The organism is Bifidobacterium miconis (assembly GCF_019331735.1).
Taxonomy (GTDB): Bacteria; Actinomycetota; Actinomycetes; order Actinomycetales; family Bifidobacteriaceae; genus Bifidobacterium; species Bifidobacterium miconis.
This window is the reverse complement of sequence record NZ_JAHBBH010000016.1, coordinates 1-57,671: the sequence shown is the minus strand read 5'-3', so window position 1 is coordinate 57,671 and position 57,671 is coordinate 1. Positions and strand designations below refer to the sequence as shown.

Here is a 57,671-nt window from a genome sequence, read left to right as displayed (position 1 = left end):
TCCGCCTACGCGATCGGCGTGTGCATCGGCACGCTCATCCTCGTCTTCGGCCGTAAGGTGCCGCCGAAGAACCTCATCATCCTGTTCATGGCGATCGCGCTCGTCGGCAACGCGATGTCCGCGCTGTCCGTCAACGCGACCATGCTCATCGTCGCGCGCTTCATCTCAGGCCTGCCGCACGGCGCGTTCTTCGGCACCGCGACGCTCATCGCCAAAACGCTCGCCGACAAGGGCAAGGAGGCGCAGGCCGTCTCCATGATGGTGACCGGCCAGACCGTCGCGAACATGCTCGGCGTGCCCGCCGGCACGCTCATGGCCGAATTCCTCTCGTGGCGCCTCGCGTTCGGCATCCTCGCCGCGTGGGCCGCGATGACGATCGCGCTCACGGTCGCATGGATCCCGTTCGTGGCGCCCATCAAGGACGCGGGCATTCGCGGCCAGTTCCGCTTCCTCACCAAGCCCGGCCCGTGGATCATCCTCGCGGCCGTGTTCACCGGCAACGCGGGCGTGTTCTGCTGGTGGAGCTATGTCTCCCCGTGGCTGCAGAAGACCGGAGGCTGGCCGAGCGCGCTCGTGCCCATGATGATGATGCTCGCCGGCTTCGGCATGGTCGTGGGCGGCCTGATCGGCGGGCAGATCACCGACCGCTGGCGCCACGCCGGCACCGCCGCGCTCGGACAGGCGATCTCCTGCCTCGGCCTGCTCATGGTGCTCACCCTGCCCGGCAACCAGTTCACCAGCGCGCTGCTCACGTTCTGGATCGCGTTCGGCCTGTTCTTCATCTCCGCGCCGCAGCAGCTGCTCATGACCGAAGCAGGCCAGGGCGGCGGCGAACTGATCGCGGGCGCGGCCGTGCAGGTGGCGTTCAATTTCGGCAACGCGGTCGGCTCGGTCGTCGGCGGCGCGATGCTCACCACGTTCTCGATGAACTACCGGTTCACCGGCCTCGGCGGCCTGCCGCTCGGCATCCTCGCCGTCGCACTACTCACCTTCTACTCGCTGCGCTGGGAAACGCACACGGACGCGTTCGAACGCATGCGCCCGGTCGAGGTGTGACGCTTCGACGCACGATCCGTGCACGATCCGGCCCCACACGAGCTGAGCCGTCAGCAATATCACACCGGACACAGTCCGCCCGCAGCCTTCTTGCCCGTACACTGGAACACAGTGCGATCCGGCAAGGAGGCTGTTTATGAATGACGACGAACTGTTGCGCCGTTTGGAGGCGTTCGGCGGGTTCGGCAACGCAAATGACATGGATGGCGCGGATGACGAGACCGACGCGGACGTTGCGGACAACGGAGACGCGCAGGACGATGGCGTCGACGATAACGCCGATCGACCGGCGCATTTCGACGTGAACGAGTTCCTCGCCGGACTCGACGCGATCTTCGACGCGCATGAGGCCGCCACCAAGGCCGGACCGTATCTTGAACAGGCGGCCGTGGACGCGGAGAACGCCGGCGACAACGCGGGTCTGCTCACCGTGCTCAACGAGACGATGGGCTTCTACCGTTCGCAGGGCAAGCACAAGGAAAACCAGTGGATCATCCAGCGGGCGCTGGAGCTCGCCGCGAAAATGGGCCTCGAGGGCACGGAGGCGTGGACGACCACGCTCATCAACGCGGCCACCGGCCAGCGCGCGGCCCACAACTACGATCAGGCCGAAGAGCTCTACCACATGGCGCTCGACTCGGCCAAACAAACCCTCTCCCCCACCGACCGCCGGCTCGCCGCGCTGCACAACAACCTGTCCATGCTCTACAGCGAAACGGACCGTCTGCCGCAGGCAGAAGCGGAGCTGCGCGAAGCGCTGGGCATCCTCGAATCGTCCAGCCCGGACGCGAGCGCGGACCTCGACGTCGCGTCCACGAACACCAATCTCGCACTCACGCTGCTCGGAGAGCACAAGCTCGACGAGGCCGACGCGCATGCGGCCCGCGCGCTCGACATCTACCGCAACGGGCATCTCGAGCACAGCGCGCACTACGCGTCGGCGCTGGCCGGCTATGCGCAGGTGCGCTATGCGGCCGGCGATTTCGCGCGCGCGGTTGACCTGTATCGCCGGTCGCTGGCGGTGATCGAGGAATGCTACGGGCGCGACACCGATTATTACCGTATCACCGAGGCGAATCTCAGGCAGGTCGAGGACGCGGCACGGCAGGCGGGGGTCGACGTCGCTTCCGCCGGAGCAGGCGACGGGTCGTCGTCTGCGGCTTCCAACGCCGGATCGAGCGGCGAAACGGCCCTGGTAACCGCTCCGGGCAACGTCTCCGCCCGCCCGCGCATGTCGGGGCTGAAGCTGGCGCGCGCGTACTGGAACGAGGTCGGCAAGCCGATGATCGCGGCGAAATACCCGGAATATCAGGGACGCATCGCCGCAGGTTTGGTCGGCCACGGGTCGGAATGCTACGGCTTCGACGACGCGATCTCACAGGATCACGATTTCGGCCCGCGCTTCTGCCTGTGGCTCACCGATGAGGATTACACGGCGATCGGCGAGCGCCTGCAAGCCGATTACGACGCGCTGCCGCACGAGTTCATGGGATATGCACGAGCCGACGCCGCCGGCGGTACGGCAACGCCGCGCGCGCAGGGCGCTGGACGGCGTGACGGCGTGTTCGCGATCGGCGACTTCTTCGCGTCGATCACTGGCTATCGCGAGGCCCCGGCGGCCGACCGCCCGCACGAATGGCTGATGCTGGACGAGCCGACGCTGGCGGCCGCGACGAACGGCGAGGTGTTCGCCGACCCGTTGGGCGCGTTTTCGGCCGCGCGTCAGGCGTTCAAGTTCATGCCCGACGATGTGCGGCTGTCGCTGATTTCGCGCCGTCTCGGCATGATGGCGCAGGCCGGCCAGTACAACGTGCCGCGCATGTTGGAACGCGGCGACGGCGCGGCCGCATGGCTGTCGATCGGCGAATTCGCGGATGCGGCCGCCTCGCTCGTGTATCTGATGAACAAGCCGGTGACGGTCGGTTATCTGCCGTATTACAAGTGGCGGTTCGCCGCGCTGCGCCGGTTGAGCGCCCGCGTGGCGACGCGTCTGGCGGACGTGTGCGAGCAGCTGGAATCGCTGCTGCGCCTAAGCTCGGCGGCCTGCTATGGCGGGGCCGGGTTCGGCGAGGGCGGGCGCGGCGCCGCGCCGGTCGCGGCTCAGGTCAACGAGACCATCGAACGGATCTGCGGCGAGGTCGTGGCCGAGCTGAAGCGCGAGGGTCTGACGCGCAGCGACGACACGTTCCTCGAATGGCAGCGCCCGTACGTCGAGGAGCATATCCAGAGCCCCGCAGCGTGCCTGCGCTCGCTGTAACAGGATCGGAGACCATCCATGACCAATGAATATACCGCACTCATCGAGCGAATCGTCCGCCGCGAATGGGACCAGTTCCAGCGCACCAACAACGAGGGCGGGCGCGCCGCCTGCCAAGGCAACTGGCCGGTGTTCAACCAGATGCGCACCAGCCAGTTCCTCACGTGGCCCGTGCCGCTGCTGGAGAGTTATCTGGACGACCTGGCCGAAGCGGACCGCATCGGCCGCAACCTCGTCACCGAGAAGTACGGCCGCATGATGGCCTCAACCGCACCGGCCGAATACGCGGAGAACATCGAACCGTACATTCCGCGACTGTCCGGCGAGCGCATCGCCCGTCAGGAGCGGATCATCGCCACGCAGGTCGCGTGGGCGGCCGATTTCCGCGCCCGATATCCGAAGCTCGGCCGGGCGATGCGCGTGCTCACCACCGCCGAGGACACGCCTGCGGCCACGTCGTTCGAAACGTACCTGCGCGGCGAGCTCGGCACGTATTCCGACCGGACACTCGGCCTGTACGAGCGGATGGTGGCCGACAAGACCACCGCCGGCCGCAACCTCACCGAGGAGACGATCCTCGCCACCGTGCGGCTCGGCGGCTTCGCAGATCTCGACGAGGCCGAGGCCGCCCAGTAACCGCACGGCCACCGTCGCCCGTCACGTCTGCGCCGTATGCCTATGCCTTACGCCTACGCCTTCGGCTTGCTCCGCGAGCCGATCATCGTGGCGAGCGACCAGATGATGGCGATGAGCACGAGCGCACCGCCGACGACGGCGCAGGCGATGGCGGCGACCACGCGCGGGTCGGCCTCCAGCCAGAAGAACAGGTTGGTCGGATAGTCCAGCCCGAACAGCAGCGTGACCGAGCCGAGCAGGATCCCCAGCACACCGAAAACGATGGCTGCCACGTTCGGCCCGGTTTTGCGGATGACCTGCGGCGCGGGCGGCACGTCGCGTTCGACCTGCACGACCGGCTGCGCGTTGCGTGCGGGCTGTGTCCATGCCGGCGCCTGTTCGGGATTCGGCCGGCGGGACGCTTCGAAGCCCGTCTCGTTTGCCGGCCGCGATGTACCCGCGTCATTTCCACGATCCGCCGTGCGATTGCCGAAGACGGCATCGGGCGCGGCGTTCTCCGATGCCGCAGCATCCGGGATGGTCGTGTTCGGGACGGTTGTGCCCGTATCTCCGGCAGAGTCTCCGGAGGATGCGTCCACCGTCTTGTCGGAATCGTCTCGCACCGCATCCGATCTCGGAATCGCCGCCGTCGGCTCGTCGGTCGGCACCGCCACCGTCATCGGCACGGTTTGCGCGAAGTCGTCCAGCTTCGCGTCGATCACGCCCGGTTCGTCATGCGTCGCATCAACCGTCGTGTCGTCCGCGGACGCATCCTTCAGCTTCGCCGTATACAGCGGCACGGTCGCGTTGTCGCCGACCGGCGGCATGGTTTCGGTCGGCGTGTCGTTGGACGTGTCCAGCGTGGCCGGAATCACGGTCGTTTCGGCTGCATCGGACGCATCGGGCACGTCGATCGCGCGCGTTTCGGCGATATCGGCCGTCGTCGGCATGACCGCCGTCGCATCGTCCATACCGCCCGCGCCGAGCGGGCTGTCCGTACCGAACGCGACGGTCGGTTCCGTCCCGACCGACTCCGTCTCGGTCGGCTTCGTCCCGACCGGCTCCGTCTCGATCACCGTGGTCTTGTCGTCCTGATCATCGTTGCTCATGGTTGTTCTCCTGTCCGTATCGTATGGATCGCGTATGGATCGCGCTCGGAGCCGCGTCCGAAACCGTCCGGGGTATCACGCGCGGCACGGTCGATCGACCGCCCACGCGGTTCACTGCGAATATCCGTCAACACCGCGCTCGTATTGCACGGTCACTCGCCCGCTGAGCATCGCGACCGGGTTGATGACCAGTTCCGGCCCGTCCACCGGCTGTTTGTCCCAATCGTTCATCCACTCGCAGCCGGTTTCGACGGTCTGTCCGGCGAAGCAGGAGTAGTACCGGCCGTTGCCGTACGCGAAGTTGCGATCGTTGTCGAATCCGATGACGTCGCCGCCCAGGATCATCGACCATTGCCCGCCGATCGTGGAAGAAGAGCTCGATTCGCTGCCTTGCCCGGCGAACCAGTAGGTGCAGTTTTCCGGCAGAATGATGGTGACGCGCGCATCGTTCACGCCAAGGTTGAGTTGGCCGTTCGGACATTGCGAATAGACCATGCTGCCGTCGCCAAGACGGATGTGATGCGCGCCGCCGGACGCGTATTCGGTCAGGTCGAGCGTGAGGTTGTCACTGTCGTAGTCGTTGCCTTCGATCACCAGTCCCCGCTCGTCGTCCAACGGCAGCGGCTGCGATTGGGAGTATTGGATCGTGCGCGTGCCGCGGACCGCGATGCGCTCGTATCCCTGCTGGTACGCGTATGCGGGGTACTGGTGGATCAGGTACGAGTACGTCAGGTTCAGGCCGATCATGCACACAGCGACGATCGCCGCGATCCACGCGATCGGCACGAGCCCGCCGGAGCGCCGGCCGGTCAGGCCGAGCACGACGATGAGCAGGCCGAGCGCAATGCACACGCCGGCTGACCAGAACGTCCATACGCGGATCGCGCTGCCGAGATCGGTGCCGCTCAGCACGAACGCGGCGGCCATCGACAGGAGGATCAGGCCGAGCGCGACGGCCACGACGAACGGCCCGGCCGGCTTGCGTCGCGCGTATTTCGGTTTAGGGGCTGGCTGCGGCGCACGATACGGCGAGGTCATCGGCATGGTCGACGCGGTTGCGCCGGACATGACGCCCTCAGAGACGAACGCCGGACCCGCGGCGCCAGCCGTTCCCCCCGCAGCGGGAGACGATGCGGCCGTCGACGACGCCGGGACGGACGGTACCGATGCGAACGTTACCGGAGGAGTCGGGCCGGGCATGGCGCCGTTCGGCGTGAACGGATTCGCGGATGATTGCCGTCGGCCCGACCCGTCGGCAAACGGCTGAGCCGCTGTCGTTCGCTGCGGGCCGCTGCCGGCAGTTGCACCGGCTGCGGAATGCACGGGATCGCCGCTCCAACCGCCGTTGCCGGGGTTGCCGGGGTTAGGATTGGCGCCGCGCGAGGAGCTCGCCGGACCGCCGTAACCACGTTGGCGGCGCATCTCACGTTCGAGCAGCAGCCACAGCACGAACGCCGCAAGCAGAGTCAGCACGAATCCCGCGCCGGGAAACATCACGCCGATCGCGAAGCACAGAAACACGCCGAGGCACGCCCAATCCCAGTCGCCGGCGACCAGCCGTTCACTGAGAATGGTCCCGTCGCGATCGTCGGGCAGCACGAACCATGCGAGCGCGTAGAATGCCGCGCCGAAACCGCACACCAGCACCGCGGCGAGCATGATCGCGCGCATCAGCACCGGGCTGATGCGGAAGTATCGCGCGAGTCCGCCGCACACGCCGCCCACCCAGCGGTCATCGGACCGGCCGATGCCGCTGTTGCGCACCCAGCGGAAGAAGCGCTGCATCACGCCGGACGCGGTGCCGCTCCCCCAGCCGGCACTGTCTCCGCTCACCGGCGGCGCGGGATTGGCGTATGGATTCGGCCCGAACGCGGGATTGCCGAAGGAACCGGCGTACGGGTTGCCTGCAGGGTTGCCTGTGGGACCACCGGCGGGATTACCCGCGGTACCGCCGTATTGCGGGTCTCCGTATTGCGGGTCATACTGCGGACCATGGTGCGGGCCACCATATTGCGGTCCGCCGGACGCATGGCCCGTCGAACCGCCCGCCGGATTGTCGCCGGCATTGCCGGACGGATCACCGCCGGCATTGCCGGAGGCGTCGCCGCGGAAAGAGGATCCTGAAAAGTCATTCGCATTGCTCATGGTTCCATTACAGCAGCCCGCGCATGCCGAAACCGTCCGGGAACACCCTGATTGTTCCCTGAACCACGAGTGCCGTTTCCCCGAATGACCCCTCGTTTGGCTCTCGATTGACCCGAACGACGGCACAATGGAATCATGGTTTTCCAGCAGCATCCCTATTCACCGCCCTCGCAGTCCGATCCGAGGTCGGGCGCGCGGACCGGCGCGCGACCCGGCGGCGCGTCGGGGCCCGCATACGGAGCGTACGGAGCGGCTTCGGCCTCATCGGCTTCACCGGTCCCGTCCGCGCCGTACGCTCCATCCGAACGGCTGCCGCTCATGCGCCCGAAGCGCGGCCGCATGCTGTGCGGCGTATGCCGCGGCATCTCGATGCATACAGGCGTTGGCGTCGGTTGGGTGCGTCTGCTGTTCGTGATCGCGACGTGCCTGTTCGGGGCGGGCATCGTTGCATACGTTTTCCTATGGCTGTTCATGCCGGTCGGCGATCCCGTCGCCGTGGCGCAGGCTCGTGCTGCATCGCGACCGACCGCGTCATCGCCGTTGTCACGCGGCAATCGCCGGATGGGCGGATGGACCGGCGGCGAACGCACCGGCGCGGCGAACGGCGACGGCGCAACATCGGACGGTCCCGCAGACCCCGCCCTCGCCGCCGCCGGCCAGTCGGAAACGCTGCTGGACGCGCTCAAACGCGCGCCGAAACCCGCGCTGGTAGCGCTGGCCGGCCTTGCGCTGCTGGCGATCACCGTCGTCATGCTGTACGGCGGCGTAGCCGGCGAGCTGATTCTGCCGATCCTGCTAGCCGTGACCGGCGTCGGTACGGCGTGGCTGCGCTACGGGGCGAAGGACGGCCAGTTGTGGTCGATGCTCGGCGGCGTGACGCTGCTGTTCGTCGCGTACGCGGTGTTCGTGTTCGAATCGGCGGTTCCCGGCTGGGGCGCGTCGCCACGGCGCATCATTCTGGCAGGATTCATGCTGCTGGCGGGCATGTGCGTGTCGATCGTGCCATGGATCAGCTCGCTGATCCGCGAACTCGGCACCGAACGCGCGTTGAAGGAGCGTGAGGAGGAGCGCGCGGACATGACCGCGCATCTGCACGACGGCGTACTGCAAACGTTGGCGTTGATCCAACTGCACAGCAACGAGCCTGCAACCGTATTCACGCTGGCCCGTCAGCAGGAGCGCGAACTGCGAGAATGGCTGTACCAGGAGCGCACCACGTCCGACCGGTCGGTCAGCGCCGGCATCAAGGAAGTCGCCGCGCACGTCGAAGACGCGCACGGCAAGCCGATCGAGGTCGTGACCGTCGGCGACGCGCGCCCCAGCGCACAAACCGACGCGCTGCTCGACGCGGCTCAGCAGGCGCTCGTCAACGCGGTCACGCACGGCGGCGAGCCGGTGTCCGTCTACTGCGAGGCCGGCAACGACACGGTCGACGTATTCGTGCGCGATCACGGCGACGGATTCGACGTCAATGCGATTCCCGAAGGCCGGCTCGGCATCCGCGAGTCGATCATCGGCCGCGTGCGGCGGCGCGGTGGTACGGTGGACATCGTGTCGCGGCCGGGCTGGGGCACGGAAGTGCGCATGCACATGCCGATCGCCGACGACGGCACGCACGTCGGCACCGCCCGCGGCGGCAGCGCGGACGAAGGCGGGCGCGCGGCGTGACCGCATGCCAACGATCATGGTCGGCAGGACGAACGATCAACGGACCGGACCATCAATGAGACGAATGTCCGACGGAACGAACGGAGAGAAGGGAAAGCCGAGATGAACAGCACGAACGGGGACGCCGGCATGGGCGATGCGACGGGCGCAACCGGCACGGCCGGAGCGAGGCCGATCCGTGTGGCCGTGGTCGACGATCACGAGATGTTCCGAGCGGGCGTGATCGCGACGCTGCAGCCGTATTTCACAATCGTCGGGCAGGCGCCGGACGTGGAGGGTTCGGTGGCGATGATCGCCGCGACCAAGCCGGACGTGGTGCTGCTCGACGTGCATGTGCCAGGCGGCGAGGGCGGCGGCGGAGCGGAGATTCTCGCCAAATCGCTCGCGTATTCGCCACATTCCGCATTTCTGGCACTGTCCGTGTCCGATTCGCCGCAGGACGTCGGCTCGGTGATTCGCGCCGGAGCGCGCGGCTACGTGACCAAGACCATTACGGGCGAGGATCTCATCAATTCGATCCGTCAGGTGAACGAGGGGTACGCGGTGTTTTCGCCGAAACTGGCCGGATTCGTGCTCTCCGCGTTCCAAGGCGTGCCGGTCGGAGGCGACGGGGTCGGCGCCTCCCCGGCAGGCGCCGGCGCGCGAGACGAGGAGCTGGACCGGCTGTCGGCCCGCGAGCAGGAGGTGATGCGGCTCATCGCGCGCGGCTACACGTACAAGGAGGTCGCGGCGGAACTGTTCATCTCCATCAAAACCGTGGAAACGCACGTCAGCTCCGTGCTGCGCAAGCTCCAGCTGTCCAATCGCACCGAACTCACCCGCTGGGCCGCTGACCGCCGCATCGTGTGACCCATGACCATGGACTTATGACAATCCGAGCGCATCGCGCGTCTGCGCGGCGTTAAGGAATTGGATGCCATGCAGGCCGACGGCAGTGGCGGCGGCCGCGTTGTACGCCTTGTCGTCCACGAATGCGGTGGTGGCCGGGTCGACGCCGAAGCGTTCGATCGCGCGCCGGTAGATCATCGGATCGGGCTTGCGGATCCATTCCTCGGACGAAACCACCGTGTCGCGCAGCAGTCGCAGCCACGGGAACTTCTCCTGCGCGGCGTGCACGTACTTTGCGGTGAAGTTCGTCAACCCCCACAGCCGCACGCCGGCCGCGTCCAGATCGCGCAACAGCGTCGGCATGCCGTCGATCATGTCGTACAACGACAGTTGCTGCCGGTCAAAATACACGCGGAACACCCACGCCACGGCAGGGCCGTGATGCCGTTCGTAGTCGGCGAGCACGCGCTCCTCGCTCCAGCCGGAGTCGCTCATCGCGTCGTAGTAGTCGAATCCGTATTCGTCGGCCTTGTCGAAGAACATGTCGACCACGCCGGCCGGATACTGACCGTCAAGCGGCAGCCGCGGCCGCCAGTCCAGCAGCACGTCGCAATAGTCGAAGATCACATCGGTGTATGCACATTTGCCCATGCCCCTCACCATACCCCGGCAACCGGCATGACGTTGCATGCTTGAGAGACATTGAAGCCAGCAGACTGACAATCGGAATGGAAGCAAAAAAATGGGCCCAGACATAATTGTCTGGGCCCGATTGCGGACAGGGCGAGATTCGAACTCGCGGTGGGTTGCCCCACAACGGTTTTCAAGACCGTCTCTTTAGGCCGCTCAGACACCTGTCCATTGAGTGACACGCCATCAGCGAGTCAACCGTTACAGTGTAGCGCAACATGGAGAAAACGCGATGCGCGTCGCACGAACTCACTCCTTGCCGGATATGATGTCGGACAGCGTCTGACGCATGGCCGTACAGTATTCCGGGATGTCTTCGGGCTGAGCGAGCGTCATGACGTCAGCCAGTCGCACGTTCGGCAGATCACCGGCCGCCGGAGGATCATCGACCGCGTTGATGATCATGTCCGCAACGGCGGATGCGTAGTCGATCGGATGCCCTGACTTGATCCAGCCAAAGGTCGCCGGCATGGTGAACAACGCGACTTCGACCAGCTGGTCGCGATTGTCGACGGCATCCTGCGAGTCGGGCGATGCGTCGGACTGGGACCCGTCCGGAGCCTCGCCTGCGAACCATTCGTCATGTCCATCGGACATTCTCCGCAGAGTATCGCGCAGATCTGTCATGCCGGCGTATGCCATCGCGGTGGCGTCGCGGACAACGTCGTCGACCATGCCGGCCGCATGCTCGAACCATTGCGCATAGGCGGCACCGTCGTCGGTGGCCATGTAAGCGGCCCACTGCTGCCGTTCCCGCTCCATGCCCTTGTATTCGCCGTCAGGATGCCGGATCCAGTCTCGCTGCGCGCGCACCCAGCCGTGCATGCCGCCAACCTTGGACTCCAGCTCCGTCACCGACTGCATGTTCTCGTCGTACCATGCTTCGCATACGGCATCGATCCACACGTCGACCGTCGGCTTCGACGAGATCGGTTCGGCGGAAACATCGGGCGCATCGGCTTCGGCACCACCGCCATCGGACACCTCGCCGACGGACCGTCCGGGCACCGACCGACCGGTCGCCAAACCGACGGATGAGGCTGCTTCCGGTTCGACATCGTCGCCGCCAAAGCCGAGCACCAGCCCGACGTAGTACGGAACAAGGCATACCACAGCGGAGATGATGACGGACGCGACCAGCCACCACACCACCCATGCTTCCAATGCGCCCCACAACACGGTATGCGGGTCGCCGATCATGTGGTGCGACGCCATATAGCCCAAAACCAGCAACGTGACCGGCAGCGACAACAGACCCCACACCACCATGTCAGCCAATGCAGCGATTGCCGCCACCGCGGAAACAATGATCGCCAGGAAAAGCACCACATAAAGCAGCCACAGTATCGGGTCGAACGCCCCGCCTCCGGTGGCGCCGCGAATGCCGGAGGCATACTGGTTGCCCCATCGCAGTATGCGGATCGGTCCGGCCACGATCCAGGTGAGTCCGGTGAACACGGCCGTGCCGCTGCCGGTTTCGATATAGGCCAGCAGGAACGCCGCACCCCAGAGCGCCGCGCCGAGCACGTTGGCGAGTATCACCGCCCCCGTTCCGAGCAGGAACAGCTTGCCGACCTTCCCGGTGACCAGTCGGGTCCACACTTTCGCCGGCCACACGAGACAATCCAGATATCCGCGCACCGGTCGACGCCAGTGGCGAAAGATCAGCACGACGAACGGCACCACGCATATGATCGCGTACTTGCTGAACGCCCACCACAGCAACCGGATGATGCCCTGCACCGAGCCCAAGATCACGTATCCCATTTCGGCGCCATCGAACGAGAGCGAACCGTTGGGGTTGAGTTCCAGATAACGGCGGCTCCACATGTCGTCGGGGTTGGCCGCCGCCATCTCGGACGCGATAGGGTTCAGCGTATGGCTGATCCACAGATTGGTGCTGTAGCCCCACGCCTTCATCGTTCTGCCGAACACGTTGAGGTTCGGCACGATCTCCGTCAGGAAGGTGAAGGCGATCACGCCCCCGGCGACTGCCGCGAACACCACCAGCATGGAGTAGGGAACCATAAGCAGACGGCCGATCACTCCCATGATCGAGGCCACCGGGTTGAATCCGAACGTTCCGCCAGCGGGCTTCCCCGCGGTTTTTGCCGCAGCCGGAACCGCTTGGGTCCCATCCGCGGCCGTGTTCTGCATGTCATTCGACGTCATATCATCACTCATATCTCTCTCAACCGGACAATCCGCGCGCGAATCATCCGTCTCTCTCCGGTCCGAGTCTAGCCGCCGAACAGTCCTCGCTATACAAAAAATCCCCGGAAATGAGCAGTGCGCTCATTTGCCGGGGATTTCGGTTCAAACTAGCGAACCCGTGATGAAATCAGGCTTCCCACTTGACGAACGGTCCAGTGGACTGTTCGTAGCCGCGCACAGCGACAGCGGCCGTGCGCGACGCAGGACACGGCAGGCGGGACGAACGTCACGCCTCCCACTTGGTGGGCTCGATGACTTCCTTGCCGCCCATGTACGGACGCATGGCCTTCGGGATCTCGATGGAGCCGTCCTTCTGCTGGTGGTTCTCGAGGATCGCGACGAGCCAGCGGGTGGTGGCCAGCGTGCCGTTGAGCGTGGAGACCGGGCGGGTCGAGCCGTCGGCCGTGCGCTCGCGGATGTTGAGGCGGCGGGCCTGGTACTCGGTGCAGTTCGAAGTGGAGGTGAGCTCGCGGTAGCGGCCCTGAGTCGGCACCCACGCCTCGCAGTCGAACTTGCGGGCGGCGGAGGAGCCGAGGTCGCCGGCGGCGGTGTCGATGATGCGGTACGGCACCTCGACCTTGGCGAGCATCTCCTGCTCCATCTCGAGCAGGTGCTGGTGCTCCGCGTAGGAGTCCTCCTGCTTGGCGTAGACGAACATTTCGACCTTGTCGAACTGGTGCACGCGGATGATGCCGGAGGTGTCCTTGCCGGCGGCGCCCGCCTCGCGGCGGTAGCAGGACGACCAACCGCAGTAGCGCAGCGGGCCGTTGCCAAGATCGAGGATCTCGTTCTCGTGCATGCCGGCGAGCGCCACTTCGGACGTGCCGACGAGGTACTGGTCGTCGGGCTCGCGCAGGCGGTAGATCTCGTCGGCGTGGGAGTTGAGGAAGCCGGTGCCGCGCATGACTTCGGGTCGAACCAGCGTCGGGGTGATGGCGAGCACGAAGCCGTGCTGCTCGGCCTGGTCGACGGCCATGGTGAGCATGGCGATCTGCATGCGGGCGACCGCGCCGCGCAGGAAGTAGAAGCGGGAGCCGCCGACCTTGACGCCGCGGCGCATGTCGATGCCGGCGACCTCGGTGCCGAGGGTCAGGTGGTCCTTCGGTTCGAAGCCTTCGGCCGCGAAGTCGCGGATCTGGCCGACCTTCTTGACGACCACGTAGTCGTCCTCGCCGCCTTCCGGCGCCTCCGGCTCGACGATGTTGGAGAGCTTCCACATGGCGGTGGTGTACTCTTCGGCGGCGGAATCGGCGGTGGCCTTGTATTCGGCGACCTTGGCGGCGAGATCCTTGGTCTGCGCGATGAGCGCGGCCTTCTCGTCGGCCGGGGCGGCGGCGACCTTCTTGCCGATTTCCTTCTGCTGGGCGCGGGCCTCCTCGTATTCCTTGAGGGCGGTGCGGCGGGTTTCGTCGGACTTGAGCACTTCGTCGACGAGTTCGACGGATTCGCCGCGCTTGCGCTGCGATTCCTTCACGACGTCGGCATGGTCACGAATGAATTGAATATCAAGCATGTGCCCCAGCCTACCGCCGTAAGCCGACACGCGGCAAGAGCCCCGATCCCCCTGACACGGCGGAGCTCGACGACGCAGGCACGCGCGCGAACGTGCAGGAATCGTCGAGTTTCGTCGTGTCGCGGGAGCGTCGCGAGCGCAATGCGGGAACAATGGGAACCATGCCTACCGCCACCATCGTCGCCATCGTCCTCGCCGTCGTCGCCGGCATCGTCGTCATCGCGGCCGCCGCGTACCTTGCCGTCCGTACGCTGCGCCGCCGTCGGCTCGCCGAACAGCTCGACCGGCGCGACGACGATCAGGTGCACTACGCGTTCATCGTCAATCCGTCCAAACCGCAGGCGGCGGAACGCAAGAGGCACATCAAGCAGTTCTGCAAGGCCAAGGGACTCACCGAGATCGAGTTCATCGAGACGAAACTCGACAAGGACGGGCGCGCATGCGCCAAGGAGGCGCTCGCGCACGGCGCGGATGTGGTCGTCGCGGTCGGCGGCGACGGCACGGTGCGCACGGTGGCGAGCGCCGTGTCGGGCACGGGCCATGCGCTCGGCATCATTCCGATCGGCACGGGCAACCTGTTCGCCCGCAACATGGGCATTCCGGTCGACGACATCGACGCGGCGCTGTCGGTGGCCACGTCGCACGGTTCGCGGCACGTCGACATGGGCCGTCTCACGCTGCTTGATGACCCGGATTCGGATCACGGCCACGCGTTCCTGATCATCGCGGGCATCGGCTTCGACGCGCTGATGATCGACGACACGGACCCCGAACTCAAGAAGAACATCAGCTGGCTCGCGTATTTCGTGTCGGGCGTGAAGAACCTGTTCGCGCCGAAGTATCACGGTTCGGTGACGATCCGCAGCGCGGACGGCAGCTCGCACACGATCAAAGGACTCGCGTTTCGCACGTTCATGGCCGGCAACTGCGGCCAGATCCCGTTCTTTTCGCTCATGCCGGACGCCTCGTACGACGACGGCATCCTCGATTTCGAGATCATCGACACGTCGGGCGGCATTCTCGGCTGGGCGAACCTGTTCGGCGACGTGGTGCACCAGACGATCACCGGCAAGTCCGGGTCGAGTCCGCTGTCGACGAATTCGTCGATCGACAACATTCAGGGCGTGAGCGCGGAGATCATGCTGGAGAAGCCGGCGCTGGCGCAGGTGGACGGCGACATGCTGCCGGTCACGCGCCACATTCGCTTCGACGTGGAGCGCAAGGCGCTGTGCGTGCGCGTGCCGGAGGTCGACCCCGATCTGTCGGCGACGGGCATCATTCCGCCGATCAAGTAGTCAAGTAGCGTAATCAGGCCGCGTTCGCACGTGCGGCGCGGCGCTCCTCCTTCGCGTCGGAGGTCACGCGTGCGATGTGCAGCGCGAGATAGGCGACTTCGTCCGCGGTGAGCGGCTCGCCGAGCCGGATGCGCACGATGTCGGCGACGGCGCGCGCGCAGCTCGTCGCCTCGGGATACGACTGCGTGATGGAGTCGATGATCGGCTCGGGCTCGCGGTCGAGCTGTTCGTGCTGGCGGATGCGCACGAACAGGTAGCGCAGATGCGTGATGAAGCGGCCGACGTTGACGCTGTGCTGGTCGAGTTCGATGCCGTAGCAGCGTTCGATGACGGCGATCATCTGCTGGATGATGCCGGTCATCTGGTACGTGTACGACAGGTCGCCGGTCGAAAAGCCGGCATTGACCAGATGCATGGCGAGCGCGACGGTTTCGCCGTCGGGCAGGATGCCGTTCAGCTCGGCGTTGAGCTGGGCGATGAGACGTTCGGCCTGCTCGTATTCGGCCGGATACAGCGATTGGACTTCGGCCGTGAGCGGATAGGAGACCTGGTCTCCATGCTTGAGCCGGCGGAGGGCGCCGGCGATGTGATCGGCCAACGCCATGACCAGCGTGGGCTTGGACTCGGCCTGCGAGCCCAGGCCGACGCGGGTCATGGCGTCGGTGACCAGACGGATCATTTCGGGCGGGATGTTGGACAGCAGTTCTGCCAGATGATCCGGATCCCGCCCGTCGGAGGGGACGAACACCCGAACGACCTTCGCGTTGTCGATCTCCTGCCCCGGTTTCGCCTTGAAGCCCAGTCCCCTGCCGGTGACGATGACTTCCTGCGCGCCGTCCGCAGCGAGCACGACGTTGTTGTTGAACACGCGAAGCACTTTCAAGTGCGTCCCCTTTTGTCTATACGGCCTCCAGACTCAGTGCTGGATGTCGAGCACCGGGTCGCCCGCGGCGACGTCGATTCCCGTCTTCGGAGTGACGCCGGCCAGGGCCACGGTATTGAGCACCGTCATCAGGGTGGTGGTGCTGTATCCCGCTGCCTTGACCTTATCAAAATCGACGGTCACGAGCGTGTCGCCGGCGTTGACGCGCTGTCCGGCGGCCACGGCGACGGAGAAGCCCTCGCCGTTCATCTTGACCGTGTCGATGCCGACGTGCACGAGCACTTCGACGCCGTCATCGGACTTGATGCCGAACGCGTGGCCGGTCTCGGCGACGGTCTGCAGCACGCCGGAGATCGGGGCGACGACGGTCGAGTCGGTCGGCTGGATGCCGACGCCCTCGCCGAGCGCGCGGGAGGCGAACACCGGATCGCCAGTGTCGTCGAGAGAGATCACGTGGCCGGCGACCGGGGCGTTGACCGTGTCGGTCGCGGTCGCGGCGGCAGCCGGAGCTTCGGCAACGGCAGTGGCGGTCGCGGCGGCCGGAGCGGCAGCCGGGGCAGCGGCCGGAGCGGACGCGGCCTGAGCCTCGAGCTCACGGTCGGCCTTCTCCTGGGCGAGGCGTTCCTGCAGCTCGGCCTTCTGCTCCGGGGTGCGGTAGTCGAGCGTGATGATCAGGAACATGGACACGGCGAACGCGACGGCGATGGACACGCCGTAGACCCACATCTGGTTGAACACCGGGATGGTGAGCAGCGAGGTGAAGGCGAACGCGGTGGTGGTCACGCCGCGCACGGTCTCGCCGGAGGCCACGACGGACGGGAACAGCCAGCCGAGGACGGCGATCACGACACCGCCGGTGCCGCAGCCGATGAGCATGCGCTTGTAGACCATCTTGTAGCGCAGGTGGATGCCGTAGAGGGACGGCTCGGAGACGCCACCGAGCAGGCCGGCGGCGAGGGCGCCAATGGAGGTCTGGCGCATTTCCTTGTCGTGGTCGCGGATGGAGATGAACAGCACGCCGGCGGTGGCGCCGAAGCAGGCGAAGTTCCACACGCCCATCGGGCCCTGGATGAAGTCGTAGCCGAGCGACTGGATGTTCATGAGCATGAGGGCGTTGAGCGGCCAGTGCAGGCCCAGCGGCACGAGGAACGGGTAGAGCAGCGGGATCGCGATGGCGAACACGAACGGAGCGTGGCCGTTCATCCATGCGAGGACGACGCCGAGGCCGTTGCCGACCCACACGCCCAGCGGGCCGATGATGAAGGCGGTGAGCACGCCGACGATGATCATGGCGAAGAACGGCACGAACACGAGCTGGACGCTGTCCGGAATGATCTTCTTCAGGCCGTGGTAGACGAGGCCGAGCACGGCGGCCATCATGAGCGGCACGAACACGTTGCCGGAGTAGTCGGACAGCTGCATCGGCAGGCCGAACACGGTGGCGGTGCAGTCGGTGGTGCCCAGCGTGGCGTTCTCGACGCAGGAAACCGCGTTGCCCCACGTCTTGGCGTCGGACAGGGCGGCGAACTGCGGGGTCATGAGCATGGCCATGATGGAGCCGCCGAGCCACGGGTCGACCTTGAGCTTCTTGGAGGCGTTGTAGGCGACCATGATCGGCAGGAAGTAGAACACGCCCTTCCAGATGGCCTTGATGAACATCAGGGAGGTGTTGTCCTCGTCGCCGGCGATGACGCCGAGCGAGATGAACAGGTTGACGAGCGCGATGATGATGGACGCGCCGAGCAGGACGCCCAGGATCGGGCGGAACGAGTCGGCCAGGTACTCGAAGAACGAGTCGAGCCAGGCGACCTTGCCGCGCGCCTTCGCGCGTTCGGCGGCCTTGACTTCGGCATCGGTCATCTTGCCGTTGTTGGCGGACTTGGCCGCGCCGCCGGCGTTCGCCATCTCGGGCAGGTGCATGATCTCCTCGTACATGGAGGCGACCGCACCGCCGATGACGACCTGATAGCGGTCGCCGGCCTGCGGGACCGCGCCGAGCACGCCCTTCATGTGCTGCAGGCGGTTCTGGTCGACCTTGCCGCCGTCGACAAGCTCGAAACGCAGACGGGTGGCGCAGTGCGTCAGGCTCTTGACGTTGCCCGCACCACCGATGGCGTCGATGATCTGCGACGCTGTGGATTCAGCCATCTTTGGTTTCCTTCCCTTGTGTTTCCTGTTGTTCTCCTGTTATGTTCTCCGCCCTCGCAGAACCGCAAGACAACAAAAAAAGACCCAAGACATACACCTATGGCTGGCATATGTCTCAGGTCTTGCGTCTTATGTGACTTGCAACCCTGCAAAAGTAGAAGTTCATAAGGCAGTGTAACCCCCTCGAACCGGTTCCGACAACTTTCGGCGCGTCGCCCGGCATTCCACCCGTCCATCGCCGCGAACAGCGGCAAAGATTCTCGCACAATACGACGGCAATTCATATTGCAAATGTTTTCAGTCGCGGAAATCCGTGGCAAAATAGAGGGCATGGTAGCAAAGAATGCGGGTCTGCCCGCCACCCCAGCTGATCTGATCAACGTCGACGAAGTCATCGGCAAGTACTACGACCTCGTCCCCGATCCGTCCGTCCCGGAGCAGCGTGTCATCTTCGGCACCTCCGGCCATCGCGGATCGTCCCTGAAGACCTCGTTCAACGAGGCCCACATCGTCGCCATCACGCAGGCCATCGCCGAATACCGCAAGAAGGCCGGCGTCACCGGCCCGCTGTACCTCGGCTCCGACACGCACGCGCTGTCCGCGCCGGCCAAGAAGACCGCCATCGAGGTCCTCGTCGCCAACGGCGTGCATGTGCGCATCGACTCGCGCGACGACTTCGTGCCGACCCCGGTCGTCTCCCAGGCGATCCTGACGCACAACCGCGCGGCCGACGGCACCCAGCGCTTCGAGGGCGAGGGTCTGGCCGACGGCATCGTCGTCACCCCGTCGCACAACCCGCCGACCGACGGCGGCTTCAAGTACGATCCGGTCACCGGCGGTCCGGCCCCGGCCGACGTGACGAACGCGATCGCCGCGCGCGCCAACGAGCTGCTCGGCGACTACAAGAACGTCAAGCGCGTGCCGTACGAGGAGGCCGTCAAGTCCGAGTTCGTCGAGGGCTTTGACTTCCGCGAGCACTACGTCGCCGATCTCGGCAACGTGATCGACTTCGACGTCATCCGCAACTCCGGCGTGCGTCTGGGCATCGACCCGCTCGGCGGCGCGTCCGTCAACTACTGGCCGCTCATCAACGAGAAGTACGGTCTGAACATCGGCGTCGTGCGTCCGGAAGTCGACCCGACGTGGCGCTTCATGACCATCGACCACGACGGCAAGATTCGCATGGATCCGTCCTCGCCGTACGCGATGAAGGGCCTTGTGGACGAGCTCAACGCCGGCGCGTGGGACAAGTACGATCTGGTCGGCGGCACCGACCCGGATGCGGACCGTCACGGCATCGTGTGCCCGAACTGGGGCGTGATGAACCCGAACCACTACATCGCCGTGTGCGTGGAGTACCTGTTCGGCGGCAACCGTCCGGGCTGGCCGAAGGGTGCTGCCGTCGGCAAGACGCTCGTCTCCTCCTCCCTGATCGACCGCGTGGCCGCGTCGATCGGCGCGAAGGTGCTCGAGGTGCCGGTCGGCTTCAAGTGGTTCGTCGACCCGCTGTTCAGCGGCGAGGTTGCCTTCGGCGGTGAGGAGAGCTCCGGCATGAGCTTCCTGCGCCGCGACGGCCGCGTGTGGACCACCGACAAGGACGGCCTGATCCCCGACCTGCTGGCCGCCGAGATCACCGCCAAGACCGGCAAGAACCCGGCTCAGCTGCATCAGGAGCAGGTCGAGCGTTTCGGCGAGAGCTGGTACAAGCGTGTCGACACGCCGACCACGCTCGAGCAGAAGCAGAAGTTCGCCAAGCTCACCGGCGACGACGTGACCGCCACCCAGCTCGCCGGCGAGGACATCACCGCCAAGCTGACCGAGGCGCCGGGCAACCACGCCAAGATCGGCGGTCTGAAGGTCACCACCAAGGACAACTGGTTCGCGGCCCGCCCGTCCGGCACCGAGAACATCTACAAGGTGTACGCCGAGTCCTTCGAGTCCCCCGAGGCCCTCGACAAGGTCCTCGCCGAGGCCACCGAGGTCGTCGACAAGGCCCTGTCCGAGTGATTTCCTGATTTTCCAGGGTGGAGACGACCTCATTGATCTCATCAAGTCGTCTCCACCCTGCAATCGGCTCCGCAAAAAGGGGTTCTTCTGAACAGAGATTCGGAAGAACCCCTTTTCGTTGTTCGGCGATGTTGCCGGCTCCGTTACACCGGCATTGGCATGATGCGCAATGTTGCGGTTTCGGAGTCATTGGCGTTCCTCGGCTGTTTGACACACCGCCAGCCGAACACAACGCCCATATCGCAGGGGTTCAACGCCATGTTGTTGTGCCTTCTGCTCCTCTCGCAGAGGGCACCGGCGTTGAGCGTGGATTCCACGGGAGTCCATGAGTCGGGGATTGGGGTTCATCCGACTCCGTCCGCGTTCAAACCACCAAGGCCGTTTACCGCCCTACCGTAAAACGACCGTAAACGACCCATCATGGGCCCATCGTGGGCATAGACGGTACATAAATAGTGTGCCCATCCCATATGTGGGCATAGACCGACCACGAAGAGACGACTCCGGGTTTCCTCATGGCCGGTCTATGCCCACGATTGCGTGAATGTCCCGTCTATGCCCACAAATCAGGGAACTTCATGTACCGTCCATGCCCACATTTACGGAAGGAACCCTTTTCGAGTTCTCTTGCATCATCGGATCTCCCCGCAAATATCCCGTCTATGCCCGCATCAAACATCATCCGTCCTCTCATCCGGCGCCCTTACCCTCTCACATCCAACCGCTAGGCAGCCGATCGTCATCAACCGACGTCAGTCGCCGTCATCAAACCGAGGCACCCGCGCCTTATCCATCTTGTGCAGCAATCGATCACGGTGCAACGCGTCACCGAACGAAAATCGAAACAGCTCGTCAACGACCAATCGAATCCGCTCCTCACGACGCTTCTCCTCGATCACCGTATCGGGCAGACTGCCGTTGCGATACATCGAAGCATCACGGTATTTCACCCGCCCGTCAAGCTCACCGACGATAAACCTGCCGTCCGGCGTATGCCAGGCGAAATCCACGCGATATACGCGCGACATATCGTACGGGTCAACGATCTCCTCCTGCAGGAGGGGAATCATATAGCGCTCGTCGATCATCACGCCCAACGCATATGATTCACCGCCATTCTCCGTCCTCCCCGTCGCATGACGGAGCACCCGCAATGCGGCGTCCCGCCGCCATCCCGGCATTACGGCAAACGACTCCGCCAAATGGCGCTTGTTTCGCAAGCCGCAACGCAGCACGGCATCGAGCACGGCCAGCCCGTCGGGGAGCGGAAGCCTGCGCGCGCAGTCGAACACGGTGCGCTCCAACGGGGTGACCTTCACTCCATCGGCCATTTCGTACGACTGGTCCGCAACGTAGTGATGCCTCATTTGGCCATAGTCATGAACATGCCGCTCCCGGCTGGTGACAATGTGCACGAGGTCCAAGTGTCTCGTCGAATCACTGACGTTCTGCATCACCGCAGCGGTCATATCACAGAAAATCCAGTCCGGGTGCAGAACCGCTAACGATCGGACGATGCGGCGATACTGTTCCACGCCGTCGAGAGTCTCCCATTGATCGGAGCGCGCAAAACAACGACCGAATACGCGGGTCAGCTCTCCCGCATCCGACCGGCGTCTGAACATGCGTCGTTCGGCGTCGCCTCTGGGCCAGATGCAAAGTCTCTGGCGCTCCGCGACCGTGCAACGGTCGATCAAGGATGCATTGCGTCTCATGGCAATGCAGCATAGAGGAAATCCGCCCGATGTCGGTCGCTGTTCGACCCTTGTGGTCGAATGGTCGACGATCGGCGTGTGTTCCGTTGGGAACACGTTGGGAATACGCCAATCCGCTTCCATCCTCACAATTCCATCCTGTTGGAATCATACGGATAATGTGGATAACTCGACTGTGAGCATAAGCGGTCCGTTTGCCCGGCCGTCCGCGGAATCGTGGGCATCGTGGGCATAGGCCGACCACGAAGAGACGATTTTGGGCTTCCTCATGGCCGGTCTATGCCCACGATTGCGCAAATGTCCCGCTTATGCCCACAAATCAGGGAACTTCATGTACCGTCTACGCCCACATTCCAGGAGCGTCGGCAACCAATCCCGCCGAACATCCATCGTCAATGGTCGGTCTATGCCCACGATGCTGAGGTAACGCTTACGCTCATGACCGTTTTTGCATCTCATCCGCCTCATCGGCACGTCAATATCATCGCAGACGCCGACATACTCGGTTCAGGACCGGTTCAGGACCGCATCGGGGCCACATCAGGACCACATCAGAACCGCAATCGCCAGTTCACATGCGGCGTTCGAGCAGCTCCTGCTGGCGGCCCTCGGCGATCAGGCGCTGGCAGACCGGGCAGATCGGGCCGTAGTCGGCGGTGCGGGAGAGCACGGCGAACCGGTGGCAGATCCGGCATTCGCGCAGCGAGCACAGTGCGGTGACCGCAGCCACAGCGACCGTCATCGCGGCCGCAGCGAAATGGGCGAACACGCACAGCACGATTGCCGCCACGAGCAGCACCGCTCCGGCAACCATGCAACGGGATCGAGATTGCAGTCTGTTGCCCATATCCTCCCCTTTCCGCTATGACCATAGCGCGTCAGACCTACACGCGGTTCGTCCCGTGTCGTGAGCGCGCACAATGCACGCACAATGCGACCGGATCCGAATCGGCGCATCCCGCAAGCCGGCTAAGGTAGGGCACATGACCATCACAGTTTCCACGGACGGCTCGGCCCTGGGCAACCCGAATGCTGAGCCGTCAAACGGACAGTCCAGTGGACTGTCCGTAGGCGAAGTGAGCGGGCGCGCGATCGGCGCCCGCGAAGGGGCCGTTCGGGTTGACCGGAAAGCGAGCACGGCATGACCATCACAGTTTCCACAGACGGCTCGGCCCTGGGCAATCCGAACGGCCCAATGGGCTGGGCGTGGGCCGACCACGAGCCGCATGCGGGCGGCACCCCCGGGCACGAGCACGGCGGCGACTGCGACGCGGGCGGCGCCACGAACGGCACGAACCAGATCGGCGAGCTGTGCGCGGTGCTCGAGGCGTTGCGCGCGCACCCCGGCGCCGAACCGCTGGTGATCGAAACCGATTCGCAGTACGCGATCAACTGCTCGACCAAGTGGGTGTACGGCTGGAAGAAGAACGGCTGGAAGAACGCACAGAAGAAGCCGGTGAAGAACGCGGCGCTGATCAAGGCGATCGACGCCGAGCTGTCCCGCCGCGCCGGTTCGGTGAAGTTCGTGTGGGTCAAGGGCCACGCCGGCAACGCGGGCAACGAGAAGGTCGACGAGCTGGCACGCACGTACGCGGGAGACTGCCGCTCGCATGTGCGCGACGGCTACCTGCCGAAGGAGGGCTGGGAGTCGCTGCTTGCGTCCGAGTACGCGAAGGGCACCGACGTGCCGGCCGACGCGCAGATGTTGATGGACGGCTTGATTTCCGCGAAGGACTATCACCTGGGCCGCGGAGAAGACGTCGGCGGCGATGCGTCCGGCCGCGATGCCGATCACGCGGAAGTCCGGATGGCCGATGATCGTCGGCACGATCGCGGCGCTGACGATCGCGGCGATGACGATCGCGGTGACGATCGTGCGAGTGGCCGGAACGGCGGCCGGTCGGCGGAACGGAACGCGACGCGGCACGATCATCGTGCCGATCGTCGAACGGACGATCAGCCCGGCAGTTTGGTCGACCGTCTGGCCGAGCCGGAGGGCGTGCCGGACGATCTGGCCGACTTCGACACGAAGACGACCGACGCGACGACGACCGAATTCTCCCGGCCACCCGCCGACGCGACGGTCGCGATCGACGCCGCACCGTCGCAATCACCGTCGCAATCATCGGCGACGGCCGTCTCGCAGCCGGCGTCCCGCCCGTCGGGACTCACCGTGTCGGGCGAGCTGCGGTTCTCTCCCCCGCCGTCGTCGAGTCCTACGTTCGACGGGCGTCCGCGGCTCATCCGCGGCAGCATCGTCGTCGAGGGCTGGGTGGACGGCGACGGCAACCTCACGCTCACGAACGCGCCGTTCGTCATCCGGCAATCGTGAGCCCCACTGTGAAACACTTCATGAAACACCGTATGGACACACCCGGGACGCCGGCCGCATCTCGGATAGTATAGGAGGCGAGCTTGGCGCGACGAGCGCGAGGCGAATTTCCGTGGAAGGAGAACCATTATGGATAAGGCGCAGCAGGATGCGTTGAAGAAGGCGGCAGGCATCGAAGCCGCGAAGCTGATCACCGACGGCATGATCGCCGGCCTCGGCACCGGTTCGACCGTGCGTTTCCTGGTCGACGAACTCGGCCGCCGCGTCAAGGAGGAGGGCCTCCAGTTCACCGGCGTGACGACCTCCCGCCGCACGCAGGAGCAGGCCGAGGGCTACGGCATCAAGATCGTCGACATCGACGACGTGGACCACATCGACGTGACCATCGACGGCGCGGACGAGGTCGACAAGAACTTCAACGGCATCAAGGGCGGCGGCGCGGCCCTGCTGTGGGAGAAGATCGTGGCCACCAACTCCAACCAGATCGTGTGGATCGTCGACGAGTCCAAGGTCGTCGACACCATCGGCAAGTTCCCGCTGCCGGTCGAGGTCATCCCGTTCGGCGCCGGCCACGTCATCAAGAAGTTCGAGGCCAAGGGCTACAAGCCGGTGCTGCGTCTCGACGCCGAGGGCAAGCCGGTGCGCACCGACGAGAACAACTACGTGGTCGACCTGCACCTCGAGCGCATCGACCATCCGCAGGATCTGGCCGAGGACCTCATCACCACGGTCGGCGTGGTCGAGCACGGCCTGTTCCTCAACATGGTCGACAAGGTCATCGTCGGCGACCCGAACGGCCCGCGCGTCATGACCAACGGCAACAAGTGAGCTGATTCGCCGGACGCGCAGCGCGCCTCGCACACGCCGAGACGAAACGTCAAGGCGAACAGCGAATACGTAAAAGCCCCTTGCGGATGAATCCGTAAGGGGCTTTCGTGTTGCTCACCGAGTGAGCGAGAAGACTACTTGCGCTGGTGGCGAGTCTTACGCAGCAGTTTGCGGTGCTTCTTCTTGCTCATCCGCTTGCGGCGCTTCTTGATGACCGAACCCATCTCAGCCTCCGTTCCTAAAGTATCGAAAAGATGTCAACTTGCCCAATAGTACACGCATTCGCAGACGAATGGTACCGGCGTTCCGTACGAGGCCTTCCGAGTTCCGCTCGCAAGGCCGCCGCCCGCCGGCATCACAGCGGGAACTTCGGGTAGAACCGCTCCACGCCAGCCTTCGTGCCGGTCGCCTGGAACACCACCGTGTCGTTGCGCCACACCGCAACGGCCTTCGTGTCGTCGTTCGCGTCGGTCTTGGCCACGTAGTTGCCGGTCGCCTGACCGGACACCTTCACGGTGCCGCTGCCCAGTTCGGTGCCGGTGAGCGCGCCGGACAGCGAATCGTATTGCTTCTTCGCGCTGTCGGCGGTGGACCACTGCGCGACGATCAGCGTCACGTCCTTGGCCGCGTCTCCGGTCGAATAGGTGAGCGTGTACTCCTCAAGCGGCGAGGCGGCGGTCCACGTCGTGCTTGCGGCGGCCGCGGTGCGCGCGTAGTTGAGCACGCTGTCGGGCATGGCCTTGAGCAGCTCGCTCGCGTTGTCCGGAAGGGCCGTGGCCTTGATGCTCGGCGTGGTCGGCTCCTCCTCTTCCTTCTTCGCGCTCGTGTCCGAAGACGACGAGGACTGCGAATTCGTGCCCGACGACTGCGTCGTCGACTGCTCGCCGCCCTTGTTCAGCGCCCAGCCCGGCCATACGAAGGCGGACAGCAGGGCAAGGACGATCACCAGCGCGGCGGCCACCACCACGGCGATCAGCTTGCCATGGGACGGCGAAACGGAAGATGTTTGAGTGTTCGACATGGTTCGCATTCTCTCACAGCCGCATGACTCGCCCAGAACGCCGTCGAGTGGTCGGCCGTCTTGTCGCCGAAGCTCGTTAGCGTCGGAGGCATGGCAAAGACGACCACGCAATACTTGTGCTCGGAATGTGGATGGAGCGGCACGAAATGGTACGGCCGCTGCCCCGAATGCGGCCAATGGGGCACGCTCGAGGAGTTCCGCGAGTCGCGTCCGGCCGCCGCGTCGCAGTCGCGCACCGCGGCGCCCGGCCACACCGCGCGCACGACGGCCGGAGACATTCCCGAACGCAGTCAGGCACGGCCGATCACGCAGGTCGACACGGATGCGGTCACGCGCATGCCGACCGGATTCGGCGAGTTCGACCGCGTGCTCGGCGGCGGCATCGTCCCCGGCTCGGTCGTGCTGGTCGCCGGCGAGCCGGGCGTCGGCAAGTCGACGCTGCTGCTGGAGACGGCCGGCAACATCGCTCGGCTCGTCGCGCGCGCCGGCGCAGGCGAGTCCCCCGCCGCGGCATCCGTATCCCGCTCTGCAAACGCGCATTCGCTCAACGGTTCCGCGCATGCCAATGCCACACGCATCGATCTCCCGCCCGCCAACCGCCCCACCGTCCTCTACATTTCCGGCGAGGAATCCGCGGCGCAGGTGCGTCTGCGCGCCACGCGCATCAACGCGGTCGAGGACAACCTGCTGCTCGCCTCCACCACCGATCTGTCCACCGTGCTCGGGCTCATCGAGCAGGAGCGGCCGGCGCTGGCGATCGTCGATTCGGCGCAGACGATCGTCTCGCAGAACGTCGACGGCATTTCGGGCGGATCCACGCAGGTGCGCGAGGTGGCGAGCGCGCTCATCGACTCGGCGAAAAGCCTCGACGTGCCGATCCTGCTGGTCGGCCACGTCACCAAGGACGGTTCGATCGCGGGCCCGCGCACGCTCGAGCATCTTGTGGACGTGGTCTGCCAGTTCGAGGGCGATCCGGACACGGCGCTGCGCATGCTGCGCGCGGTCAAGAACCGTTTCGGCCCGACCGACGAGGTCGGCTGCTTCGACATGAGCGGCGAGGGCATCGAGGAGGTGACCGACCCGTCGGGTCTGTTTCTGTCCGCGTCCGCGCCGGGCGGCGACGCGGCGGACGCGCCGGTGGAGGGCACGTGCGTCACGTTCACGTTGGACGGCCATCGCAGCCTGCCGATCGAGATTCAGTCGCTGGTGACCGCGTCCGTGCTGCCGACGCCGCGTCGCGCGGTCAACGGCGTGGACTCCAACCGCATCGCGATGCTCACGGCCGTGCTGTACCGGCACGGCAAGGTGAATCTGCTCGCGAACGATTTGTACGTGTCGACGATCGCGGGCGGGCTTGCGAAGGAGCCGGCGTGTGATCTGGCGATCGTGACGGCGCTGACGAGTGCGGCGAAGTCGCGTCCGATTCCGCGCACGACATGCGCGATCGGCGAGATTTCGCTCACCGGGCAGGTGCGCCCGGTGCCGCGGCTGGAGTATCGGCTGCGCGAGGCGGCTAGGCTCGGGTTCACGACGGCCGTGTGCCCGACGCCGCGCAAGCCGGTGAATGTGCCCGGGCTGCGGCTGCTTGAGGTGAGCACGCTGGCCGATGCGCTGGCTGCGCTCGGATTGAGTCGATAGATTGCGACAAGGAGAAGACGATGACCGAACTGGATTTCGCCCGTTGGGCGGCCGCGTATTCGCAGCGCACGAACCGTTCGTTGGCCGGCGCGCGCGTCACCGTGCCGCTTGGTCGGCATGATGATGACAGCGTGCGCGCGTTCGCCGACGCGGCCGCGCAGTGGGGCATGATCGTGACGCCGGCGGATAATGACGGCACGGCCGACATGACGGATATGGCGCAGGACGCATTGAACGCCTGCGCATCCCCGGAGTGCAACGTGCGGGATGCGCGCGAGCTGAGCGGCCGGGAGGCGATCGACTACGCCGAGGCGCATATGACCGTGCTGCGTGCGCTGATGGCGCGGCTGCGGGACACCGTTGATTTCACCGGAGTCCGCATCGCCGTGTGTCTGGTGCTGGAGCCGAAGACCGCGGTGCTGCTGCGGGCGCTGCGCGACGCCGGCGCGACTGTTGGCATGTTCGCGGACCCGTCGGAAACCGATCAGCGCGTCGCCGACCAGCTCGCTCGTGAAGGCGTCGCGGTCGAGGCGAACGCAGGCTGGACGCCGGAGGAGACGCAGGCCGGCGCGCTGCGTCTGCTGGACACGATTCGTCCGCAGATCATCATCGACGACGGCGCGAGTTTTGCCCGGCTCGCCGCGGAGGCACGCCCCGAGCTGCTTGCCGACGATTTCATCGGCGTGGCGGAGGAGACGACGAGCGGCGTGCGCGCGTTCCAGGCCATGCAGGATGCCGGCGCGCTCACGTTCCCGGTGATCGCGGTCAATGACAGCGTGCTCAAAACCGGGTTCGACAACATGCACGGCACGGGCGAGACCTGTGTGACGACGATGCAGGAGCTGCTCGGCGCGCACTGTTTTGCGGGCAAGACCGTGGCCGTGATCGGCTACGGCCCGGTCGGCCGCGGCTTCGCGGTGCGCGTGCGCGCACTCGGCGCGACGGTGACCGTGTGCGACACGGATCCGGTGGCCGCGCTCAAGGCCGTGTTCGACGGGTTCGCCGCGCGGGACATCGACGACGCGATCGCACAGGCCGACATCGTCGTCTCGGCGACCGGCGTGCGGCATACGATCGCACTGGAACATATGCGACGCATGCGCGAGGGTGCCGTGCTGTCCGTGATCGGCGGCATCGCGAACGAAATCGCGCTCGACGGCATCCCCGACTTCCGTCATGACAACGCGCGCAGCGTCAGCGCACTCGCCGTACCGGACGGGCCGACGCTCACGCTGCTCGCCGAGGGCGACGGCGTCAATTACACGGCGGGCGGCGGCAATCCGATCGAGATCATGGACCTGAGCTTCGCCGTGCAGGCGAGCGCGGTGGCCTATCTGCTCGCCCATCGCGGCACGGTAGCGGCGTCGCATGGCTCCGGCAACCCGGCATCATCGCACGCCGCACCGTCGGACGCATCATCGTCGGACGTCGAATCATCGAATGCAACGGCGCCACAGGCAGCGGCATCGGACACCAACGCGCCGACTGTCGACGTGGCCCCGCTCTCCCCCGGCCTGCACCGGCTCGACGCCGCATCCGACCGTCGCATCGCGCAGGTCGCGCTCGACGTGCGCGGCCAGTCCGCCAGCCACGCCGTCGCCGACAACGGCTACGACTGGCGACTCACCCGCTTCGCCGACGCGAACTGAACGGCATCGCGCTGCGGCGCACGATCCTCTTCCCATGCCGGCAAAGCTGGCGGCAGCCTTGGCCCCCTCGGCTGAGGGGGCTGTCGGCCGCAGGCCGACTGGGGGAGCGTTACGGCACCAACGTGCCGTCAACAACACGGCATAGCGCGCATGCGCGATTCCGCGCGAACGGCGTTGCGCCGCCGCCCCGATCGGTATAAAGGAACCATGACCACAACCGACGATTTCGACCCGCTCTATGCGGCCGCGCATCCGGCGCCGCTGACCGAGGTGACGCTGTACAGCGCGCCGCTCATCATCCCCGTGACCGGCCCGGTGATCCTGGACGGCGCGATCGCCGTGTCCGGCAGCCGCGTGGTGCATGTCGGCACGCGACGCTGGGTGCTCGACACGCTCAAGCAGGACATGGCCGCGAACGCTCGCATCGACGAGCATCACTGGCATGGCGTGATCACGCCGGGACTCATCAACGCGCACACGCACCTGCAGTACACGAACATGGCCGAGGTGGGCCGAGGCACGTACCAGAGCTTCCGCGACTGGGAGCTCGGCTTCAACCCGGTGTACGAGCGGCTGTGCGAGGAAGGCGACTGGAAGGCGTCGGCGGAAGAGGGCGCGCGCATGATGGTCGAGGCGGGCACCACCGCCGCGGCCGACATCGTCACCGACCCGGAGGCGGCCGGCGCGCTCGCCTCGCAGGGCATGCACGGCGTCGCTTATTGGGAGGTGATGGACTGGCGCAACGACGAGTGGCGCAAGGTCGGCGTGCGCGAACTCGTGCGGCATTTGGGGCGCATGCGCGCCGAGGACCTGCCGAGCGTGGGCATCAGCCCGCATGCCCCATACACGCTGGAAACCGCGCCGTTCGTGGATCTGCCGGACATCGCGCGCCAGCTCGATATGCGTCTGCACATCCATTTGGCCGAAACGCCGATGGAAGCGGGTGCGCACGGCGCGGAAGGCACGCTGTCCACGTATTCGGCGGCCTCGTGGCGCGACGAGGACTGGACCAGTTACCAGCAGCTCAAGGACGCGGGGCAGGGCGCGTCCGCGATCCAGTTCCTCGACCAGCTCGGTTCGCTCGGCCCGGACGTGCACATCGCGCACGGCGTGTGGGCCGACGCGGAGGACCGCCGCATCCTGCGCCAGCGCGGCGTGGGCGTCGCGTTGTGCCCGCGCTCGAACCGGATCACCGTGACCGGCCGCGACGCGCCGATCCGCGAGTATCTGGAGGAGGGCAACCTGCTAGCCGTCGGCACGGATTCGCTGTCGAGTTCGCCGAGTCTGGACGTGCTCGACGATGTGGCGATGCTGTACGATCTGGCGCGCGAGCAGGGCTACGCCGGCGACGATCTGTCGCACCGGCTGATCCGCATGATGACGCTCGGCGGCGCGCAGGAGCTCGGCATGCACGTCGGCGCGGGCCGCATCGGCCAGATCAACGCGGGCGCGATGGCCGACCTCGCGTTCTTCGACGTGCCCGTGTACGTGGCCACGCCGCGCGGCATCGAGGACACGCTCGAGGAGCTCGTCCGCCACGGCGCCGGCACGAACCGCGCGACCGTCATCTCCGGCCGCGTCGTCTATAACGACAGCGCATTCTGACGCCCGACCGTCCTATTCCTTTCGCCAGCAGCCGTCCCCCTACTGGCCAGAAACCAACGCCATGATGGCGTTTCGCGTTGGTTTCTGGCCAGTAATGCTCTGTACTCTCCACAAACCAACGCTTATACGCCGTTTTGCGTTGGTCTGTGGAGAGTACAGAGCAAGCAGCGTGGAGCCGCGGCGGTTTGGACTTACCCCATTCCATCAATCACAAGGAGTTTTAGATATGAGCATCGCATTGGAGAACATGAGCGCATACGCGCGTTCCGTCGTGGAACGGCTGGGACTGGAAGCCCATCCCGAAGGCGGCTGGTACACGCGCGACTGGCAGGCGCCGGCGATCGACCCGGCGTCCGGCCGCCCGCTCGCATCGCTGATCTACTTCCTGCTGCCGGAAGGCGACGCGAGCGCCTGGCACAAGGTCGACGCGGACGAGATCTGGCTGTGGCACGGACCGGCGACCGTCACGCTGGAACTCGGCGGCAGCGGCGACGCTCCGGCGTCCGATCCCGCCGGCATCCAGTCGATCGTGCTCGGACAGGGCGTTGCTGCCACGACAGCGGCCGTTGAGGTCGCATCGACCGCATTGGCCGAATCCGACACGTCGGCAGCGAGAGCCGCGTCGAACGCGCAGACCACGTTCGGAGCAACGGCAACCCCGGTCGGCCACGCGATCGTCCCCGCCGGCGTGTGGCAGCGCACCGTTCCCGGCCGCGGCGACGCGCTCGTCTCCTGCGTCGTCTCCCCCGGCTTCACGTTCGACGGCTTCACCCTGCAGTAGCGCCGGAATCCCGGCAACCATGGCAGCAACCCCCATTCCGTACAGTGGCGGAAATGTCTCGCTCAGGGATCCCTGAGCGAGACATTTCCGCCACGCGGGCGACCCACCATAACCGGTTATAGGCAACGGCGATAAGGCCAAGCGCGCGGCGGTAACGGCAATACCTTAGAATTGGCGCTGATGCGCCAAAACCGCCGTCCGGCCGCACGATCGGCCGGCCGTCATCGCGCATGTCATCAGGAATAGAGAGGAATCATCATGTTCAGCAAGAAGAGCTTTGTCCGCGCGGCCGTCGCCACGGTCAGCGTCGTCGCGCTCGCGTTCTCCGCGGCCTGCGGCTCGTCCACCAGCTCCAACAATTCCGGCAGCGACGCGAACTCCAGCGCCAGCAGCTCCGACATCACGCAGCAGACCGTCAAGCCGGGCAAGCTCACCATCGCGACCGGCGACCCGGCGTACGAGCCGTGGGTCATGAACGACAAGCCGGAGTCCGGCGAAGGCTTCGAGGCCGCACTGGCGTACGACGTGGCCGAAAAGCTCGGCTTCGACAAGTCCGACGTCGTCTGGACACGCACCACGTTCGACTCGGCCATCGCCCCGGGCGCCAAGGACTGGGATCTCAACATCCAGCAGTTCGGCATCACCGACGAGCGCAAGCAGGCCGTCGACTTCTCGTCCGGCTACTACAAGGACACGCAGTCGGTCGTCGTCAAGAAGGACGGCAAGTTCGCGTCCGCCAAGTCGCTCGCCGATCTCAAGGACGCCGTGATCGGCGTGATGGTCGGCACGCAGGCCTACACGATCGTCAAGGACAAGATCAAGGACGACATCCAGACCTTCAACGACGACGCCGCGCTCGGTCAGGCGCTTGACGCCGGTCAGATCGACGCGCTCGTGACCAACACGGTCGAAAGCGTGTACATGGTCCAGTCCGAGCAGGTCAAGGACGCCAAGGTGCTCGGCCGCATCGCCGGCTCCGAGGACAAGGACGGTCTGGGCATCGTGCTGCCGAAGGACTCCAAGCTCACCGCGGCCGTCACCAAGGCCGTGGACGATCTGAACGCGGACGGCACGATCAAGCAGCTGCAGGACAAGTGGCTGGCCGAGTACACCACCGATCTGACCGAGCTCAAGTAAGGCGAACCGGTTCGCCCACTGCAATAGAATCCCTACTATGGTCGATTCGCAAACCTCGCAGGACCTCGCCACCGGCGCGACGGCAACGCCGCCGGTGAGCGAGGTCGAACTTTCCCGTCGTGCCTACCGACGCCGGCAGCAGCTCAAATCGGTGGTCACGAGCCTCGTCAGCACCATCGCGCTGGCCGTCATCGTCGTCACCGGACTCCAGCTCTCCCCCGGCTGGCCGCGCGTCAAGCAGACGTTCTTCTCCGCCGAATACTTCGCGAAATCGTTCCCCGACGTACTCGACGGCCTGTGGCTGAATCTCAAGGTGCTGGTCGTCGCGGTGATCGGCGTCGCGATCTTCGCCACGATCATCGCGCTTGTGCGCACGAGCAAAAGCCCGGTCATGTTCCCGCTGCGCGCGTTGGCCGCGCTGTACACGACCGTCATGCGCGGTATCCCAATGATCGTCATCCTGTATCTGATCGGCTTCGGCATCCCCGGACTCGGCCTGTTCGGCCGCATCGACCCGTCGATTCTCGGCACGATCGCCGTCATCATGGGCTACAGCGCGTACGTGGCCGAGGTGCTGCGCGCCGGATTCAACGACGTGCACCCCTCGCAGCGCGCGTCGGCGCGTTCGCTGGGCCTGACCGCGGGCCAGACGACGTGGCTGGTCGTGGTGCCGCAGGCGCTGCGCAAGGTCGCGCCCGCGCTGATGAACGACTTCATCTCGATGCAGAAGGACGTGGGCCTCATCTCCGTGCTGGGCGCGGTGGACGCGGTGCGCGCCGCGCAGATCGAGGTGGCCAGCTCGTACAACTTCACGCCGTACGTGGTGGCGAGCCTGCTGTTCATCCTGATGAGCGTGCCGTTCATCCTGCTGAACGACTGGTATTCGGAGCGTCTGCGCAGGCGCGAACAGAGCGGAGGCACGGTATGAGCACTGGTATGGGCACTACGAGCGAACGCATTCCCGCGGTCGACGCCGTCGAATCGGGCGGACTGGTCACGTCCGCGCAGTTGCCGGTGCTGCGTCTCGACAACATTCGCAAGTCGTTCGGCTCCACGCAGGTGTTGCGCGGCATCTCGTTCGAAGTCAAACAGCATGAGGTCGTGGCGCTGCTCGGCCCGTCCGGTTCCGGCAAGTCCACGCTCATGAAGTGCGTGAACCTGCTCGAACAGGTCGACGACGGCCAGATCTGGCTCGGCGACACGGACATCACCGACCCGCGGGCTGATCAGGACAAGATCCGCGCGCGCATCGGCGTCGTGTTCCAGCAGTTCAATCTGTTCCCGCACATGTCGGTGCTCAAGAACGTCACGCTCGCCGCGATCAAGGTGCATCACTGGAAGCGCGACCGCGCCGAGGCCCGCGCGCTCGAACTGCTCGACCGCATCGGCATGCGCGCGAAGGCGAACGCGTACCCGGACCAGCTGTCCGGCGGCCAACAGCAGCGCGTGGCGATCGCGCGTGCGTTGATGACCGACCCGGAACTGCTGCTGCTCGACGAGATCACGTCCGCGCTCGACCCGATGCTCGTGGGCGAGGTGCTCAACATGGTCGCCGAGCTCAAGTCGCAGGGCACGACGATCCTGATGGCCACGCACGAGATGAGCTTCGCGCACGACGCGGCCGATCGCGTGGTGCTGATGCGTCACGGCGTCATCGCCGAGAACGGCACCCCGCGTGAGGTGATGGACGAGTCCGAGGATCCGGAGACCCGCGAGTTCTTCGCGCACTTCCGTCACTGAGCAATCCTGACGGCGATCCATCGCCGAGCCCCGCAGACCAATACGACGAGTGGCGGTTTTGTCTCGGTAAGGAGGCCCTTACCGAGACAAAACCGCCACTCGTCGTATTACGTGCGTATCGCTCAGTCAGGTCACGCGGTCAGGCGCTTGGTCTCCTCGACGTTACGGCCGAGTTCGGCGACGAGGTCGTCGGCCGAATCGAACTTGACCTGCGGGCGCAGGAAGCCCGCGAATTCGACGCGCACGCGGTGACCGTACAGTTCCAGCCAGTCATCGGTGATCGCGTACGATTCGACGACGCGCTCGTGCAGGCCGGTCTTCTCGCTGAACGTCGGCTTGGTGCCGATCGAAATCGCCGCCGGCCAGCGCCACGGCGAACCGTCCGCAATGCGCGCGCGATCGTCGGACGCAACGCGGTCGGATGCGGTGCCGTTTGTCGCGCCGTCTGCATTATTCGTTCCGTTCGCGTTGCTCGTCTCAACGCCGCTGCCGTTGCCTTCGCCGGACCCGTCGCGGTCTCCCGATCCGTCCGCGGCGGTCGTTTCGGCCGGTCCCATGTCGACCAGCCATCCCGCGTACACGCCGTCCACCGGCAGATAGCCGACGATCGACCCCTCGTCCAGATTCGCGGTCGGGAAGCCGATCGTGCGGCCGCGCTCCTCGCCATGCACCACGACGCCCTCCACCGCGTGACGGTGGCCGAGAATCGTATTGGCGTCCACAATGCGCCCCTGAGACAGCAGGTAGCGCACGTTCGTGGAGCTCCAGATGCGGTGCAGCTTGGTCTGGCGCTTCTTGGTCCACGCGCGCAGTTCGGCCTTGGTCATGCCGGCGCACGGATCGGCCGGCTCGCCCCATTCACTCGGCATGTGCGGCTGCGCGTCGACGGGGATGCGCACGGTGCCAGGGCCGGCGTCGTCCACGACTTCCAGCTCGAACACGCCGGTCGCGGCGGCGAGGTTCGCGATCGCCTTCACGTCGCCGGCGCGATCCTTGCCCATCGCCGCGTCGGAGCCGAGCACGAGCGCGCGCATGCCGAGCTTGCCGACCATCTGGCCAAGGAAGAAACGGTACGATTTCGCGGCGAACGCCATCGTGTAGCGCACGACGAGCACATGGTCGACGCCCATATCGCGCATCATGCGAATGCGATCGTTCGCGCCGGTGAGCGCCTGCGGATCGGGCGTGCCCTCCGGCACGTCCATGCCGTCGTGCTCGGCGGCGTAGCGGTGCGCCATGCCCGGGCGCGGGTCGAACAGCACCACCACCGAGAACGCGCCGAACCGGCGGGCGATCTCCACCGTGCGCGCGATCACGGCCTGATGGCCGCGGTGCATGCCGTCGAACACGCCGACGGTGACCACGGATTTCTTGCTCGTGCTCAGCGTGGGCCATGCGACCAGTCCGGTCGGGTCGGGGGTAAGTCGAGTGATGTTCATGCCGTTCCTCTGTGTTTGCTCGCCATTACTGACGATATCTGCTGACGCGCGTATGCACACGATGCTGCTGCCGGCACGCGTCTCGGTAACGATCGTCGGACGCGCGCCGCCAAGTCCTGATAGCCGCGTCCACTCTAGCAGTTTTTCGCCGCCATCGTCAGGGCTCCGTTCAGGGTTCACTGCGCCGCGAACACGACGACCGGCGTGGCCTCGCCGCGCTTGGCGCGTTTGACGATCGCCGCCACGTCGCCAGAGGCCCCGTCTCCGCCCGGCACGACGGCCGCGCTGACTTCGCGAATGTCGTACGGAATGCGCCGCCCGTATCGCAGGTTGTTCGCGTCTTCGGCCGTAATGTCGATCGTCGGCATGGTTGCGCGCACGGCGGTCTCCATGCTCAGTGTCCGTGCGAGCAGCTCGTCGCCGGTCTGGTCGAGAATGGCGCGGTTGTGCGTCACCGTTTCGCCGGCGCGGTTGACGAACGTGTGCGGTTCGACGTGCGCGGTCGCGACATGCGCGGCGATATCCGGCGAGGCGAGATCGAACCGGCCGACGCGCGTGCGCCGCAGCCGGGTCAGATATCCGCCGCAGCCGAGGATCATGCCGAGATCGCGGCCGAGCGCGCGGATGTACGTGCCGGCCGAGCAGCTGACGCGCACGTCGAGATCGATGACCGGCACGGTGTCCGGTTCGGATCCGTCGGCCAGCGGTTCATCGATCAGCGGTCCGTCCGTGCGGCCCGCGTCCGTGCAACCGACGCGCATGTCGAGCACCGTGAATGCGCTGACGGTGACCGGCCGGGCCGCGAGCGTCACGTCCTTGCCGTCGCGGGCGAGATCGTAGGCGCGCTGGCCGTTGATCTTGATCGCCGAGTACGCGTTCGGCACCTGTTCGATCGTGCCGGTGAGCCGTTCGGCGATGGTGCGTTCGATCGTGCCGCGATCGAGCGACGTCACGATTTCGGCGACGCGCGACGCGACCGAGCCCGTAACCGCGCCCGCCGTCGCCTCGTCCGGTGCGATGAGCGCGCCGTCCGCGTCGTCGGTTTCGGTGGCGCGGCCGAGCCGGATCGTCGCCTCGTATGTTTTGTCGTGGTCGACGATGTAGCTGAGCAGTTTCGTCGCGTTGCCGAAGCCGATGACGAGCACGCCGGTGGCCATCGGGTCGAGCGTGCCCGCGTGGCCGACTTTCTTGGTGTGCAGTCCGGCGCGCGCGGCGGCGACCAGATCATGGCTGGTCACGCCGCGCGGCTTGTCGACGACGAGCAGTCCGGACGGCTGGGGTCGCGTTGCGGCTTGCGTTGCGGCCAACGGTCAGAGCTCCTCTACTTCGACGGCGTCCGCGTCGCCGTCGGCGGCGTCATCCGCGGAATCTTCGGCGTCGTCGTAGTCCGCGTCGGACTCGTCGAACTCGTCGTCCTCGAAGTCGTCATCGTCCTCGAAGTCATCGTCGTCCGCGTCACGCTCCTCGGGATGCTTGTACGGATCGGCGTCGCCCGCGTACTGCGCGGTTTCGCGCGCGCGGGCCAGCTCCTCGTCGCGCTTGCGCGCGATGGCGAGGATGTCCTCGATTTCGGTGGCCTCGCCGGGCACCTCGTCGAACACGAACTGCAGCTGCGGGGTCAGGCGCAGGCCGGCCTTGGTGCCGACGAGCGAGCGCAGACGGCCCTTGGCCTGGTCGAGCGCCTGCTTGGCGCGCTTGCGTTCGCCGTCCTCCTTGCCTTCGTGGCCGAGCTGGGTCCAGTAGACCTTGGCGATCTGCAGGTCGTTGGTGACGCGCACTTCGGTGATGGTCACGTTCGCGAGACGCTTGTCGTGCAGCTGCGCCTCCATCGAGGAGGCGATGACGCGCTGGATGAGCGCGGCGATGCGTGCCGCGCGCGGGTTCGTTCCTGCCATGGTGAAAGTCCTTTCAAAAACCAAACACAAACAAAATCGGCCCCCTCGGCTGAGGGCTGAGGGGGCCAGATGAACACGGTTGGGCGCTACTTGCGCTCGACCTCGCGCATTTCGAAGGTCTCGATGATGTCGCCCACTTCGATGTCGTTGAAGGAGCCGAGGTTGATGCCGGCCTCGTAGCCTTCCGCCACCGACTGGACGTCGTCCTTGAAGCGACGCAGCGAGGAGATCTCGAGATCGTTGACCGTGGCGACGCCGTTGCGCAGGATACGGCACTTCGTACCACGCTTGACCTCGCCGTCCTGCACCATGACGCCGGCGATGTTGCCGAACTTGGAGGAGCGGAAGATCTCGCGGATCTCGGAGTGGGAGGTGACGACCTCCTCGTATTCCGGCTTGAGCATGCCCTTGAGCGCGGCCTCGATGTCCTCGATCGCCTTGTAGATGATCGAGTAGTACTTGATCTCGACGCCCTCGCGGTCGGCCAGATCCTGCACCTGACGGTTCGGGCGCACGTTGAAGCCGATGATGACGGCCTTGTCGACCGTGGCGAGGTTGACGTCGTTCTGCGTGATCGCGCCGACGCCGCGGTGGATGACCTGGATGCCGACCTCGTCGGACACCTCGATCTTCATCAGGGAGTCTTCCAGCGCCTCGACGGAGCCGGAGGAATCGCCCTTGATGACGATGTTGAGCATGTCCACCTCGGACTTGGCGAACTGCTCCTTGAGGGACTCGAGGGAGACGATCTTGCGGCGCTTGGCGAGCTGCGCGGCACGTTCGGTGGCCTGGCGCTTTTCGGCGATCTGGCGGGCCGTGCGGTCGTCCGGGGCGACCAGGAACAGGTCGCCTGCGGTCGGCACGGACGTCAGGCCGAGCACCTGCACCGGCGTGGACGGGCCGGCTTCCTTCATGTGGTTGCCGTTCTCGTCGAGCATCGCGCGGACGCGGCCGTACGACGTGCCGGCAACGATCGCGTCACCGATGTGCAGGGTACCCTGCTGGACGAGCACGGTCGCCACCGCGCCGCGGCCCTTGTCGAGTCGCGCTTCGATGGTCGCGCCGCGGGCGTCCATGTTCGGGTTCGCGCGCAGGTCAAGGTCGGCGTCGGCGGTGAGCAGCACCGCTTCGAGCAGCTTGTCGACGTTCGTGCCCATCTTGGCCGAAATGTCGACGAACATGGTGTCGCCGCCGTAGTCCTCGGCCACGAGACCGAACTCGGTGAGCTGGCCGCGCACCTTGTCCGGGTTCGCGCCCGGCTTATCGATCTTGTTGACGGCCACGACAATCGGCACGTTGGCGGCCTTCGCGTGGTTGATGGCCTCGACGGTCTGCGGCATGACGCCGTCGTCCGCGGCCACGACGATGATCGCGACGTCGGTGATCTCCGCACCGCGGGCACGCATGGCGGTGAACGCCTCGTGGCCCGGGGTATCGAGGAACGTGATCTTGCGCTTTTCGCCGTCAAGATCGACGGTCACCTGGTAGGCGCCGATGCGCTGCGTGATGCCGCCGGCCTCGCGCGCCACGACGTTGGTCTGGCGGATGCGGTCGAGCAGCTTGGTCTTACCGTGATCGACATGGCCCATGACGGTGACGACCGGCGGACGCGGCTGAAGATCCTCGTCCTCCTGCAGCTCTTCCTCGTCGAGGTCGATGTCGAACTGCTGAAGCAGCTCCTTGTCCTCTTCCTCGGCGGACACGATCTTGATGTTCCAGCCGATTTCCTCGCCGAGAATCTGGAACGTGGACTCGTCGAGCGACTGCGTGGCCGTGGCCATTTCGCCGAGGTGGAACAGCACGGTGACGAGGGCCGCCGGATTGACGTTGATCTTCTCCGCGAGATCGGCGAGGGACGCGCCCTGACGCAGGCGAACGGTCTGGCCGTTGCCCGTCGGGATGCGCACGCCGCCGATGACCGGGGCCTTCATCTCCTGGAATTCCTGACGCTTCGCGAGACGGTTCTTGCGCGCCTTCGAGGACTTGCCGCCCTGACGGCCGAATGCTCCCGCAGCGCCGCCGCGACCGCGGCCGCCGCCACGGGACGGACCGCTGTTGCTCGGCGAGGAACCGCCCTGATAGCCGCCCTGAGCGCCGCCGCCGAAGCGGTTGCCGCCGCCCTGACCCGGACGGGCGCCCTGCGCGCCGCCCTGACCCGGACGGTTGTGGCCCCACTGGCCCGGACGCGGAGCGCCCTGAGCGCCGCCCTGACCCGGACGACCGCCACGGAAGCCGCCGCGGCCGCCGCCCTGACCCGGACGGCCGCCGCGACCGCGGCCCTCGTTGTTGTTCGCGGTCGGACGCGCCATCGGATGCGGGCGCGGAATGTCGCCCGGCGTGGGTGTGTGCATGCCCTGCTTGCGGCTGAACGGATTGTTGCCCGGACGCGGTCCCGGAGTCGGGACGGCGCCGCTGGCCTGCGGCTGGCCGGCCGGACGCGGCGCGTGCGGGGTCGGTGCCGCCGGACGCGCGCCGTTCGCGTTGCCGCGCGGCTGATGGTTGCCGCCGTTCATGCGCGGCTGGCCGTCGCGGCTGTGGCCGCCCTCGCGGCGACCGTCACGACCGTCACGGCGATCATCACGGCGACCGTCGCGTTCGCGCATCGGACGACCGTCGCGGCCTTCGCGGCGACCGTCGCGGCCCTCGCCCTGTCCCGGACGACCCGGACGGGAGGACGAAACGCCCGGACGATGGGCGCCCATCGCGCCCGGGGTCGGCATGCCCGGCTTGGGAGCGGCGGCCGGAGACGGCTTGGCCGCTTCGGCGGCATGCTGATGCTGGCCCGGAGTCGGCACGGGGGACGACGGGGCCGGAGTGTGATGCTCGGAAGGCTGCGGCGCCTTGGGAGCCGGCTTGTTCGAGGACGGTGCGGACTTGGCCGCGCCGGCAGCCGGCGACTTGGCACCGGACTGCTCCTTGAACGCGGACCTCAGACGACGAACCACCGGCGCCTCGACGGTTGAAGATGCGGACTTGACGAATTCTCCCATGTCCTTGAGCTTTGCCAGGACATCCTTGCTTTCCACGCCAAGTTCCTTGGCCAAATCATACACGCGTGCTTTCGCCACTAAAATTTCTCCTATCCGAACCGCGCGTATGACGGCGCGGTCAATGTTTGATTGTCGAGAGCCCACCCTGTTTCATCGTGCGACGTCTCATCGTGCGACCATGATCGTGCTACCTCGTTCTTCGCAATCAAGGCATGACCGTGCGGCACGACCATGCTTGGATTCCGAAACAAGCATACTCGCGCCGTTGGATGTGCGCGCATGTCGCGACACACCCGAAAGTTGCGGTGCAGAACGCCGCGTTACTCCGCGGCCTGCTGCTTCTTGGCGTGCGCCTCGGCGGACTCGATGCCGATCTTCCAGCCGGTGAGCTTCGCGGCCAGACGCGCGTTCTGTCCTTCCTTGCCGATGGCCAGCGACAGCTGGTCGTCGTGGATGAACGCGATCGCGGTCTTGTTCTTCTCGCTGATCACCTGCACGCCGGTCGCCACGGCCGGGCTCAACGCGGACGCGACGAACTTCGCCGGATCGGCGGACCAGTCGACGATGTCGATCTTCTCCGGGCCGAGGTTCTCCATCACCGCGCGCACGCGTGCGCCACCGGGGCCGATCAGCGCGCCCTTCGGGTTGACGCCGTCAGTGTTGGCGCGCACCGCGATCTTGGTGCGGGCGCCCGCCTCGCGCGCGATCGCCATGATCGACACCGCGCCGGACACGAGTTCCGGCACCTCGCGCTCGAACAGCTGGCGCACGAGCTCCGGGTGGGAGCGGGAGACGACGATCTCCGGGCCCTTCAAGCCACGGGCCACATTCACGACGTACACGCGCAGACGCTCGCCGTGACGGTAGCGCTCGCCCGGCACCTGCTCGCGGCGGGGCAGGATCGCCTCGACGTCGCCGATCGCGATGTGCACGTTGGTCGGATCCTTCACGTCCTGCTGGACGATGCCGGTGACGAGCTTGCCCTTCTGACCGGAGAATGCGCCGAACACGCGGTCGTCCTCGGCCTTGCGGAACAGCTGGGTGAACACCTGGCGCGCGGTCGCGGCGGCCAGACGGCCGAAGTCGCGCGGGGTGTCGTCGTATTCCTCGCCAAGCGTCGGAGCCGGGTGCGGATTGTCTTCGGTGGGTTCGCCCGGGATTTCGTCCCGCGCCCACACGGTGAAGGTGCCGGCGCGATCATCGAGTTCCACGCGGGCATGCTTGGCTGCATGGGGTGTTTTCATGTACGCAAGGCGCAGCGCTTCGGCCAACGCCTCATCCAACGCCTCGGGATCGATTCCCTGCTCTGCGGCGAGTTGATGCATTCCTGACAGGTCAAGTTCCATGGGTCAAGACCTCCTATATGAAGTTATTCCGAGCGCAGGGGCCCTATGGTCACAGTCAGATATTAGTGTAAGGGCTTATGCAGACACGTCAGGAGGTTGGTTTGGCCTGTTCGCCGCTCGCCGTGCGCCTTGTCTCGGCGATCGCCGCACTCGCGGCAACGTTGTCGCTGTCCTCCTGCGCCTCGCCGCGCTTCGCCGGCCGCGCCGAGTCCGAACAGACGCTCAGCGCCTGCGAAAGCGCGTATTACGCCGCAGCCGATTCGTCCGCGATGGCCGCACCCGGCAGCAACTGGCCCGCAATCATGCGCTATCTGTCCGCGCGTTCGGCCGCATCGCAGTGGATCGAGGTCGCCGCGCAGTGCACGGATCGTTTTTCCGAGGGCGTGCTGCGCGCCGCGCAGTCGCAGTATGCGGCCGCCGTGCTCGGCGAGCGGCTCGGACTGGGCGACGGCGCATCGCAGTCCGACAACGACGGGCAAGCCGACGATGCATCCGAATCTCATGCCACTGAGGGCGGCTCCGACGATTCCGGGACCTTCACCGTTACGCCGGAGGATGTTACGTCGACATCGGCGAGCGCCGAACATGATCTGACCGGCGTCGCCGCGCTTGACGTCACTCCCACGGCGCTGGCGTCAATGGCACTGGCCGAGGATCGTGCGGGGTTCGTTGCGGAAATCCTGACCGCGCGCGGCGATGACGCGCACGCGACGCTCAAGCTGTCCGCGATGCACAAGTCCGCCGGCGAACGGCTGATATCGCTGTCCAGGGTCGAAGCGACCGCCGATCCGCGGCAGAAAGCGTACGATATCAGCCAACTGACGGCCCATCCGGACAGGATCGTGGACCCGGCGACCGGCCTGACGGCTCCCACGCTGGCCGTTGCCGAAATCAACTGCGCGCGCGAGGAGCTGGACGCGCTCTCCCCCGCCGGGCAAACCACGCAATCCTCGGACACGACGAACGATTCGGGCGAGAGTTCCGGCACTGCCGCAACAACGAACGAAGCGCGCGAGGAATCCGAATCCCTTCGCATCCTCGCGCGCTTCGTCTCGTCCCGCGTCGCCCGGGCCTTCTCGTACGGCTATCCCACCTTCGATCAGGCGTTGTTCTCCTGATCTTTCGCCGAGCACCGCCTCTCAGAAGCACTATCCGCGTTCAGTGCGGTACATCCACGGCCGCGGGAACACCTATCTACGTTCAATGTGGTTCCTCTAGACGGATATCTCAGATATCATCCCCGTCATATCGCCGTCCCATGGCATTTCACCTCCATCGAGGTACCACACTCAACGCGAATAGATGTCCGCACGAACGGGAAAGTACCACACCGAACGTAGATAGGCCCTGCTTGCTCCTCCAACTGGTAGTCACACTCCGGATTCTCGGTCCGAACGGGGGTTACCGCACACGCACGGCGGTCCAGGAGACCGGCGGCAGGGTGACGCGCACGGTGCCGGCGGCCGGGTCGAACGCGACCGTGTCATTGGCGTGCAGGGTGACGCGGTTCTGGTCGTCGAGCGTGTTCTTCGCGTCGATGTCGTCCTCGTGCAAGGTCTGCGCACTCGCTTCGGAGAACGCAACGCCCTTCGGCAGCGCGATCTCGAACTCGTTGGACTCGTCGAGCGAACGGTTGACGACGAACACGTTGATCGAACCGTCCGCGCCGCGCACGGCCACGGAGTTGACGGTCGGGACCTCGCCGTACTTGGCGGTCTCGTAGGTGCCGGAGGCGAGCTTCGGTTCGAGCACGGTGCCGCCCTTGGCGAGCTTGGCGGTGAGCGAGAACGGGTAGAAGGTGGTCTGGCGCCATGCCGGACCGCCCGGCTCGGTCATGATCGGCGCGATCACGTTGACGAGCTGCGCGAGGCTGGCGGCGTGCACGCGGTCGGCGTTCTTGAGCAGCGTGATCATGAGGTCGCCGAACACGACGGCGTCGGCCGCGGAGTAGATGTCCTCGAGCAGGCGCGGCGCGACCGGCCAGTTGCCGATGCCGGACGGGTTCTTGCTCTGCTCCTCCTGCTGGTACCACACGTTCCACTCGTCGAAGGAGATGTACACCTCGTGCTTGCTCTTGAGACGCGCCTTGGTGGCGTCGATGGCGGCGGCCACGTCCTTGATGAAGCCGTCCATGTCGACGCCGGAAGCGAGGAAGCTGGCCATGTCGCGCGTGCCGTCGGCCTTGCGGTCGGGGAAGTAGTAGGCGTGGCAGGAGACGAAGTTGACGTTGTTGTACGTCTTCTGCAGCACAGTTTCCTCCCACGTGCCGAAGGTCGGCATGGAGTGGGCGGAGGAGCCGCACACGACGAGTTCGACGTCCGGGTCCATCTGGCGCATGCCGGCGGCGACGGACGCGGCGAGCGTGCCGTAGTCCTCGGCGGTCTTGTGGCCGAGCTGCCACGGGCCGTCCATCTCGTTGCCGAGGCACCACATGCGGATGTCGAACGGCTTGTCGGCGCCGTTGGCGCGGCGCGCTTCGGACAGCTTGGTGCCGCCGGGAATGTTCGCGTATTCGAGCAGGTCGAGGGCGTCCTCGAGGCCGCGCGTGCCGAGGTTCACGGCTTCCATGAGCTCGTTGCCGCCGGTCTTGTCGAGCCATGCGGCCATTTCGTGCAGGCCGAACTGGTTGGTTTCGGTGGAGTGCCAGGCGAGGTCGAGGCGGCGCGGGCGCTCTTCCTTCGGGCCGACGCCGTCTTCCCAGCGATAGCCGGAAACGAAGTTGCCGCCGGGATAGCGGATGGTGGTCGCGCCGAGTTCCTTGACAAGGTCGATGACGTCCTGGCGGAAGCCGTCCTTGTCGGCCGTGGGGTGGCCGGGCTCGTAGATGCCGGTGTAGACGCAACGGCCGAGATGCTCGACGAACGAGCCGAAGATGCGGTCGTTGACGGGGGCGACTTCGAAGTCGTTGTCGACGACGAGACGGGATTCGCCCGCCTGTGCCTGCTGGGCGGTCTGCTGGGTCATGCTGCTCCTTTGCTTGGGCCTGTGTCGCTGCGCGCGATGGCGTGTCGGCAGGGCTGCTGTTGCTGTTCGCCATACCGCCGCTCTGTACCGCATCGACGATATGTACCGGTACATATTCTATAGGTCGCAACGCTGCGACACACGGCGTTTTTACAACGATGTACCGTTCACATAACAAAAAACGGCCTCGAACGTGCGGCCGTTGTAGGATTCCCTCAGGTCGGCGTCTGCGGGCCGACTCGCGGCCCGGCTCACGCCTTGACGCGTCAGAAGTCGAAGTTGTCCGGATCGGCGCTGTTGCGATGGCCCGTGCTCAGCGTGTTGATCGCGGCCATGTCGCCGGCGGTCAGCTCGAAGTCGAACACGTCGACGTTCTGGCGGATGCGCTCGGCGTGCACGGACTTGGGCAGCACGACCATGCCGCGCTGGATGTGCCAACGAATTGCGACCTGAGCGGCCGACTTGCCGTACTTCGCGCCGATTTCGGCCAGCAGCGGCGAGGCGAGCAGGTTGCCGCCGGTGCCGCCGAGCGGGCTCCACGCCTCCGCGGCCATGCCGTGGCCGTGCACGAAGTCGACGAGCTCCTGATTGGTGAACTGCGGCGACGACTCGATCTGGTCGACGGCCGGCACGACGTCGCTGTTGGCGAGCAGCTCGTTGATGTGGTGCTGGTGGAAGTTGCTCACACCGATCGCCTTGGCACGGCCGGTCGCGGCGATCTCCTGCAGCTCGTCCCACGCCTGCTGCCATCCGTCCGCCGGCCAGTGGATCAGGTACAGGTCGATGTAGTCGAAGCCGAGCCGTTCGAGGCTTTCGTCGAACGCGGCCTTGGCGCGGTGCGCGCGGATGTCGTCGTTCCACAGCTTCGTCGTCACGAAGATGTCCTCGCGCGGCACGCCGGAACGGCGCACGCCTTCGCCCACGGATTCCTCGTTGTCGTAGATGCGGGCCGTGTCGATGTGTCGATAGCCGGCTTCGAGCGCGCTGCGCACCGCGTTGACGGTCACGTCGCCGGCCGGCGTGCGGAAGACGCCGAGGCCGACCTGCGGAATGACGGTGCCGTTGTTGAGGGCGATCACCGGCTGATCGCCGGGCTGATGCTCAGGAGTCATGACTCCCCTTTCGTTGCCGTGATTGCTGAATCGTTTACAGCATACGTGCGCATCCGGCCTCGGCGCACGGTCAGCTCACGGCCGAAACGCGCCGTGGCCGAACGTCGCGGTCAACCACGCCGGATCATCGGACGCGACCGACGAACGTCGCCTCGATCGAGCACCCGCGCCGCAGGTCGCGTCACGGCCGTGCCACGTGTCCGCCGCGCGGCCGACGCCGTCGGCCCACGATCCATCGCACCGCCGCGGCCCCGGCAACCAGCACACCGACCGTCACGGAACCCGCGATGATGGCGAACGTGCGCATCGGGGCGTCGTAGTCCGTCGTGTCCGGAGTCGTCGGGTTCGGAATGCGGTGGCCGCGCACGAGCAGTCGGTGCGTGTTCACGCCGTACGGCGTGCAGGTGATGACGGTCGCATAGTCCTTGCCGTCTTCGATCGCCAGATCGTCGAAGTCGTCGGGCAGCACCACGCTGATCTTGTCGACCTGATAGGTGAGCGTGTCGCCGAGCACGTGGAACGCGAACGTGTCGCCTTTTTCCAATGTGTCCAGTCCGGTGAGCAGCTTCGCGCTCGGCAGTCCCGTATGCCCGGAGACGGCGGCGTGCGTGCCGGCGCCGCCCACCGGCAGGCTGCTGCCGGCGAGGTGGCCGACGGCGATCTGCAGGACGGATTCGTCGGTGCCGTGATAGATGGGGAAGCGCACCTGCAGTTTGGGGATGGTGACGTATCCCATGATGCCGGTGCCGGATACGTCGAGCAGCGAGTCGTATTCCTTGCGTTGCGCGTCCGTCATGCGCCACCGGTTGGCGTTCGACGGCAGCGCCGCGTTGTAGGCGCGGGCCGCTTTGAGCATGGCTTGTTTTTGCGCCGCGGGCAGTTCGTCGGTGTGTTCGACGTAGGTGTCCACCGCGCGTGACTGATGCATGCGGTTCCACCAGTCGGCCGTCGACGGATACGCGAGCAGGCCCAGTCCCACGACCAGTACCACGGCGAAAAACGCTGACAGCACGGCGGAGACGATGTCGGAGATCTTCCGTTTCCCGTGACGTTCGGCCATGACCGGTCCTTTCCGTCTTCGCATGACTGTACGCGTGGATTGTGCGTGACTGTGTCCCGCGTGACTGTATGACTGCAACCGTTCTCATTGTAGGGGAACGGACGGCGCCCGCAGCGGCGCGAGCGCGACATGAGAAAGACCTTCCGGCCGCAGGAATAGGAGTAACGACGGCCGGAAGGTCTGTTGGTTGATATTACGGGCGATGGGGCGGCTGCACGGAGTCCGCGAGGTGAAGAGAGGTGAGGTGCGAACCCGTGCCCACCGTGCCATCAAGTGTTGGTGCTATCGGATGCCGCCGTTGGCCGTCCTCCTGCGTCGGCGATGCAGGATCAGCAGGCCGGCGGCGCCGAGCGCTGCGGCGCAGGCCGCCGGGACCGCGACGCTGGCGCCGGTATTGGCGGGCGGCGTCTGCGTGGACGGCGGCGTGGTGGTCGTCGGCGGAGTCGTGGTCGTCGGCGGAGTCGATGGCGGCGTCGTCGGCGGGGTGGTCGGAGGCGTCGTCGGCGGCGTTTCGGGCGGGGTCTCCGGCGGCACGGCCGTATTGGTCACGGTCGTCTCGTCGCCGTCGCGGTCGACCAGCACCGTGTAGCCGTCGGCGACGGTCTTCTCCACGATCTTCCACTCGCGATCCGCCGCCAGTCCGGTCCATTCGTGCGTCCACTGATTCGCCTTGTCCAGCGTGACCTCGTCGTAGACCTCGCCGTCGCGCAGCAGCTGGACGACCACGCTTGCAGGACGGCTGGATTCCGTGTCGCCGCTCCAGACCTTGCGCACCTTCTTCGTCACCGTTTCCGGCGTGTCCGGAGGCGTCGTCTTCGGCGAGCAGACCGCCTTCGGCTGCAAGGGCACGTCCATCGACGTGCCGTCCCTGCCGTCGGACGGCAGCGCCACGATCGTGGCCGACGTGCCGCAGGTCAGCGAGTCACTGTCGTACGAGCCCGCCATGACCAAGTACAGGCCGCGCGACAGTCCGTCGAACGTCGCGTTGCCGTCGGCGTCCGTGTTCTTCGGCTGCTGTTGCGGCCGCAGATCGTCGCGCAGGACGTATCCGGAGAGCGTTTCGGCGAGCTCGCGGCTGGTCTCCTGGTTCAGGTTGTCGATGCTCAAGTCCAGCGGATACTGCGCGAACTGTCCGTCCGGCGTGAAGCCGTTGCCCTTGGCGTTCCACGCGCCGACGTAGTACAGGTCAATCGTCACGCCGGCGAGCGCGGTGTCCTTGTACACGTAGTTGACGGCGATGCTGCCCGTGGTTTCGTCGGTTTGGCCGTCGTCAGCCAGTGCCGTGCGTGTCGGCAGCAGTGCGATGATGCACGACAGCAGGAGCGCCAGCGTGCAGATCGTCGCGAGGACGGATGCCCGCCAGTGCGACGCCGACTGCCGTTCTTCCGCGGCGGCTCGCGCGTCTGCAACGGCGCGGCGGACGACACGGCGACCGTCGTTACGCGCCGTGCCGCAATCGGATTCCGCGTGGTTCATCATGCCTCCTTGATAGTGCGTGACCGTCAGCGGCGACCGGTCCGGTCGGCCGTCGCCGCGGGCGGCGTTCCGGTTTCGGCTCTCTACGAATCGTTGATCCGTCATCATGCGCCTGTCCGTTTCCGTGATTCAGCGCTTGGTGCGGCGGCGGACGGCGAACCATGCCACGGCGGCAATCACGCATGCCACGCCCGCGACGTACAGCGCCGCCGTGCCCATGCCGCCGGACTTCGGCAGGGTCGAGCCGCGAACATTCTGGACGGTGATGGATGCAGTGCCGGCGTACTCGGTTTTATCCTTGTCATCCGGGTCCGTACGGCTGTCGACGGAGAACTTCGTGATCTTGGAGCTCTTGTCGGCCTGTCCGTTCTCGCCGAGGTTATAGAAGTTGAGCGAGGTCAGCTTCGGGTTGTCGCTCTCGGTGTCATGCTCGGCGACGATCCAGAAGTCAAGACCGCCCCACTTGTTGTAGTTGGTCGGCGGGTTGGTTTCCTCAAGCCGGTACCTGCCGGCGTCCAGACCATTGAAGGTGAACGTGGCGCCGTCCGCGCAGAAGTCTTTATCGCCTGACTCAATCGTCTGGACGGGCACGTAGTCCTTCTTGGTCGCGTCGTACTTGGACAGCTCGAATGTGGCACCGGGCTTGGCCTTGTTGTTCTCGTCCGTCTTGTTGACGGTGATGCGGAACGTGAACACGATGACCTGGTCTTCGGGCGTGGTGCCGGTGTCGCCCTCGCCGCCCTGGGTCGGGTTGTTGGAGTAGGTCAGGTCGACCTTGTTCGGATTGCCCTCGTAGCCGATGTGCGCGCCCGTGTTGAGTTCGACGGTGTATTCGACGATGACGTGGCTGTCCTTGTCGAGCGTGATCTTGCTGCCGTTCGTGTCGACGATCTGCTTGAGATCGGTGAACGAGACCGTTAACACGTGGCCGCCCGCGTATTCGTCGGTCGTGGTCTTGTCACTGGTTGCACCGTCGGTTGCAGCGGTCGACTTATAGTCCTGATAGTCGACCACGTAGCCGGTCGCCTTGTCCGCATCAGCGGTCGCACCGGTCACGTTCTTGATTTCCGTGCACTTGCCGGTCGTGTCGCCGGTACAGGTGAGCGTGCCGTCGCCGTAAGCGGTGCCGGTGACCGCGTAGACGTGCACGTCGTACTTCGGCGTGACGGTCGTGCCGGAGTCGGTCTTGGCATCGTCCGTCGTGCTGGCCGCATCGTTGGACGCCGTCTGGTCATCCGACTTGTCCGGCTTGCCCGAGTGCAGCGTCAGGCCCTTGGACATGGTGTCCCTGAACGAGTACTTGTACCAGCCGTAGGAGTCGTACGTGGTCGGCAGCGTGCCGTCGAGGCGGTAGTTGATCGGCTCGTGGTCATGCTCGTGGTCATGCTCGTAGTAGTCGTGGTCGGCGGAGTCCTGCCAGCCGGTGCTGGCGCTCGAACCGATGGAATCGTCGGTGTCCTTGACCTTCTTGGTCACGGTCGGCACGGTGCCCTTCGGCTTGACGCTCACGTTGCCGGCGACCTTGAGGATGTAGTCCGTGCCGGAAGCACCTTCGGAGCCGGGGATGCTGGATGCGTTGCCCTTGTTGCGGATCAGATAGTAGCCGGCCGGGACCGTAATGGTGTACTTGCCCTCACTTGGCGTAGATGTCCACGCACCTGCCTCGTCAAGATGATTCCCGACGATCTTGGCGAACTCATGCACCGCGGCTTCCTTGGCCGCCGCCGAAAGCCCGTTCGCAGCGGAGCCATTCGCAGAGCTGCTTTCGGACGCGGCGCCGTCGGTCTTCTCGTCGGTCGAAGCCGAGCCGGTCTCGTCCTTCGCGGACGCATCACCGGTCGTATCGTCGACAGCAGTCGAACCGTTCTCGCCGCTATCGGACGCAGCATCGCCGGTCATGCCCGCAGTCGCATTCGAATCATCCGCGGACGCGGCATCGCCGGACGCATTGTCATTCGACGTATCCGTCTTGTCGTCCGCCGCGTCGCCAGTCGTGCTTTCGTTTGCAGTGTTCTTATCACCGTCAGTCACGCTGCCGTCGGTCTTCCCCGCACCATTGCCGGAGCTCTCGTCATTGCCGTTGTTGCTCGTGCCGCCGCCGACTTCGGCGAAGTTCAGGCCCAGCACCTTGGCCACTTCGGCGGCGGTCGTCACGCCGGGAGCGGTCGCTGCGTTATTCGGATTGTATGACGCGAACACGTTGACGCCGTTCACGTTGAATGCGGAGTCCGTTTTCAGTTCGTCGATGATCGTGGACTTGGCATTGTCCCGATCGTCATCGCTCATAACACCTTGCGCCGCCGTGGCGATGTTCTTGCCCCATTGGATGTCGGACAGCACGCCGGACTTGCTCAGCGTGCCGGAGAACACCTGATATGCCGTGTACGTGTATCCGGGCGTGGTGTTCTCGATGGTGATCGTGTAATCGCCGTTCGCCGTCGGCGTCGCAGCACCGTCGTCGGCGTTCGCGGCCAGCGGGGCGCCCAGCCCGAACAACAGCATGGACGCCGCGGCCATTATTCCCGGAAGGGCCTTCCCCCACTGCTTCATAGCCATTCTTTCCCCTTGAACACGCGCATCGAATTGCCGAGCTGCATCGTCTCTCCTCCGTTCTCCGGATCCTCCGCATGGATCGCCCTCGTCGGCCATCGGGTATCCCTCCCGGCGGCCGTAACCGCTTGACGGGATGGAATGCGCGGCCACTTCGAGGCACACTCCATGTGTTATGGCGAGGCCATACGAATGGCAACGTTTGCAGAAACGGAAACACAACCTCTTCTTGTGGAATATCGGCCTATTCCCGTCTCATACAGCCCTCGCGCCGCTGCTCGCATCTCCTTGCTATCTTCAGCATACTGCGTACGTATTCAAAAATACAATTCGCCAACCAGCAATGCAAGAAAAGGCATCGTTGCCAGCCCTGAAATACCGCCATTAGCAAGCACACTCCACCACGGCGTGTCGCTACAACGTTTGCAAACCCTCATCCACTTGCAATCATTCGCAACCGGCATTCTCAGCAGAAGCCGCCAGAACACCGGCATCGTCCTAACATATCTGACCGGTTTTCCCCACAGTGCTGTTCAAACGATCGGACATGCCACCGGCGAAAAGACAATGTGGGGATATTCATACCACAAAAGGAAGGCAAGGACGTGAGATCACGGGCGTCGTCCCGGCAAAGCGGGGACACAGCCGCCATGAAACTTTCCCGGCAATTCTTCTTGGTAGTTCCATCCCCACATGTGAAGCAACAGACGCAAATTTGGGGATAATCACACCATGAACACCACAGAAAACGGCTATAAATGACAGGAAATCCCCACATCCGATGTTCATAGGCAGATAAAGGGGAATCATAAGAAAAGAGGCCCGAAATCCGAAGATTCCGGGCCTTACGGGCGGATAGGGCGAGATTCGAACTCGCGGAGGGGTTAGCCTCACACGCTTTCGAGGCGTGCTCCTTAGACCGCTCGGACACCTATCCATTCGTTGCGTAAGCAACTTGTCCATTATAAGGCGAATCACCGATCATGCAAACGCAATCGCATGCCGGGCGTGTCGGACACGACGCGGCGCACGCACCGCACCAAGCCCGGCATCACGGCATCGCAATAACGGCAACGATCACGGCATCGCAGCTTCGCGACGTCACAACATCGCCGTCACAGCTGCTGCTCGTGCACCGACGCGTTCACCCACTGGTGCTGCTCCACGTTGTATCCGGAGAAAATGCCGATGTCGAGCATGCAGTCGCGGTAATCGCGGCCGTGCGCGATCGTGATGTAGTTGTCGTCGACCATGCGGTTGTGCGTCGGATCGAGGCCGATCCAGCGCCCGTCATGGTAGATCTCGACCCACGCGTGCGTCGCGCCCTCGCCGCCGAGCAGGCCGGCGATGTAGCGCGCGGTGAGCCCGACGTGGCGGCACACGGACAGCATCACATGCGCGTAGTCCTGGCACACGCCCTTGCGCTGGGCGAGCGCCTCCTCGGCCGTGGTGCGGATCGTGGTGGATGCGGGCGTGTACACGAACGCGTGGAACACCTCGTCCATCACCTCGCGCGCCTGGTCGATCGGCGTCGCGTCGATCGGCAGCGCGGACAGCCGGATCCTGCACATCTCGATCATCTTCTCGATGCACGGGCCGGGAATCGTGAGCGCCGAGTTGAACCGGTACAGCGGCTTGTAGATCTCCGGCTTGATGTGCTCGTTGTCGACGAACGCGATGCCCTTGACCGTGTAGTTGAACATGGTGTGCGGCTCGGGAATGAAGCCCGTCATCACCACGGAGTCGAAGGAGTCGATCGTCGTTTCGAGATCGACGTGCGGTTCGATGTCGACTTCCACGTCGACGACCTGCTGGCGCGGTCCGGTGGCCGGCACGCAGCGGAGCTGGAATCGGTGGTCGGTGACCGGCGAGCTGAACGACAGCTTCATCTCGTAGTCGAACACCAGTTTTTTCATGAATACACGACTCCTCACATGGACGCCTCGGACGAATGGGCTTGCCTCTGCTCACAAAAGTCCACTCCAGTCTAGCAGAGGCGGCCCGTCCGTGCCGGGACGCGTCTGCGTGCCGGCCGTGTCCGCCGCAGCGGCGGCCGGTCGGCACACGCATCGTACACGTCACGCGCACACGTCACGCGTCGCACACGTCACGCGCGCCACGCACACGCGTCACGCGCCGATCGTCACGGCCGCTTCGCGTCCATGTTCATCGAGCTGAGCGCGTTCGTGTCCTTGAGCTCGCCGGACGCGGCGCGCGTGTTGAAGTCGTCGAGGAACGCCTGCAGACGCGCGGTGAGCTCCGGGTATCCGCGGTCGGGCAGCTGTCCGAGCAGCCAGCTGATGCCCGAGCCGAAGCACTGCGGCAGCGGCATGCCGTCGAGCGCCTTGGAGTACGTCTCCAGCTTGGCCAGCGGCGCGTCGAGTTCGTCGGGCGACAGGTGGAAGCGCGTGTACAGGTCGATGCGTTCGAGGTACTTGCCGATGAAGATGAACGCCTTGAGCGTGATGTCGACGGTCGAGTTCTCGACACCGCCCCAGAACGCGAGCATGTCGTCGGCGATGTCGCGCTGCGAGTAGATGTCCTCGGCGCTGTCGGAGCGCTCCGCGGCCTCGGTGATGTTCGTGACGGCGAGTTCGATGTACTGCAGCAGCCGCGACGTGAGTTCGGGGCGCAGCACGACCGCGTTGTTGAACGCGGCGACGATCGCGCTGCGCACGGAGTCCGGGTTCGAGCCGTCGTACAGGAACGAGTGGATGAAGCCGTCGAAGTCCTCGAAGTCCTCGGGCAGGTCGAGTGCGCGGGCGAACGGGCGGAACGCGTCCACGTCGGTGTCCATCACGCGGTCGTAGAACGGGAAGAACTGGACGAGCGTGGTGAACGCACGCTCGGTGTAGCGGCCGAGCCAGTACAGGTTGTCGGCCTTGGACGCGGTGACGAGCGAGAGCGTGTGCTTGCGCGAATGCGGGATCAGGTTCACGGAGGCGACCGATTCGCTGCGCTGCTGCGCGCGCTCGTGTGATTCGGTGCCGTGCTCCGGCGCGAGCACCCACGTGTCCTTGAAACCGCCGCCCTGCGACGAGTTGACGATCATCTGGCCGGGCACCGACGAGTAGCGGGTCAGGCCGGAATACCAGACGTGCGTGTTCTGCCCGGTCACGACGAACGCGCGCAGGTCGGCCTTGCGCGGGCTCGCCTCGCCGGTCTTCGGGTCGATCACGTCGATGTCGCGGAACTGGATGACCTCCTGCGCGATGAACCGGCGCGGTTCGGCCTTGATGCGGTCGGCCAGCTCCTCGCGCGCGGCGTGGTCGAGCGACGAGCCGAACACGACGCCGTAGCCGCCGGCCTCGGCCACGTCCTTGATGACGAGTTCGCCGATGCGGTCGAGCACCGTCTTGCGGTCGGCGTCGAACATCGGCATGTACGTCGGCGCGTTGTGCAGGATCGGTTCCTCGCCCAGATAGTACTTGATCATCTGCGGCACGAAATAGTAGATCGCCTTGTCGTCGGCCGCGCCGTTGCCGGGCGCGTTGATGATCGCGACGTTACCGGAACGGTATGCGGACAGCAGGCCGGGCACGCCGATCACCGAGTCCGGGTTGAACGCGAACGGGTCGAGGTATTCGTCCGACAGGCGGCGGTACACGGCACCGACGCGGTGCTTGCGGCCGGCGTAGTCGAGGAAGTACAGCTTGTTGTCGACGACTTCGAGGTCCTCGGGGAACGCGAGCGCCGCGCCGGTCTTCTCGGCCAGGTACGCGTGCTCGAAGAACGCGGAGTTGTAGCGGCCGGGCGTGAGCACCACGGCGATGCCCTCGGTGGAGACGAAGTCCATCGCCTTGCGCAGCAGGCGCGGGTAGTCGCGGTTATCGCGCACGTGCACCTCGCGGAACAGCTTCGGATTGGTGCGGCGCTCGATGTCGCGCGCGAACAGCGGGTAGCTCGCGCCGGACGGGATGCGCAGGTTGTCCTCGAGTACCCACCAGCGGCCGTCCTCGCCCTGCACGAGATCCTCGCCGGCGATGTGCGCGAAGATGCCGCCGGGAGGGGTCACGCCGTTGACCTGCGGGAAGTAGCCGGCCGACGTGTACACGTATTCCTCGGGGATGATGCCGTCGTGGATGATGCGCTTGTCGGAGTAGATGTCCTTGAGGTACGCGTTGAGCGCGTTGACGCGCTGCTTCAGGCCGGCTTCGAGTTGGTCGAATTCGTCGGATGCGATGATGCGCGGGATCGGGTCGTACGGGAACAGTCGGTCGTGGTATTCGCCGTTCTTGTACACGCCGAACCGCACGCCGTTGCGGCTCAGCTCGCGGTTGATCGCCTCGCGCCGGTTGACCAGTTCGCCCGCCAGTTGTAACGCCGATTCGACCATGTCGCACTCCTCGTCTCGTGTCGTTGCCGCACAGCCCGGCATCGCGCATGCCGCGCCCGTGACCGTGCATCGTTGCGGCTCGTTCCGGAGCGCGTCGTGTGCGTTGCATGCGATGCGTGCGTTGCGTACGACGCTCGCGATACATGCGATTTCGGCGCACGCTCGCGCCCCGGCCGGAGCCATGATTACCGGTTACGCTAGTCGCGCGCGGTTACCGTCCGTGCGCGACTGTGTTACGGGAGTGTTAGACGACGCGTCCGCACACGGACGACGGCCGGCGCGGCGCTCGCACCAGTCACGTCAGTGTGTTGGCCGCATTGGCCTGAGCTCGGCCGAGTTTGGTTGGGGGCGGGGGCGGTCTGAACTACAGCGTGCGCTTGGCGCGGATCGCCTCGGCCCGTGCGGCGAGCTGATCGTCGGCCGGATACGCGATGCGTTCGAGCGTGAGTCCCTGCGGGGCGATCGGTCCGGTGGATCCTTCGCGTAAGGGCGTCGCCATTTTGCCGGCGAACCAGTCGAGCGAACGTTTGCCGCAACCGACCTGCACGCAGCCGCCGACCAGTGATCGGACCATGTTGCGCGCGAACGCGTCGGCCACAATCGTGAAGCACAGCAGTCCGGACTCGACGGCCGGCGTGCGGTACCGCTCCCCCATCGCGTCGGCCTCGTCGACCAGCGGACGTGCCGGCACGCGACGCCAGTACGCGGTTTTGACCTCGCGGATCGTCGTGCCGCCCGGGTTCGGCGTGGCGAACGAGCCGAAATCATGCAATCCGATCGTCATCGCGGCGGCCGCGTTCATCGCGTCGAGGTCAAGATCGTCGTCGATGTGCAGCACGAACCCGCGCGTACGCGGATCGACTTCGCTCCCCCGGTCGGCGATGCGGTACACGTACGTGCGTTCCAGCGCGGAAAAACGCGCGTCGAAACCGTCCGGCGCGGGCGCGACCGAGCGGACGGCGATGTCCGCGGGCAGCAGTCGCTGCAGTCGTCGCATGAGCGCGACGGTCGGCGTCACGTCCATGTGCCCGACCGCGCGGGCGAGCGTCTCCGGCGACACGTCGACGTGGCAGACCTGATGACTGGCGTGGACGCCGGTGTCGGTGCGGCCTGCGACGACCAGCCGCAGCGGCTCGGCCTGCGCCTCGGGCGAGGACGGATCGTCCGGCACGCGCAGGATCCTGTGCAGCGCGGCTTCGATCTCCCCCTGCACGGTGCGCAGCGCGGGCTGCTTCGCCCACCCGTAAAATCCGCCGCCGTCGTAGGCCAGGTCAATCCGCAGTCTCATGGTTTCCGTCATGGGGCACCATCATAGCGAATCAGCTGCGGGAATATCCTGGCACGAAGCCATCCGCAGGTGCGCCTGCCGGCAGTTCGACGATCGAGAGGCTGATTTCACGATCCATCGAGATCAGTTCGACGATCGAGAGGCTGTTCTTCCTCAATAAACACCATTTAGGGGGTATATATCAGGGCAGAACCGGTGTTTGACGCGGAATGATAGCCTCTCGATCGTAAAACCGACCTCGTCACAGGGGAAAATCAGCCTCTCGATCGTGAAACCGCCCGACCAATCTTGGTCCTCCGGCCTCGGTCCGGATAGCACAAGGGGTCGGGAACCCTTGCGGA

General features: G+C 65.6%; 43 protein-coding genes and 2 tRNA genes (1 of these 45 running past the window's edge). 18 read left to right on the top strand and 27 right to left on the bottom strand.

The genetic code is table 11. The features are described from left to right. From KIH79_RS07060 to KIH79_RS07050, 3 genes are all read left to right on the top strand, one after another. A protein-coding gene (locus tag KIH79_RS07060; protein WP_219058775.1) for an MFS transporter crosses the window boundary here: on the top strand, positions 1–1,056 show its 3' portion. It extends 132 nt beyond the left edge of the window; only the last 1,056 of its 1,188 coding nucleotides appear in the window; the start codon falls outside the window, past its left edge; the stop codon is at positions 1,054–1,056. Positions 1,057–1,192: 136 nt separating this feature from the next. Continuing rightward, positions 1,193–3,313: a DUF4037 domain-containing protein gene (locus KIH79_RS07055; protein ID WP_219058774.1), complete on the top strand. Its 2,121-nt coding sequence runs from the start codon at positions 1,193–1,195 to the stop codon at positions 3,311–3,313. Positions 3,314–3,331: 18 nt separating this feature from the next. After that, positions 3,332–3,949: a DUF4125 family protein gene (locus tag KIH79_RS07050; protein ID WP_219058773.1), complete on the top strand. Its 618-nt coding sequence runs from the start codon at positions 3,332–3,334 to the stop codon at positions 3,947–3,949. A gap of 53 nt (positions 3,950–4,002) precedes the next feature. On the opposite strand, the gene KIH79_RS07045 is transcribed toward KIH79_RS07050, so the two are convergent. Then, positions 4,003–5,037, bottom strand: a complete 1,035-nt coding sequence (locus tag KIH79_RS07045; RefSeq protein ID WP_219058772.1) for a hypothetical protein — start codon at positions 5,035–5,037, stop codon at positions 4,003–4,005. A gap of 111 nt (positions 5,038–5,148) precedes the next feature. Further along, a complete protein-coding gene (locus KIH79_RS07040; protein ID WP_219058771.1) occupies positions 5,149–7,182 on the bottom strand; it encodes a PspC domain-containing protein in 2,034 nt (677 codons plus the stop codon). A gap of 318 nt (positions 7,183–7,500) precedes the next feature. Here KIH79_RS07040 and KIH79_RS07035 point away from each other — a divergent pair, with 318 nt between their 5' ends. Both KIH79_RS07035 and KIH79_RS07030 read left to right on the top strand, forming a co-directional pair. Continuing rightward, on the top strand, positions 7,501–8,850 hold the full coding sequence (locus KIH79_RS07035; protein ID WP_219058785.1) for an ATP-binding protein: 1,350 nt from the start codon (positions 7,501–7,503) through the stop codon (positions 8,848–8,850). 129 nt (positions 8,851–8,979) lie between these two features. Next, entirely contained in the window at positions 8,980–9,699 is a 720-nt protein-coding gene (locus KIH79_RS07030; protein ID WP_219058784.1) for a LuxR C-terminal-related transcriptional regulator, read from the top strand. 15 nt (positions 9,700–9,714) lie between these two features. Here the strand turns inward: KIH79_RS07030 and KIH79_RS07025 are convergent, their stop codons facing one another. The 4 genes from KIH79_RS07025 to serS form a co-directional block, all read right to left on the bottom strand. Beyond that, positions 9,715–10,329: an HAD-IA family hydrolase gene (locus KIH79_RS07025; protein ID WP_219058770.1), complete on the bottom strand. Its 615-nt coding sequence runs from the start codon at positions 10,327–10,329 to the stop codon at positions 9,715–9,717. 124 nt (positions 10,330–10,453) lie between these two features. Next, positions 10,454–10,538, bottom strand: a tRNA-Ser gene (locus KIH79_RS07020). Between the two features lie 79 nt (positions 10,539–10,617). Continuing rightward, positions 10,618–12,552, bottom strand: a complete 1,935-nt coding sequence (locus KIH79_RS07015; protein ID WP_219058769.1) for a hypothetical protein — start codon at positions 12,550–12,552, stop codon at positions 10,618–10,620. A 256-nt stretch (positions 12,553–12,808) separates the two neighbouring features. Continuing rightward, positions 12,809–14,095: a serine--tRNA ligase gene (gene serS / locus KIH79_RS07010; RefSeq protein ID WP_219058768.1), complete on the bottom strand. Its 1,287-nt coding sequence runs from the start codon at positions 14,093–14,095 to the stop codon at positions 12,809–12,811. A gap of 152 nt (positions 14,096–14,247) precedes the next feature. On the opposite strand from serS, the gene KIH79_RS07005 reads away from it, so the two are divergent. Beyond that, positions 14,248–15,390, top strand: a complete 1,143-nt coding sequence (locus KIH79_RS07005) for a diacylglycerol/lipid kinase family protein (RefSeq protein ID WP_219058767.1) — start codon at positions 14,248–14,250, stop codon at positions 15,388–15,390. 13 nt (positions 15,391–15,403) lie between these two features. Here the strand turns inward: KIH79_RS07005 and KIH79_RS07000 are convergent, their stop codons facing one another. Together KIH79_RS07000 and KIH79_RS06995 are read right to left on the bottom strand one after the other, a co-directional pair. Then, complete coding sequence (locus KIH79_RS07000) at positions 15,404–16,273, bottom strand: PRD domain-containing protein (protein ID WP_219058766.1); 870 nt, start codon at positions 16,271–16,273, stop codon at positions 15,404–15,406. Between the two features lie 33 nt (positions 16,274–16,306). Then, positions 16,307–18,421 (bottom strand): glucose PTS transporter subunit IIA, encoded by a 2,115-nt coding sequence (locus KIH79_RS06995; RefSeq protein ID WP_219058765.1) that lies wholly within the window; start codon positions 18,419–18,421, stop codon positions 16,307–16,309. A gap of 330 nt (positions 18,422–18,751) precedes the next feature. On the opposite strand from KIH79_RS06995, the gene pgm reads away from it, so the two are divergent. Beyond that, the gene (pgm, locus tag KIH79_RS06990) at positions 18,752–20,428 is read left to right on the top strand and encodes a phosphoglucomutase (alpha-D-glucose-1,6-bisphosphate-dependent) (RefSeq protein WP_219058764.1); all 1,677 of its coding nucleotides are present in this window, start codon (positions 18,752–18,754) and stop codon (positions 20,426–20,428) included. 752 nt (positions 20,429–21,180) lie between these two features. On the opposite strand, the gene KIH79_RS06985 is transcribed toward pgm, so the two are convergent. Next, complete coding sequence (locus KIH79_RS06985) at positions 21,181–22,266, bottom strand: hypothetical protein (RefSeq protein WP_219058763.1); 1,086 nt, start codon at positions 22,264–22,266, stop codon at positions 21,181–21,183. A 448-nt stretch (positions 22,267–22,714) separates the two neighbouring features. Continuing rightward, complete coding sequence (locus KIH79_RS06980) at positions 22,715–22,990, bottom strand: hypothetical protein (RefSeq protein ID WP_219058762.1); 276 nt, start codon at positions 22,988–22,990, stop codon at positions 22,715–22,717. A 294-nt stretch (positions 22,991–23,284) separates the two neighbouring features. On the opposite strand from KIH79_RS06980, the gene KIH79_RS06975 reads away from it, so the two are divergent. Continuing rightward, complete coding sequence (locus tag KIH79_RS06975) at positions 23,285–24,475, top strand: ribonuclease H family protein (RefSeq protein WP_219058761.1); 1,191 nt, start codon at positions 23,285–23,287, stop codon at positions 24,473–24,475. Between the two features lie 129 nt (positions 24,476–24,604). Then, a complete protein-coding gene (gene rpiA, locus KIH79_RS06970; protein ID WP_219058760.1) occupies positions 24,605–25,303 on the top strand; it encodes a ribose-5-phosphate isomerase RpiA in 699 nt (232 codons plus the stop codon). A 134-nt stretch (positions 25,304–25,437) separates the two neighbouring features. On the opposite strand, the gene KIH79_RS06965 is transcribed toward rpiA, so the two are convergent. Both KIH79_RS06965 and KIH79_RS06960 read right to left on the bottom strand, forming a co-directional pair. Then, positions 25,438–25,527 (bottom strand): 30S ribosomal protein bS22, encoded by a 90-nt coding sequence (locus KIH79_RS06965; RefSeq protein WP_004268639.1) that lies wholly within the window; start codon positions 25,525–25,527, stop codon positions 25,438–25,440. A gap of 131 nt (positions 25,528–25,658) precedes the next feature. Continuing rightward, the gene (locus KIH79_RS06960; protein WP_219058759.1) at positions 25,659–26,324 is read right to left on the bottom strand and encodes a hypothetical protein; all 666 of its coding nucleotides are present in this window, start codon (positions 26,322–26,324) and stop codon (positions 25,659–25,661) included. 90 nt (positions 26,325–26,414) lie between these two features. Here KIH79_RS06960 and KIH79_RS06955 point away from each other — a divergent pair, with 90 nt between their 5' ends. The 7 genes from KIH79_RS06955 (at position 26,415) to KIH79_RS06925 (ending at position 34,874) form a co-directional block, all read left to right on the top strand. Then, entirely contained in the window at positions 26,415–27,962 is a 1,548-nt protein-coding gene (locus KIH79_RS06955; RefSeq protein ID WP_219058758.1) for a DNA repair protein RadA, read from the top strand. Positions 27,963–27,982: 20 nt separating this feature from the next. Then, positions 27,983–29,611 (top strand): adenosylhomocysteinase, encoded by a 1,629-nt coding sequence (locus KIH79_RS06950; protein WP_219058757.1) that lies wholly within the window; start codon positions 27,983–27,985, stop codon positions 29,609–29,611. Between the two features lie 207 nt (positions 29,612–29,818). Continuing rightward, a complete protein-coding gene (locus tag KIH79_RS06945; RefSeq protein ID WP_219058756.1) occupies positions 29,819–31,216 on the top strand; it encodes an amidohydrolase family protein in 1,398 nt (465 codons plus the stop codon). 226 nt (positions 31,217–31,442) lie between these two features. Next, positions 31,443–31,997 (top strand): cupin domain-containing protein, encoded by a 555-nt coding sequence (locus tag KIH79_RS06940; protein WP_219058755.1) that lies wholly within the window; start codon positions 31,443–31,445, stop codon positions 31,995–31,997. Positions 31,998–32,255: 258 nt separating this feature from the next. Next, positions 32,256–33,134 (top strand): ABC transporter substrate-binding protein, encoded by an 879-nt coding sequence (locus KIH79_RS06935; protein WP_219058754.1) that lies wholly within the window; start codon positions 32,256–32,258, stop codon positions 33,132–33,134. Between the two features lie 37 nt (positions 33,135–33,171). Next, positions 33,172–34,062 carry an amino acid ABC transporter permease gene (locus tag KIH79_RS06930; protein ID WP_219058753.1) on the top strand — a complete coding sequence of 297 codons (891 nt, stop codon included), beginning with the start codon at positions 33,172–33,174 and terminating at the stop codon, positions 34,060–34,062. A gap of 8 nt (positions 34,063–34,070) precedes the next feature. Next, positions 34,071–34,874: an amino acid ABC transporter ATP-binding protein gene (locus KIH79_RS06925; protein ID WP_236023678.1), complete on the top strand. Its 804-nt coding sequence runs from the start codon at positions 34,071–34,073 to the stop codon at positions 34,872–34,874. 131 nt (positions 34,875–35,005) lie between these two features. On the opposite strand, the gene KIH79_RS06920 is transcribed toward KIH79_RS06925, so the two are convergent. The 5 genes from KIH79_RS06920 to nusA all read right to left on the bottom strand — a co-directional run bounded on the left by KIH79_RS06920 (position 35,006) and on the right by nusA (position 42,544). Then, positions 35,006–36,313 (bottom strand): riboflavin kinase, encoded by a 1,308-nt coding sequence (locus KIH79_RS06920; RefSeq protein WP_219058752.1) that lies wholly within the window; start codon positions 36,311–36,313, stop codon positions 35,006–35,008. A gap of 176 nt (positions 36,314–36,489) precedes the next feature. Further along, positions 36,490–37,620, bottom strand: coding sequence for a tRNA pseudouridine(55) synthase TruB (truB, locus tag KIH79_RS06915; protein WP_219058751.1), 1,131 nt, complete (start codon positions 37,618–37,620; stop codon positions 36,490–36,492). 3 nt (positions 37,621–37,623) lie between these two features. Next, a complete protein-coding gene (rbfA, locus tag KIH79_RS06910) occupies positions 37,624–38,208 on the bottom strand; it encodes a 30S ribosome-binding factor RbfA (protein ID WP_219058750.1) in 585 nt (194 codons plus the stop codon). A gap of 86 nt (positions 38,209–38,294) precedes the next feature. Further along, positions 38,295–41,234: a translation initiation factor IF-2 gene (gene infB / locus KIH79_RS06905; RefSeq protein ID WP_476695642.1), complete on the bottom strand. Its 2,940-nt coding sequence runs from the start codon at positions 41,232–41,234 to the stop codon at positions 38,295–38,297. Between the two features lie 284 nt (positions 41,235–41,518). Then, entirely contained in the window at positions 41,519–42,544 is a 1,026-nt protein-coding gene (nusA, locus tag KIH79_RS06900; protein ID WP_219058748.1) for a transcription termination factor NusA, read from the bottom strand. A 77-nt stretch (positions 42,545–42,621) separates the two neighbouring features. Between nusA and KIH79_RS06895 the strand changes: the two genes are divergently transcribed. Next, positions 42,622–43,662 carry a hypothetical protein gene (locus KIH79_RS06895; protein ID WP_219058747.1) on the top strand — a complete coding sequence of 347 codons (1,041 nt, stop codon included), beginning with the start codon at positions 42,622–42,624 and terminating at the stop codon, positions 43,660–43,662. Positions 43,663–43,945: 283 nt separating this feature from the next. Here the strand turns inward: KIH79_RS06895 and arfA are convergent, their stop codons facing one another. The 5 genes from arfA to KIH79_RS06870 all read right to left on the bottom strand — a co-directional run bounded on the left by arfA (position 43,946) and on the right by KIH79_RS06870 (position 51,712). Further along, the gene (arfA, locus tag KIH79_RS06890) at positions 43,946–45,508 is read right to left on the bottom strand and encodes an arabinosylfuranosidase ArfA (protein ID WP_219058746.1); all 1,563 of its coding nucleotides are present in this window, start codon (positions 45,506–45,508) and stop codon (positions 43,946–43,948) included. A 266-nt stretch (positions 45,509–45,774) separates the two neighbouring features. Then, complete coding sequence (locus KIH79_RS06885; protein ID WP_219058745.1) at positions 45,775–46,620, bottom strand: aldo/keto reductase; 846 nt, start codon at positions 46,618–46,620, stop codon at positions 45,775–45,777. Positions 46,621–46,801: 181 nt separating this feature from the next. Beyond that, positions 46,802–47,680, bottom strand: coding sequence for a class C sortase (locus KIH79_RS06880; protein WP_219058744.1), 879 nt, complete (start codon positions 47,678–47,680; stop codon positions 46,802–46,804). 282 nt (positions 47,681–47,962) lie between these two features. Then, entirely contained in the window at positions 47,963–49,159 is a 1,197-nt protein-coding gene (locus tag KIH79_RS06875; RefSeq protein ID WP_219058743.1) for a Cna B-type domain-containing protein, read from the bottom strand. Between the two features lie 126 nt (positions 49,160–49,285). After that, positions 49,286–51,712, bottom strand: coding sequence for a SpaA isopeptide-forming pilin-related protein (locus KIH79_RS06870; protein WP_219058742.1), 2,427 nt, complete (start codon positions 51,710–51,712; stop codon positions 49,286–49,288). A 186-nt stretch (positions 51,713–51,898) separates the two neighbouring features. Between KIH79_RS06870 and KIH79_RS06865 the strand changes: the two genes are divergently transcribed. Next, complete coding sequence (locus tag KIH79_RS06865; protein ID WP_219058741.1) at positions 51,899–52,315, top strand: hypothetical protein; 417 nt, start codon at positions 51,899–51,901, stop codon at positions 52,313–52,315. A gap of 243 nt (positions 52,316–52,558) precedes the next feature. Here KIH79_RS06865 and KIH79_RS06860 read toward each other — a convergent pair. From KIH79_RS06860 to KIH79_RS13035, 5 genes are all read right to left on the bottom strand, one after another. Beyond that, positions 52,559–52,643 (bottom strand) — tRNA-Ser (locus KIH79_RS06860). Positions 52,644–52,821: 178 nt separating this feature from the next. After that, positions 52,822–53,622: a transglutaminase family protein gene (locus KIH79_RS06855; protein ID WP_219058740.1), complete on the bottom strand. Its 801-nt coding sequence runs from the start codon at positions 53,620–53,622 to the stop codon at positions 52,822–52,824. Positions 53,623–53,849: 227 nt separating this feature from the next. Continuing rightward, positions 53,850–56,042 (bottom strand): circularly permuted type 2 ATP-grasp protein, encoded by a 2,193-nt coding sequence (locus tag KIH79_RS06850; RefSeq protein ID WP_219058739.1) that lies wholly within the window; start codon positions 56,040–56,042, stop codon positions 53,850–53,852. A 364-nt stretch (positions 56,043–56,406) separates the two neighbouring features. Then, a complete protein-coding gene (truA, locus tag KIH79_RS06845; RefSeq protein ID WP_219058738.1) occupies positions 56,407–57,342 on the bottom strand; it encodes a tRNA pseudouridine(38-40) synthase TruA in 936 nt (311 codons plus the stop codon). Between the two features lie 19 nt (positions 57,343–57,361). Continuing rightward, positions 57,362–57,487 carry a hypothetical protein gene (locus KIH79_RS13035; RefSeq protein ID WP_274607625.1) on the bottom strand — a complete coding sequence of 42 codons (126 nt, stop codon included), beginning with the start codon at positions 57,485–57,487 and terminating at the stop codon, positions 57,362–57,364. Positions 57,488–57,671: the final 184 nt, after the last annotated feature.

What these genes read in the sequence shown, in the direction of transcription:
- KIH79_RS06875 (WP_219058743.1), bottom strand. Translation starts at nt 49,159, where the DNA reads ATGATGAACCACGCGGAATCCGATTGCGGCACGGCGCGTAACGACGGT.
- KIH79_RS07015 (WP_219058769.1), bottom strand. Translation starts at nt 12,552, where the DNA reads ATGAGTGATGATATGACGTCGAATGACATGCAGAACACGGCCGCGGAT.
- KIH79_RS06935 (WP_219058754.1), top strand. Translation starts at nt 32,256, where the DNA reads ATGTTCAGCAAGAAGAGCTTTGTCCGCGCGGCCGTCGCCACGGTCAGC.
- KIH79_RS07045 (WP_219058772.1), bottom strand. Translation starts at nt 5,037, where the DNA reads ATGAGCAACGATGATCAGGACGACAAGACCACGGTGATCGAGACGGAG.
- KIH79_RS06885 (WP_219058745.1), bottom strand. Translation starts at nt 46,620, where the DNA reads ATGACTCCTGAGCATCAGCCCGGCGATCAGCCGGTGATCGCCCTCAAC.
- KIH79_RS06980 (WP_219058762.1), bottom strand. Translation starts at nt 22,990, where the DNA reads ATGGGCAACAGACTGCAATCTCGATCCCGTTGCATGGTTGCCGGAGCG.
- KIH79_RS07055 (WP_219058774.1), top strand. Translation starts at nt 1,193, where the DNA reads ATGAATGACGACGAACTGTTGCGCCGTTTGGAGGCGTTCGGCGGGTTC.
- pgm (WP_219058764.1), top strand. Translation starts at nt 18,752, where the DNA reads ATGGTAGCAAAGAATGCGGGTCTGCCCGCCACCCCAGCTGATCTGATC.
- KIH79_RS06995 (WP_219058765.1), bottom strand. Translation starts at nt 18,421, where the DNA reads ATGGCTGAATCCACAGCGTCGCAGATCATCGACGCCATCGGTGGTGCG.
- truA (WP_219058738.1), bottom strand. Translation starts at nt 57,342, where the DNA reads ATGACGGAAACCATGAGACTGCGGATTGACCTGGCCTACGACGGCGGC.
- serS (WP_219058768.1), bottom strand. Translation starts at nt 14,095, where the DNA reads ATGCTTGATATTCAATTCATTCGTGACCATGCCGACGTCGTGAAGGAA.
- KIH79_RS06865 (WP_219058741.1), top strand. Translation starts at nt 51,899, where the DNA reads ATGGCAACGTTTGCAGAAACGGAAACACAACCTCTTCTTGTGGAATAT.
- rpiA (WP_219058760.1), top strand. Translation starts at nt 24,605, where the DNA reads ATGGATAAGGCGCAGCAGGATGCGTTGAAGAAGGCGGCAGGCATCGAA.
- KIH79_RS06850 (WP_219058739.1), bottom strand. Translation starts at nt 56,042, where the DNA reads ATGGTCGAATCGGCGTTACAACTGGCGGGCGAACTGGTCAACCGGCGC.
- KIH79_RS06920 (WP_219058752.1), bottom strand. Translation starts at nt 36,313, where the DNA reads ATGAACATCACTCGACTTACCCCCGACCCGACCGGACTGGTCGCATGG.
- KIH79_RS06895 (WP_219058747.1), top strand. Translation starts at nt 42,622, where the DNA reads ATGCAGACACGTCAGGAGGTTGGTTTGGCCTGTTCGCCGCTCGCCGTG.
- KIH79_RS06950 (WP_219058757.1), top strand. Translation starts at nt 27,983, where the DNA reads ATGACCGAACTGGATTTCGCCCGTTGGGCGGCCGCGTATTCGCAGCGC.
- KIH79_RS06880 (WP_219058744.1), bottom strand. Translation starts at nt 47,680, where the DNA reads ATGGCCGAACGTCACGGGAAACGGAAGATCTCCGACATCGTCTCCGCC.
- KIH79_RS06960 (WP_219058759.1), bottom strand. Translation starts at nt 26,324, where the DNA reads ATGTCGAACACTCAAACATCTTCCGTTTCGCCGTCCCATGGCAAGCTG.
- nusA (WP_219058748.1), bottom strand. Translation starts at nt 42,544, where the DNA reads ATGGAACTTGACCTGTCAGGAATGCATCAACTCGCCGCAGAGCAGGGA.
- KIH79_RS06955 (WP_219058758.1), top strand. Translation starts at nt 26,415, where the DNA reads ATGGCAAAGACGACCACGCAATACTTGTGCTCGGAATGTGGATGGAGC.
- KIH79_RS06925 (WP_236023678.1), top strand. Translation starts at nt 34,071, where the DNA reads ATGGGCACTACGAGCGAACGCATTCCCGCGGTCGACGCCGTCGAATCG.
- KIH79_RS06945 (WP_219058756.1), top strand. Translation starts at nt 29,819, where the DNA reads ATGACCACAACCGACGATTTCGACCCGCTCTATGCGGCCGCGCATCCG.
- arfA (WP_219058746.1), bottom strand. Translation starts at nt 45,508, where the DNA reads ATGACCCAGCAGACCGCCCAGCAGGCACAGGCGGGCGAATCCCGTCTC.
- KIH79_RS06985 (WP_219058763.1), bottom strand. Translation starts at nt 22,266, where the DNA reads ATGGAAGCGGATTGGCGTATTCCCAACGTGTTCCCAACGGAACACACG.
- KIH79_RS06975 (WP_219058761.1), top strand. Translation starts at nt 23,285, where the DNA reads ATGACCATCACAGTTTCCACAGACGGCTCGGCCCTGGGCAATCCGAAC.
- KIH79_RS06940 (WP_219058755.1), top strand. Translation starts at nt 31,443, where the DNA reads ATGAGCATCGCATTGGAGAACATGAGCGCATACGCGCGTTCCGTCGTG.
- KIH79_RS07035 (WP_219058785.1), top strand. Translation starts at nt 7,501, where the DNA reads ATGCGCCCGAAGCGCGGCCGCATGCTGTGCGGCGTATGCCGCGGCATC.
- KIH79_RS07025 (WP_219058770.1), bottom strand. Translation starts at nt 10,329, where the DNA reads ATGGGCAAATGTGCATACACCGATGTGATCTTCGACTATTGCGACGTG.
- KIH79_RS07030 (WP_219058784.1), top strand. Translation starts at nt 8,980, where the DNA reads ATGGGCGATGCGACGGGCGCAACCGGCACGGCCGGAGCGAGGCCGATC.
- KIH79_RS06870 (WP_219058742.1), bottom strand. Translation starts at nt 51,712, where the DNA reads ATGGCTATGAAGCAGTGGGGGAAGGCCCTTCCGGGAATAATGGCCGCG.
- KIH79_RS06855 (WP_219058740.1), bottom strand. Translation starts at nt 53,622, where the DNA reads ATGAAAAAACTGGTGTTCGACTACGAGATGAAGCTGTCGTTCAGCTCG.
- KIH79_RS07005 (WP_219058767.1), top strand. Translation starts at nt 14,248, where the DNA reads ATGGGAACCATGCCTACCGCCACCATCGTCGCCATCGTCCTCGCCGTC.
- rbfA (WP_219058750.1), bottom strand. Translation starts at nt 38,208, where the DNA reads ATGGCAGGAACGAACCCGCGCGCGGCACGCATCGCCGCGCTCATCCAG.
- KIH79_RS06965 (WP_004268639.1), bottom strand. Translation starts at nt 25,527, where the DNA reads ATGGGTTCGGTCATCAAGAAGCGCCGCAAGCGGATGAGCAAGAAGAAG.
- KIH79_RS06930 (WP_219058753.1), top strand. Translation starts at nt 33,172, where the DNA reads ATGGTCGATTCGCAAACCTCGCAGGACCTCGCCACCGGCGCGACGGCA.
- KIH79_RS07050 (WP_219058773.1), top strand. Translation starts at nt 3,332, where the DNA reads ATGACCAATGAATATACCGCACTCATCGAGCGAATCGTCCGCCGCGAA.
- KIH79_RS07040 (WP_219058771.1), bottom strand. Translation starts at nt 7,182, where the DNA reads ATGAGCAATGCGAATGACTTTTCAGGATCCTCTTTCCGCGGCGACGCC.